Origin of the sequence: Cupriavidus metallidurans CH34 (assembly GCF_000196015.1) — a bacterium.
In the GTDB taxonomy this organism is placed as follows: domain Bacteria; phylum Pseudomonadota; class Gammaproteobacteria; order Burkholderiales; family Burkholderiaceae; genus Cupriavidus; species Cupriavidus metallidurans.
In genome coordinates this window covers 973,535-1,029,169 of record NC_007974.2, presented here as the reverse complement: position 1 = coordinate 1,029,169, position 55,635 = coordinate 973,535, and the positions used below count along the sequence as shown (strand labels likewise).

At 65.6% G+C, this 55,635-nt stretch carries 60 protein-coding genes and 1 tRNA gene (2 of these 61 only partly in view); 30 read left to right on the top strand and 31 right to left on the bottom strand.

All coding sequences use genetic code 11. The features are described 5' to 3' along the window. Window positions 1-203, bottom strand: partial view of a tripartite tricarboxylate transporter substrate binding protein gene (locus RMET_RS22845; protein WP_011518904.1) — the beginning only. 781 nt of this gene lie to the left of the window's left edge; 203 of the gene's 984 nt are visible here — the first part of the coding sequence; it begins with the start codon at window positions 201-203; its stop codon lies beyond the left edge, outside the window. 322 nt (window positions 204-525) lie between these two features. On the opposite strand from RMET_RS22845, the gene RMET_RS22840 reads away from it, so the two are divergent. Next, window positions 526-1,284, top strand: coding sequence for an IclR family transcriptional regulator (locus RMET_RS22840; RefSeq protein WP_049799804.1), 759 nt, complete (start codon window positions 526-528; stop codon window positions 1,282-1,284). A gap of 77 nt (window positions 1,285-1,361) precedes the next feature. Here RMET_RS22840 and RMET_RS22835 read toward each other — a convergent pair whose 3' ends face one another. The 4 genes from RMET_RS22835 to RMET_RS22820 all read right to left on the bottom strand — a co-directional run bounded on the left by RMET_RS22835 (window position 1,362) and on the right by RMET_RS22820 (window position 6,321). Further along, window positions 1,362-2,243: an NAD(P)-dependent oxidoreductase gene (locus tag RMET_RS22835; RefSeq protein WP_011518902.1), complete on the bottom strand. Its 882-nt coding sequence runs from the start codon at window positions 2,241-2,243 to the stop codon at window positions 1,362-1,364. A 36-nt stretch (window positions 2,244-2,279) separates the two neighbouring features. Further along, window positions 2,280-3,770 (bottom strand): aldehyde dehydrogenase, encoded by a 1,491-nt coding sequence (locus tag RMET_RS22830; protein WP_011518901.1) that lies wholly within the window; start codon window positions 3,768-3,770, stop codon window positions 2,280-2,282. A 374-nt stretch (window positions 3,771-4,144) separates the two neighbouring features. Further along, window positions 4,145-5,140, bottom strand: coding sequence for an HpcH/HpaI aldolase/citrate lyase family protein (locus tag RMET_RS22825; protein ID WP_029310037.1), 996 nt, complete (start codon window positions 5,138-5,140; stop codon window positions 4,145-4,147). Window positions 5,141-5,265: 125 nt separating this feature from the next. Next, complete coding sequence (locus tag RMET_RS22820) at window positions 5,266-6,321, bottom strand: MaoC family dehydratase (protein ID WP_029310038.1); 1,056 nt, start codon at window positions 6,319-6,321, stop codon at window positions 5,266-5,268. A 216-nt stretch (window positions 6,322-6,537) separates the two neighbouring features. Between RMET_RS22820 and RMET_RS22815 the strand changes: the two genes are divergently transcribed. The 11 genes from RMET_RS22815 (at window position 6,538) to RMET_RS22765 (ending at window position 15,991) form a co-directional block, all read left to right on the top strand. Then, window positions 6,538-7,704, top strand: coding sequence for an acyl-CoA dehydrogenase family protein (locus RMET_RS22815; RefSeq protein ID WP_011518898.1), 1,167 nt, complete (start codon window positions 6,538-6,540; stop codon window positions 7,702-7,704). A 15-nt stretch (window positions 7,705-7,719) separates the two neighbouring features. Continuing rightward, entirely contained in the window at window positions 7,720-8,049 is a 330-nt protein-coding gene (locus RMET_RS22810; protein WP_029310039.1) for an MmgE/PrpD family protein, read from the top strand. Window positions 8,050-8,174: 125 nt separating this feature from the next. Further along, on the top strand, window positions 8,175-8,720 hold the full coding sequence (locus RMET_RS32740) for a transposase (protein WP_124682078.1): 546 nt from the start codon (window positions 8,175-8,177) through the stop codon (window positions 8,718-8,720). A 111-nt stretch (window positions 8,721-8,831) separates the two neighbouring features. Beyond that, window positions 8,832-10,271 carry an IS481 family transposase gene (locus RMET_RS22800; RefSeq protein ID WP_008651549.1) on the top strand — a complete coding sequence of 480 codons (1,440 nt, stop codon included), beginning with the start codon at window positions 8,832-8,834 and terminating at the stop codon, window positions 10,269-10,271. Next, window positions 10,268-11,101, top strand: coding sequence for an ExeA family protein (locus tag RMET_RS22795; protein ID WP_008651548.1), 834 nt, complete (start codon window positions 10,268-10,270; stop codon window positions 11,099-11,101). Before RMET_RS22800 ends, RMET_RS22795 begins: the two co-directional genes overlap by 4 nt. A 53-nt stretch (window positions 11,102-11,154) precedes the next feature. Next, complete coding sequence (locus RMET_RS22790; RefSeq protein ID WP_011229369.1) at window positions 11,155-11,370, top strand: hypothetical protein; 216 nt, start codon at window positions 11,155-11,157, stop codon at window positions 11,368-11,370. Between the two features lie 150 nt (window positions 11,371-11,520). Beyond that, window positions 11,521-12,603: an MmgE/PrpD family protein gene (locus RMET_RS22785; RefSeq protein WP_231138568.1), complete on the top strand. Its 1,083-nt coding sequence runs from the start codon at window positions 11,521-11,523 to the stop codon at window positions 12,601-12,603. A gap of 25 nt (window positions 12,604-12,628) precedes the next feature. Next, the gene (locus RMET_RS22780) at window positions 12,629-13,870 is read left to right on the top strand and encodes a CaiB/BaiF CoA transferase family protein (RefSeq protein WP_011518897.1); all 1,242 of its coding nucleotides are present in this window, start codon (window positions 12,629-12,631) and stop codon (window positions 13,868-13,870) included. 43 nt (window positions 13,871-13,913) lie between these two features. After that, on the top strand, window positions 13,914-14,729 hold the full coding sequence (locus RMET_RS22775) for a Bug family tripartite tricarboxylate transporter substrate binding protein (protein WP_231138567.1): 816 nt from the start codon (window positions 13,914-13,916) through the stop codon (window positions 14,727-14,729). Between the two features lie 7 nt (window positions 14,730-14,736). Beyond that, complete coding sequence (locus tag RMET_RS22770; RefSeq protein WP_011516271.1) at window positions 14,737-15,765, top strand: IS30-like element IS1088 family transposase; 1,029 nt, start codon at window positions 14,737-14,739, stop codon at window positions 15,763-15,765. Between the two features lie 31 nt (window positions 15,766-15,796). Continuing rightward, window positions 15,797-15,991 (top strand): tripartite tricarboxylate transporter substrate-binding protein, encoded by a 195-nt coding sequence (locus RMET_RS22765; protein ID WP_029310361.1) that lies wholly within the window; start codon window positions 15,797-15,799, stop codon window positions 15,989-15,991. Between the two features lie 40 nt (window positions 15,992-16,031). On the opposite strand, the gene RMET_RS22760 is transcribed toward RMET_RS22765, so the two are convergent. Continuing rightward, entirely contained in the window at window positions 16,032-16,808 is a 777-nt protein-coding gene (locus RMET_RS22760) for a GntR family transcriptional regulator (RefSeq protein WP_011518896.1), read from the bottom strand. 391 nt (window positions 16,809-17,199) lie between these two features. Between RMET_RS22760 and RMET_RS22755 the strand changes: the two genes are divergently transcribed. From RMET_RS22755 to RMET_RS22720, 8 genes are all read left to right on the top strand, one after another. Beyond that, entirely contained in the window at window positions 17,200-18,162 is a 963-nt protein-coding gene (locus RMET_RS22755; RefSeq protein WP_011518894.1) for a Bug family tripartite tricarboxylate transporter substrate binding protein, read from the top strand. A gap of 47 nt (window positions 18,163-18,209) precedes the next feature. Further along, complete coding sequence (locus RMET_RS22750) at window positions 18,210-19,124, top strand: SDR family NAD(P)-dependent oxidoreductase (RefSeq protein ID WP_011518893.1); 915 nt, start codon at window positions 18,210-18,212, stop codon at window positions 19,122-19,124. A gap of 10 nt (window positions 19,125-19,134) precedes the next feature. After that, on the top strand, window positions 19,135-20,304 hold the full coding sequence (locus RMET_RS22745) for a thiolase domain-containing protein (protein WP_011518892.1): 1,170 nt from the start codon (window positions 19,135-19,137) through the stop codon (window positions 20,302-20,304). Window position 20,305: 1 nt separating this feature from the next. Beyond that, complete coding sequence (locus tag RMET_RS22740; protein WP_011518891.1) at window positions 20,306-20,704, top strand: Zn-ribbon domain-containing OB-fold protein; 399 nt, start codon at window positions 20,306-20,308, stop codon at window positions 20,702-20,704. Between the two features lie 26 nt (window positions 20,705-20,730). Next, window positions 20,731-22,869: an acetate--CoA ligase family protein gene (locus RMET_RS22735; protein ID WP_011518890.1), complete on the top strand. Its 2,139-nt coding sequence runs from the start codon at window positions 20,731-20,733 to the stop codon at window positions 22,867-22,869. Beyond that, entirely contained in the window at window positions 22,866-24,098 is a 1,233-nt protein-coding gene (locus RMET_RS22730) for an acyl-CoA dehydrogenase family protein (RefSeq protein WP_011518889.1), read from the top strand. The genes RMET_RS22735 and RMET_RS22730 overlap by 4 nt, the downstream gene beginning before the upstream one ends. Before the next feature lie 55 nt (window positions 24,099-24,153). Continuing rightward, window positions 24,154-25,059, top strand: a complete 906-nt coding sequence (locus tag RMET_RS22725; RefSeq protein ID WP_011518888.1) for a TauD/TfdA dioxygenase family protein — start codon at window positions 24,154-24,156, stop codon at window positions 25,057-25,059. Window positions 25,060-25,209: 150 nt separating this feature from the next. Beyond that, on the top strand, window positions 25,210-26,178 hold the full coding sequence (locus RMET_RS22720) for a Bug family tripartite tricarboxylate transporter substrate binding protein (RefSeq protein ID WP_008651543.1): 969 nt from the start codon (window positions 25,210-25,212) through the stop codon (window positions 26,176-26,178). A gap of 108 nt (window positions 26,179-26,286) precedes the next feature. Here RMET_RS22720 and RMET_RS22715 read toward each other — a convergent pair. Next, window positions 26,287-26,363: transfer RNA gene (locus RMET_RS22715), tRNA-Val, on the bottom strand. Between the two features lie 158 nt (window positions 26,364-26,521). After that, window positions 26,522-26,911, bottom strand: coding sequence for a hypothetical protein (locus tag RMET_RS22710; RefSeq protein ID WP_017513452.1), 390 nt, complete (start codon window positions 26,909-26,911; stop codon window positions 26,522-26,524). 194 nt (window positions 26,912-27,105) lie between these two features. Here RMET_RS22710 and RMET_RS22705 point away from each other — a divergent pair, with 194 nt between their 5' ends. Next, complete coding sequence (locus RMET_RS22705) at window positions 27,106-27,330, top strand: CDGSH iron-sulfur domain-containing protein (RefSeq protein WP_011518887.1); 225 nt, start codon at window positions 27,106-27,108, stop codon at window positions 27,328-27,330. A 68-nt stretch (window positions 27,331-27,398) separates the two neighbouring features. Here RMET_RS22705 and RMET_RS22700 read toward each other — a convergent pair whose 3' ends face one another. Continuing rightward, entirely contained in the window at window positions 27,399-27,722 is a 324-nt protein-coding gene (locus tag RMET_RS22700) for a hypothetical protein (protein WP_024570806.1), read from the bottom strand. A 166-nt stretch (window positions 27,723-27,888) separates the two neighbouring features. Between RMET_RS22700 and RMET_RS22695 the strand changes: the two genes are divergently transcribed. From RMET_RS22695 to RMET_RS22685, 3 genes are all read left to right on the top strand, one after another. Continuing rightward, complete coding sequence (locus tag RMET_RS22695; RefSeq protein ID WP_024570807.1) at window positions 27,889-28,470, top strand: TetR/AcrR family transcriptional regulator; 582 nt, start codon at window positions 27,889-27,891, stop codon at window positions 28,468-28,470. After that, window positions 28,467-30,452, top strand: a complete 1,986-nt coding sequence (gene shc / locus RMET_RS22690) for a squalene--hopene cyclase (protein ID WP_011518885.1) — start codon at window positions 28,467-28,469, stop codon at window positions 30,450-30,452. Before RMET_RS22695 ends, shc begins: the two co-directional genes overlap by 4 nt. 74 nt (window positions 30,453-30,526) lie before the next feature. Further along, entirely contained in the window at window positions 30,527-31,447 is a 921-nt protein-coding gene (locus tag RMET_RS22685) for a DMT family transporter (protein ID WP_011518884.1), read from the top strand. Between the two features lie 18 nt (window positions 31,448-31,465). Here the strand turns inward: RMET_RS22685 and RMET_RS22680 are convergent, their stop codons facing one another. Continuing rightward, window positions 31,466-31,669, bottom strand: a complete 204-nt coding sequence (locus RMET_RS22680) for a DUF3562 domain-containing protein (protein WP_008651536.1) — start codon at window positions 31,667-31,669, stop codon at window positions 31,466-31,468. 324 nt (window positions 31,670-31,993) lie between these two features. On the opposite strand from RMET_RS22680, the gene RMET_RS22675 reads away from it, so the two are divergent. The 5 genes from RMET_RS22675 to RMET_RS22655 all read left to right on the top strand — a co-directional run bounded on the left by RMET_RS22675 (window position 31,994) and on the right by RMET_RS22655 (window position 36,493). After that, a complete protein-coding gene (locus RMET_RS22675) occupies window positions 31,994-32,254 on the top strand; it encodes a hypothetical protein (RefSeq protein WP_011518882.1) in 261 nt (86 codons plus the stop codon). Between the two features lie 248 nt (window positions 32,255-32,502). Beyond that, a complete protein-coding gene (locus RMET_RS22670) occupies window positions 32,503-33,597 on the top strand; it encodes an ABC transporter ATP-binding protein (RefSeq protein ID WP_011518881.1) in 1,095 nt (364 codons plus the stop codon). 15 nt (window positions 33,598-33,612) lie between these two features. Further along, complete coding sequence (locus RMET_RS22665) at window positions 33,613-34,629, top strand: ABC transporter permease (protein WP_011518880.1); 1,017 nt, start codon at window positions 33,613-33,615, stop codon at window positions 34,627-34,629. Continuing rightward, the gene (locus tag RMET_RS22660) at window positions 34,626-35,408 is read left to right on the top strand and encodes an ABC transporter permease (protein WP_011518879.1); all 783 of its coding nucleotides are present in this window, start codon (window positions 34,626-34,628) and stop codon (window positions 35,406-35,408) included. Before RMET_RS22665 ends, RMET_RS22660 begins: the two co-directional genes overlap by 4 nt. Then, on the top strand, window positions 35,405-36,493 hold the full coding sequence (locus RMET_RS22655) for an ABC transporter substrate-binding protein (protein WP_011518878.1): 1,089 nt from the start codon (window positions 35,405-35,407) through the stop codon (window positions 36,491-36,493). Before RMET_RS22660 ends, RMET_RS22655 begins: the two co-directional genes overlap by 4 nt. Before the next feature lie 32 nt (window positions 36,494-36,525). Here RMET_RS22655 and RMET_RS22650 read toward each other — a convergent pair whose 3' ends face one another. Continuing rightward, the gene (locus RMET_RS22650; protein WP_011518877.1) at window positions 36,526-37,020 is read right to left on the bottom strand and encodes a universal stress protein; all 495 of its coding nucleotides are present in this window, start codon (window positions 37,018-37,020) and stop codon (window positions 36,526-36,528) included. 293 nt (window positions 37,021-37,313) lie between these two features. Here RMET_RS22650 and RMET_RS22645 point away from each other — a divergent pair, with 293 nt between their 5' ends. Continuing rightward, window positions 37,314-38,048, top strand: a complete 735-nt coding sequence (locus RMET_RS22645; protein WP_029310094.1) for an IclR family transcriptional regulator — start codon at window positions 37,314-37,316, stop codon at window positions 38,046-38,048. A 6-nt stretch (window positions 38,049-38,054) separates the two neighbouring features. On the opposite strand, the gene RMET_RS22640 is transcribed toward RMET_RS22645, so the two are convergent. The 20 genes from RMET_RS22640 to hmgA form a co-directional block, all read right to left on the bottom strand. Then, window positions 38,055-38,720 carry a 4'-phosphopantetheinyl transferase family protein gene (locus tag RMET_RS22640; RefSeq protein ID WP_227874128.1) on the bottom strand — a complete coding sequence of 222 codons (666 nt, stop codon included), beginning with the start codon at window positions 38,718-38,720 and terminating at the stop codon, window positions 38,055-38,057. A gap of 103 nt (window positions 38,721-38,823) precedes the next feature. Then, entirely contained in the window at window positions 38,824-40,053 is a 1,230-nt protein-coding gene (locus tag RMET_RS22635; protein ID WP_011518874.1) for a beta-ketoacyl-ACP synthase, read from the bottom strand. Continuing rightward, entirely contained in the window at window positions 40,050-40,781 is a 732-nt protein-coding gene (fabG, locus tag RMET_RS22630) for a 3-oxoacyl-ACP reductase FabG (protein ID WP_011518873.1), read from the bottom strand. Before fabG ends, RMET_RS22635 begins: the two co-directional genes overlap by 4 nt. Then, the gene (locus RMET_RS22625) at window positions 40,778-41,251 is read right to left on the bottom strand and encodes a hotdog family protein (protein ID WP_011518872.1); all 474 of its coding nucleotides are present in this window, start codon (window positions 41,249-41,251) and stop codon (window positions 40,778-40,780) included. The genes fabG and RMET_RS22625 overlap by 4 nt, the downstream gene beginning before the upstream one ends. Window positions 41,252-41,253: 2 nt before the next feature. Next, entirely contained in the window at window positions 41,254-42,444 is a 1,191-nt protein-coding gene (locus RMET_RS22620) for a beta-ketoacyl-ACP synthase (protein WP_011518871.1), read from the bottom strand. Beyond that, entirely contained in the window at window positions 42,441-43,022 is a 582-nt protein-coding gene (locus tag RMET_RS22615; RefSeq protein ID WP_029309554.1) for a DUF3261 domain-containing protein, read from the bottom strand. Before RMET_RS22615 ends, RMET_RS22620 begins: the two co-directional genes overlap by 4 nt. Then, window positions 43,010-44,239 (bottom strand): NAD(P)/FAD-dependent oxidoreductase, encoded by a 1,230-nt coding sequence (locus tag RMET_RS22610; protein ID WP_011518869.1) that lies wholly within the window; start codon window positions 44,237-44,239, stop codon window positions 43,010-43,012. Before RMET_RS22610 ends, RMET_RS22615 begins: the two co-directional genes overlap by 13 nt. Continuing rightward, window positions 44,236-46,596, bottom strand: a complete 2,361-nt coding sequence (locus tag RMET_RS22605; protein WP_011518868.1) for an MMPL family transporter — start codon at window positions 46,594-46,596, stop codon at window positions 44,236-44,238. Before RMET_RS22605 ends, RMET_RS22610 begins: the two co-directional genes overlap by 4 nt. A gap of 19 nt (window positions 46,597-46,615) precedes the next feature. Then, window positions 46,616-47,245, bottom strand: a complete 630-nt coding sequence (locus RMET_RS22600; protein WP_011518867.1) for a LolA family protein — start codon at window positions 47,243-47,245, stop codon at window positions 46,616-46,618. Then, window positions 47,242-47,658: an acyl-CoA thioesterase gene (locus RMET_RS22595; protein ID WP_011518866.1), complete on the bottom strand. Its 417-nt coding sequence runs from the start codon at window positions 47,656-47,658 to the stop codon at window positions 47,242-47,244. Before RMET_RS22595 ends, RMET_RS22600 begins: the two co-directional genes overlap by 4 nt. Next, the gene (locus tag RMET_RS22590) at window positions 47,636-48,667 is read right to left on the bottom strand and encodes an LpxL/LpxP family acyltransferase (RefSeq protein WP_011518865.1); all 1,032 of its coding nucleotides are present in this window, start codon (window positions 48,665-48,667) and stop codon (window positions 47,636-47,638) included. Before RMET_RS22590 ends, RMET_RS22595 begins: the two co-directional genes overlap by 23 nt. After that, window positions 48,664-49,416, bottom strand: coding sequence for a glycosyltransferase family 2 protein (locus RMET_RS22585; RefSeq protein ID WP_011518864.1), 753 nt, complete (start codon window positions 49,414-49,416; stop codon window positions 48,664-48,666). The genes RMET_RS22590 and RMET_RS22585 overlap by 4 nt, the downstream gene beginning before the upstream one ends. After that, window positions 49,413-51,086, bottom strand: a complete 1,674-nt coding sequence (locus tag RMET_RS22580) for an AMP-binding protein (RefSeq protein WP_011518863.1) — start codon at window positions 51,084-51,086, stop codon at window positions 49,413-49,415. Before RMET_RS22580 ends, RMET_RS22585 begins: the two co-directional genes overlap by 4 nt. After that, the gene (locus RMET_RS22575; RefSeq protein WP_011518862.1) at window positions 51,079-51,636 is read right to left on the bottom strand and encodes a COG4648 family protein; all 558 of its coding nucleotides are present in this window, start codon (window positions 51,634-51,636) and stop codon (window positions 51,079-51,081) included. Before RMET_RS22575 ends, RMET_RS22580 begins: the two co-directional genes overlap by 8 nt. A 7-nt stretch (window positions 51,637-51,643) precedes the next feature. Next, window positions 51,644-51,901 carry an acyl carrier protein gene (locus RMET_RS22570; protein WP_008652282.1) on the bottom strand — a complete coding sequence of 86 codons (258 nt, stop codon included), beginning with the start codon at window positions 51,899-51,901 and terminating at the stop codon, window positions 51,644-51,646. Between the two features lie 52 nt (window positions 51,902-51,953). Beyond that, window positions 51,954-52,223 (bottom strand): phosphopantetheine-binding protein, encoded by a 270-nt coding sequence (locus RMET_RS22565; RefSeq protein ID WP_011518861.1) that lies wholly within the window; start codon window positions 52,221-52,223, stop codon window positions 51,954-51,956. After that, complete coding sequence (locus RMET_RS22560; RefSeq protein WP_011518860.1) at window positions 52,210-52,989, bottom strand: lysophospholipid acyltransferase family protein; 780 nt, start codon at window positions 52,987-52,989, stop codon at window positions 52,210-52,212. The genes RMET_RS22565 and RMET_RS22560 overlap by 14 nt, the downstream gene beginning before the upstream one ends. Further along, window positions 52,982-53,767: a beta-ketoacyl synthase chain length factor gene (locus RMET_RS22555; protein ID WP_035822155.1), complete on the bottom strand. Its 786-nt coding sequence runs from the start codon at window positions 53,765-53,767 to the stop codon at window positions 52,982-52,984. Before RMET_RS22555 ends, RMET_RS22560 begins: the two co-directional genes overlap by 8 nt. A 211-nt stretch (window positions 53,768-53,978) precedes the next feature. Continuing rightward, a complete protein-coding gene (gene fahA / locus RMET_RS22550) occupies window positions 53,979-55,241 on the bottom strand; it encodes a fumarylacetoacetase (protein ID WP_011518858.1) in 1,263 nt (420 codons plus the stop codon). Window positions 55,242-55,279: 38 nt separating this feature from the next. Beyond that, a protein-coding gene (hmgA, locus tag RMET_RS22545) for a homogentisate 1,2-dioxygenase (RefSeq protein WP_011518857.1) crosses the window boundary here: on the bottom strand, window positions 55,280-55,635 show its final stretch. 973 nt of this gene lie beyond the right edge of the window; the window shows 356 of its 1,329 coding nt (coding positions 974-1,329); its start codon lies off the right edge, out of view; the stop codon is at window positions 55,280-55,282.

The following is a 55,635-nucleotide window of genomic DNA, read 5'->3' as shown; positions in this document are numbered from 1 at the left end:
GGCTGCTTCCACACTTCGCCCAGGCGCTTGCCGATCAGCCTGGCAATGATGTCGGTGGCGCCACCGGCGGCGTACGGCACCACGATCGACACCGGCTTGGTCGGAAATGCCGGGGCGTCCGCCGCATTCGCGGCCCCAGTGCCCGAAACGGAAAGCACGCCAAGACAGGCGAGCAAGCCTGCGACCCGATTGCGAATATTCATCCTAAGTCTCCTAACTGCTTCTTGCGGTGGGCGATGGGTATCGCCTGTTCAAAAACAACTGGAACGCCACTCAGCCATGGAGCCCGCGATCCAGCCGTCTTGTTCCGTCGAACGGAATATTTATTCTTCTGAACAGAATTCTAGCCGAATAATGGATCAGAAGTCGTCCACTACGGGAGCGCGCCAAGCTAAAATTTGCGGCCGCCACGAGGCAACGTGCCTTTGCGGCAGAACCGGTATTCTGTTGAGCCCATGGCAGCCAGTCGGCAGCCAGCGCTATGTAGCCCGCCGACCCTGTCTTTTCACTTCTTCCACTTCAGACATGTTGCAAACTCCTCCCGACGCGGCTGCAGGTCAAACCGACGGTGTTGCGGCAGTCGACCGCGCATTTGCCATCGCTGTTGCGCTGGCCCAGGCTGGCGCGCCGCAGACCCTTGCCGACCTGGCACGGGCGACCGGCATGTACAAGAGCACGCTGCTACGTCTGCTGGCCTCGCTCGAACGGAGCAGCCTGGTCGTGCAACGGCCCGACAAGCGCTACACGCTTGGCTCGCTGGCCTTCCTGTTCGGGCGCGCCTTCGAGGCAAGTCACGGATTGCAGGAGGCCATCTATCCGGTCATGGAATGGCTGGTGTCTAAAGGGACCGAAAGCCCGTCGTTCCATGTGCCGCACGGTCCGGACAACCGCATTTGCCTGCTGCGCATCGACTCCTCCCACTCCACGCTCGACCGCGTGCGCGTCGGAGACGTCCTCCCCCTGCGCAAGGGCGCGCCCGGCAAGGTACTGATTGCCTATGGCGCCGGAGCGCCCGCCACCGCGGACACCCCGGTGGTGTTCACCTCGTTCGGCGAGCGCGATCCGCTGTGCGGCGCCATCTCCAGTCCCGTATTCGGGCCTGGCAATACGCTGCTCGGCGCCCTCTCCCTGTCCGGTCCGCTCGAGCGCTTCTCCGAACTCGCCGTGAACCGCATGACGGACCTGCTGCTCGAGGCGGCCAGCAGGGCAACCCAGGCACTCGGTGGCCGCTGGCCGGACGATGCCGCTCCGGATGCGCCAAAAGCCGCGAAGCGCCGCGCCTGATCGGCACGCTCTGGCCACGTTTTTGCGTCGTGGCCAGAGCCCCCTCGCCAGCGACTTCCGCCGCTTTCGTCCCCGAGTTACTTGCCTTCGAATACCAGGCTGATGGCCGGTGCGTACTTGTCGCCGTGGCCAGCCTCGATGGCCTGATCGAGACAGTTCATCAGGTTCTTCGCGCCAGTGGCTTCCACACCCAATTGGTCAGCCAGGGCTACGGCATAGCTGATGTCCTTGCGCGCGTAGGTCACCGGGAATGCGCGCTCCGGAAAGACCTGGGGCGCAATCGCCTTCATGCCGTGATTGCGCAGCGCGAAGCTGTCGGCCGAACCAATGGAAAGCGCCTCGAAAAGCCCCTGCGGCGAAAGACCGGCTCGCACGCCGATCGCACGCGCTTCAGACAGTGCGAGCACGGTCTCGTAGAGCACCATGTTGTTGAGGATCTTCACGACCTGCCCCGCGCCCACGCCACCGGCATGGACGACATCCGAGGCGAACATGCGGATGAACGGGGCAACCAGCGCGAACAGCGCGTCGTCAGCGCCCACCGGCACCGCCAGCGTGCCGGCTTCGGCCGCTGCACGCGTGCGCATGACCGGCGCATCGGCAAACTTCATGCCCCTGGCCGCCATGGCCTCCGCAGCCTTGCGTGCCGTGTTCATCGTGGACGTGCTCAGGTCGACGATGATCTGACCGGCGCGGCCACCGGCCAGCAGGCCGTTTTCGCCCAGCACCACCGATTCGACCACCTCGCCAGAGGGCAGCGACAGGAAGACGATGTCCGCCTGCGCAGAGACCTCTGCCATCGTCGCAGCGCGCACGCCGCATTCGGCCAGACGCGCCAGCGGCGCGGCATCGCGGTCGCACGCGAGGACGGTCGCTCCGCTCTTCTGCGCCAGGTGGCGGCACATAGGCTCGCCCATGACGCCAACACCGATAAATCCAATAGTCTTGATTGCCTGCATGATTTGATGCGCTCCTGATCTGGAAACTGGTAGACGTCAGGCCAGGGCCCCGTCGGACGGGAAGTTCTTCTCGTCCATGCTCCAGTAGATGCCTTTGCTTTGCTGGTAGAGGCGCACACCGTTGACGCCTTTCTCCCGCCCGATGCCGCTGTCCTTGAAGCCGCCGAACGGCGTGGCGATCGACAACTGTTTGTACGTATTGATCCAGACCAGTCCGGTCTCCAGCGCCCGCGCCACGCGCCATGCACGCTGGTAGTTTGCCGTCCAGATGCCGGAGGCAAGACCGAAGGCTGAGTCGTTGGCCTGCGCGATCAGGTCATCCTCGTCGCCGAAAGGCAGGACGCAAAGCACTGGCCCGAAGATTTCCTGCTGCACCGCAGTCGCGCTATTGGACAACCCACCGATCACGGTCGGCTCGAAGAACGCGCCAGCCTGCAGCGCCGCCTCGGGCGGCCGACGGCCGCCTGCGAGAATCTGGCCGCCTTCCTCGCGCGCGATGCTGACGAAGCGCTCGACGCGATCCCGATGCGCGAAGCCCGCGAGCGGGCCCAGTTGCGAGCCCGCGACGTCTGGCAGGCCAACACGCAACGCGCGGGCGCGTTCGACCAGCAAACCCACGGCCTTGTCGTAGATCGAACGCTGCACGAAGAGCCGCGACCCTGCGACGCACGACTGGCCGCTGCCTTCGAAAATGCCATCGACCACGCCATTGATCGCGGCGTCGATGTTCGCGTCCTCGAAAATGATGTGCGGAGACTTGCCACCAAGTTCGAGCGCTACGGGGATGAGCCGCTGCGCGGCGATGCCGGCGATGCTGCGCCCGGTGGCCGTGCCGCCCGTGAACGACACCATGCGGACATCAGGATGCTCGACGAGCGCCGTACCGGTCTCCCTGCCGTCGCCGGTGACGACGTTGAGCAGGCCCTTGGGCAAGCCCGCCTCGAACGCCACCTGCGCCAGCAGCAACGCGCCCGACGGCGTGACTTCAGAGGGTTTCAGAATCACCGCGTTGCCGGCGGCCAGGGCCGGGGCCACCTTTTGCGCTTCCATCGTCAACGGGGAATTCCACGGCGTGATCGCGGCGACGACGCCATAGGGTTCATAGGCCGTCATCGACAGATAGTTGCCGCGCGACGGCGTCACTTCCGACCCGAGGGTTTCGCAGGCACTGGCATAGAAGCGGAAGGTCGAGGCCGCGGAAAGGGCCTGGGCCCGGCACTCCGACCAGACCTTGCCGTTCTCAAGCATCTGCAGCCGCGCGAACTCGTCGGCGCGCGCTGTCATGGCATCGGCAATCCGCATCAGGATGCCGGCCCGCACGTGGGGCAGCATCTTGCGCCACGCCGGATCATTGACCGCCCGCTTGGCGGACGCGACGGCAGCCGCCACATGCTCGGCCGTGGCAAAGGCGACCTGCCAGTTGACCTCGCCCGTGGCCGGATTGACGGAATCGAAAGTGCGTGCGGGGGTGAAAACACTGACGCCGTCGACCCAAAGAGCGCGGGTCTGGTCTGATTGATCCTGCATTTACGTGACTCCAATGATTGTGAAATCCAGGAGTACGGCACGCCGGATGACGGTGCTGACGAGAATGTCTCGAAGCCGCTGCTCACAACCGGCGTGACGTTGCGCCGCAATGGACATGTGCGGTCGCGTCTCCTTTTTGCAGATTTTCATTCGTTCTATCTACAAGAACGATAGTTCCGCTAAAGAGAATTATGGGGCAGCAAGGCTGAGGGCGTCAACCACGCCAGGAAATGCCAAGGGGCAAGGCGCGACAGCCGAAAGGACAACCGGCGCCCGGGCGCGGCCAAGCTGGTCGCGCGGGGCGCCGGTACCGCTGCGTCAGGCAGTGAAGGCCAGGCAGCGAAAGTCGGATACCGAAAGTCGAGTAGCGAAAGTCAGGCAGCGAAAAACCGGCGCTCCGCTTCCGCGGGCATCGCCATGCCGGTGACCCGGGCTTTCTCCAGCACCTCCCAGAAGTAACGGTAGGTGGCGCGGTCATGTAGCTCGCCCTTGTACTGGATCGGTCCCCAGTCGGCATCCTGCGCGGCGAGCAGGATGCCGGCGGCGTCCTCCACCTCGGCAAAGTCCGGGCGCATGGCGTTGACGATCGACAGGATCTGCGCGGGATAGATGCTCCACATGCGCAGGAAGCCGAACTGATTGCGCGCGCGGCTGGCGTCGGCGCCAATCACGTCGGCGTCCTTGAGGTTCAGGCAGACATTGTGCGCAGGCACGATGCCATTGGCCAGCGCCGCAGCCACCATGTCGGCCTTGGCGCGCGCCAGCAGCGCGTGCTCGAACTGGCCGGGGCTGCGCATCGCCGCAGCGGGAATCGCGCCGTGATGGCCACTGACAAAGTCCATCAGGCCGAAGTCCAGCACCTCGATGTCCGGCAGTTCGGCGATCGGGAACACGTCGCGCAGCGCGCCGTGCGTTTCGATCAGCACGTGCACTGGCACCGGCCGTTCCAGCCCGGCACGTTGCGCGGTCTCGCGGATAAACGCGATGACCTCCGCCACCTGCTCATGACGCGTGGCCTTGGGCACGGTGATATACGCCAGCCGGCCGCCAGCCTGCCCGACGATGATCTCCACGTCCTGACGCCAGGCCGGGTGCGACGGATCGTGAATCCGCGCGCCGGCGCGCCCGAAGCGATTGCGGTCGGAGGCGATCATCCTCGCCACCATTTCCGCGTGCTCGCGTTCCTGCCCCGTGGCGGCGCCGTCCTCGCAGTCGCAGGTCACGTCGAATACCGGACCGTACTCCGCTTGCAGGTCCATGGCCTTGCCGATCAGCTTTTCGCTACCGGCAAAGTGCTCGCAGGCGGCCAGCGCGGGAAAGGCTTTCTCGCCGGCAAACAGGGCATCTCTCGGGTGTGTCGCGGTTGTCATGCTTTGTCTCTCGTGTGTGTCGTGTGTCGTGTGTCGTGTTCTTGATGGGTCGGACGGACCGGGGACTACCCCGCTCCTTGTCGTTACCGCCTTGTCGTTGCCACCTCGGCATTGGCGCCCGGGCATTACCGCCTTGGGATGGCGATGGTGTAGTCCAGGTCCAGCACCACGCTGGATGGATGCGCGGTCCGGCTCTCGCCGGGCGCGGGGAACGCGATGGATGCCGCGCTGACGTTCTTCACGCCGATCATGCGCAGCCGCAGCCCGCCGAGATGGCCCTGCCCCAGGTCGAGCTTCTCGATCACCTGCGTCGCGCAGGCAATGGTGTCGCCAGCATAGGTCGGATTCACGTGGCTGCCGCCGTTGATGGCGAGAATCGACAGCGCGTTCTCCAGTCCGTCGTACGACAGCGCGCGGCATACCGAAATGATGTGGCCACCATAGACCAACCGCCGTCCACCGCCGGCCGCCATGGCATGACCGTCGAAGTGCGCGCGGGCCGTGTTCTGGTACAGGCGCGTGGCGATGCTGTGGTCGCTGTCGTTGATCGTCATCGCGCCCGGGTGCTCGATGCGCTCGCCCACTGCGTAGTCGTCCCACAGGTCCGCAAAGCCGGTCATCGCCGTGATCTCGCGAACGCGCGCGGTGTAGTCGTCGCGACGCATCCATGCACTCGGCACCACAGCCTGCGTGGCTGGCACCACCGCTTCTGCGCACGCCGCACCGTGGTCCCGCTTGTGCACCATCACCCAGCGCACCCAGCTCAGCACCTCGCGGCCGTGCTGGTTACGCGCCATGGATCGCACGTAGACCACGCCGCTCTTCCCGCTGGTGTTCTCCTTCAGGCCGATAACCTCGGATTCCACCGCCAGCGTGTCACCCGGATACACGTGGGCGAGAAAGCGCACTTCCGCATAGCCCAGGTTGGCCACCGCATTGAGCGAGATATCCGGCACGGTCTTGCCGAACGCCGTGTTGAACACCAGCAGGTCTTCCAGCGGCCGTCGCTCCATCCCCAGATCGCGTGCGTTGGTCTCGGCCGTGCACAGCGCCGCCCGACTGCCGGTCAGGCCGATGTACAGACTCCGGTCGCCTTCGGTCAGCGTGCGCGGCGTGGCATGCCTGATCTTCATGCCGACCCGGAAGTCCTCGAAATAGTTACCGCTGCGGCACTTCTCCATGTCCACTCCGTTTTATTTGTACGCACATACTCGCAACGAAAACCGCGAGTGTCAACCGGGATCTTTGCCGCCAAGGCCGCGTACAGGCCGTCAGACCGCACATATATCGCACTTACCTCCGTAGCAACCTCAACAGTTTCGCTTGCAAAAGTCCGGATACCCTGATTACTATGTCCGTACATATAAGCGAACCAATGAGAAAGTGAGGAGTCGTCGATGCAAAAACTGACCGAAGAGCGGCGCATGATTCAGGAGGCAGCGCGCCAGTTCACGATGGAGCGCGTGCTGCCGATCGCCAACAGGCTGGACCCTGAAAAAGGCCAGATCCCGCGCGACCTGATCGACGAAATGGCCGAGCTTGGCTACTTCGGCATCCTGATCCCCGAGGAGTACGGTGGCCTTGGGCTGGGCGCCTACGAGTACTGCCTCGTGGCCGAGCAGCTTTCGCGTGGCTGGATGAGCGTGGGCAGCCTGATTGCCCGCGGCAATGGCCTGATCGGCGCGCTGAAGGGCCTGGCGCCCGAGAAGAAGGCCGAGTACCTGCCGCGCATGGCGCGTGGCGAATTCCTGGGTGCGTTCTCGCTGTCCGAGCCGAATGCCGGATCGGACGTGGCCAACATCTCCTGCCGCGCCGTGCGCGATGGCGACGACTGGCTCATCACCGGCAACAAGTACTGGTGCACGTTCGCCGACCAGTCCGACTTCATCCTGGTGATCTGCCGCACCGATCCTGTGATCGACCCGAAGGCGCGCCACAAGGGCTTATCCGCATTCCTGGTGGAAAAGCCGCGCGGCGAGCTGCCCGAAGGCGTGAAAGGCAGCGTCATCCCGAAAATCGGCTACCACGGCTGGACCACCTGGGAACTGGCGTTCGACAACTGCCGCGTGCCGCACTCGAGCATGGTGGGCGAGGAAGGCAAAGCGTTCTACTTGACCACCGCCGGACTGGAAACGGCGCGCGCCCACACGGCGGCCCGCTCGATCGGGCTAGCCCAGGGCAGCCTCGAGGATTCGATCCAGTACGCGAAGGACCGCGCCCAGTTCGGCGCCCCGATCGGCAACTTCCAGGCCATCCGCTTCAAGCTGGCCGACATGGCGACGCAGATCGAAGCATCCCGCGCCCTGCTCTACACCGTGTGCGAAAAGATCGACGAAGGCGTGCGCGCCGACACCGAGGCGTCGATGGTCAAGCTGTTCGCCAGCGAGATGTGCGAGCGCGTGACCAGCGAAGGGCTGCAGATCCATGGCGGCGCCGGCTACACCACGCACTTCGCGGCCGAGCGCTACTGGCGCGATGCGCGTCTGACCAAGATTTTCGAAGGCACCTCCGAGATCCAGATGCGCATCATCTCCGATGCCATGCTGGGCAAGGTTGCAGCCTGATCTCCGGGGCAAGCGATGACTTCGAACATGCCTGCCACCGGCATTACCGCCCGCGCCGCCAGCATCGCGGTTGACCGAGCCCTGCGCTTTCCGGCCGCCGCGCTCGACGTGGCGCGGTTGTCCGTCTACGACTGCCTGGCTGTAGCGATCGCGGGGGCCGGCGAACCGGTCAGCGTGGCTGTGCGCGAGCTGGTCAGCCGCGAAGGCGGCACCGCGCAAGCGAGCGCAATCGGCCTGGCGGCGCGCATTCCCGCCCGCGCGGCCGCGATGCTGAACGGCACGGCCGCGCACGCGCTCGACTACGACGATACGCACTTCGACTTCGTCGGCCATCCCTGTGCATAAGCAGCTTTCGTGATGCCGAAAGCGTGGGGATTTGAGCAAGAACGGTGATGGACGCTGGAGGGGTTCCCTCAGGGAGCGTGCATGCACGCGCCTGAGGGAAGATGTCGCCTTTATTGTGTCGAGCAATGAAGGAGACCTCAGCAGTGTGCCATGCCTTGCTACAAACGCCAGCGTTTTTTGCCCTGTTGCGCCGGATCGACGAAGACTTGATGAAGGTGGCGCGAGACAGGGGCTGCTGCCATTGCGGCTCTGTGCTGCACAGTGCCAACTATCCGCGTAAGCCGCGCGGATGCCCACCGGCAGCACACCCGGACTGCAATACGCGCCTGAGCCTGTGCTGTGCCGGATGCCGCAAACGCATGACGCCCGATTCGGTGCGCTTTCTCGGCCGGCGTGTCTGGCTGGCCATTGTCCTGGTACTGCGATCGAGCCGTGCCACTGGCGCCTGCCTGGACGGCCTGCCGGCGATCAGTTGGGCCACGCTCAAGCGCTGGCGTCAGTGGTGGACCGAGACCTTCCCCAAGACCCCCGTCGGTCGGTGGCTGCGTGGCCTCATCCCGCCAACGCCCGAGCCGTTCATCTATCCCGACTGCCTGCTGCAATCGGTCGAGCACGACAGCGAAGACGAGCGTCTGGCCGCGGTGTTGCTTCTGCTGCTGGGCCCGGCCTGACCACGCTGGCTGAGGGATGCGCCAGATAGGGGAATCTCCCGCAGAACATGTCGATGGCGGGTCACCCGCACTGCCCGTAGCCTGCTCCCGTTATCCCCCCAACGGAGAGTCATGTCACTATCGATTGATCATCGCAACCGATGGGCGCGCTTGCGCTTCTCGGTCATTGGCCCTTTGCTGGCTTCGCCGCCTGCCAAAGGAGAATTGCAGCAAGCGTTCCAGGCACTGGCCGCCAAGGTCTGGCGGCACCCCATCACCGGCGCCGACGTTCAGTTCGGCGCGTCTTCCATCGAACGCTGGTATTACCGGGCCCGTCACGTCCAGGATCCGGTCGATCAACTCAAGAACCGACTGCGCGACGATTGCGGCCACTTCGTCAGTCTGAGCCCAGCCATCATCGAAGCGCTGGTCGAGCAGTACCGTCAGCACCCCGGCTGGACCATGCAGTTGCATTACGACAACCTGCGCGTCGCGACCAAGGATGGCCCGGACACGCTGCCGTCCTACACCACGGTGTGCCGGTATCTGAAGGCGCAGGGTCTGGTGCGCAAGCCAACCCCGCGCTCGAGCACGGATGGGGCCATCGCTGCTGCGGCTCGCCGCGAGGCACGCGAGGTGCGTAGCTACGAGGTCGACCACGTGGCCGCGCTCTGGCACCTGGACTTCCACCATGGTTCGCGCAAGGTGCTCACCCCCGATGGGCAGTGGCACAAGCCGCTGCTGCTCTGCATTATGGACGACCATTCGCGGCTGGTCTGCCACCTGCAGTGGTTCCTCGACGAGACCACTGCCTCGCTGGTGCACGGCGTCTCGCAGGCGATCATGAAGCGAGGGCTGCCGCGGGCCATCATGACCGATAACGGCGCAGCCATGATGGCCGACGAGTTCGTCGAGGGGCTGGCCAGTCTGGGCATCCTGCACCAGACTACCTTGCCCTACAGCCCATACCAGAATGCCAAGCAGGAACGCTTCTGGGGACAGCTCGAGTCCCGGCTGATGGCCATGCTCGAAGGTGAGTCGCACCTCACCCTGGAGCAATTGAACCTCGCCACGCAGGCCTGGGTCGAGCAGGAATACCACCACAAGGAACACGCCGAACTCGAGGCGACGCCTCTGCAGCGCTACCTGTCCTGTGCCGACGTCTCGCGCCCCAGTCCCGAGGCGCTGGCCTTGCGCCGGGCCTTCCGTATCCGCCAGCATCGCCGCCAGCGCAGAACCGACGGCACCTTCACGTTGGACGGCGTGCGCTTCGAGATCCCCGGCGCTTACCGCCACCTCGAGCAAGTCTGCCTGAGCTACGCGCGCTGGGATCTCTCCCAAGTCGACCTGATCGATGCGCGCATCGGCGCGATCCTGGCCGCCGTGTTCCCGCTGGACAAGTCTGCCAATGCCGACGCACGGCGCGCGCATCTCACGGCCAAGGGTGCCTCGCCTGCTAACGAGGAACCCGCGCAGGCTGGCACTGCGCCGCTGCTGCGTCAGTTGCTCGCCGAACACGCCGCCACCGGCCTGCCGCCGGCCTATCTCCCACCCGCACCCACCAAGCTATGAATCAACCCAACCTGCTGGCCTTGTACGGTCTGAAGTTCAACCCCTTCGCCCAGGACATCCCCGTCGAGGCCGTGTTCGTGCCACCCAAGCTCGATCACTTCTGCTGGCGCATTGAGAACGGTATGGCCCGCGAAGGCGGCTTCGCCATGGTGCATGGCGACCCCGGTTGCGGCAAGAGCGTCACGCTGCGCCTGCTCCATCAGCGCCTCATGCGCGTCCCCGATCTGATGGTCGGCTCGATCGCTCACCCACAGAGCAATCTGGCGGACTTCTATCGCGAGCTCAGCGACATCTTTACCGTACCGCTCAAGCCCCACAATCGCTGGGGCGGCTTCAAGGCGCTGCGCGAGCGCTGGCTCACCCACATGGAGGCCAGCCGCCGCCGCTGCGTGCTGCTCATCGATGAAGCCCAGGAGATGGCGGTGCCAGCCCTCTCGGAACTGCGCCTGCTCGCACAGGCACGCTTCGACTCGCAATTGCTGCTGTGCGTGGTGCTTGCCGGCGACGCTCGCCTGCCGGAGAAGTTCAGCCGCGAGGACCTGATCCCGCTGGGCAGCCGCATCCGCTGCCGTCTGGCGCTGGAGAGTGCGAGCATCGACGAGCTGCAGGCCTGCCTGGACCACTTGCTGGCCGCCGCCGGCAACGCCACCCTGATGACCATGCCATTGCGCCAGACCCTGTGTGAGCACGCCGCCGGCAATTACCGCATCCTGATGAACCTGGCGGGCGAGCTTCTGGCCCAGGCCGCGCAGCGGGAGCTACCGCAGATCGACGAGAAGCTCTATCTGGAAACCTACAGCGCAACCCTGAACCGCCGCGCCAGGCGGTGAGTGGCGCCGTTGGCCATCGCCGCCACGTCCATCAACACAACGACGACATCACCATGACCTTCCACCAGCCATCCGGCATCGCCCAGGGGCTGCCCCTGCTCATTGATGCCAACTGGACGCCCGCGCAGGCCTGGGCTGTGATCGAATTGCTCGACGATCTGCGCGACCGTCTGCATGCTCACTATCAATTGGCCTTGGCCCAGTGGCTGGCCGAAGATCGGCAGGAGCATCCTGATGGCCTTGGCGATCTCGCAGATAACGACTTCTGATCCAGTAACAAGGGGCCCGCCGGGCCCCTTGTTACATCAGTGCCGCTGCTCCGCATCCGGTCCACCGCGATAGATCGCCACGTCCATCAGCGTTGCCCGACGGCACGCAACATTGGTGATGGACGGTGCCGCAGCCGACCATCAATTACCGTGCTCGCGCATCCATCGAATCTCGTGCTCACGCACAATCCCACCGTTGCCGTGCTGCCCGCCGCATTGGCCGTGGCCGAACAGCAGCAGGCCAGCGGCAAGGATCTGCTGGAAGCGTTCCTGACCGGGGTGGAAGTCACCTGCCGCGTCGGCGGCTGGCTGGGACGCCCGCACTACAACGCCGGGTTCCACCAGACCGCCACGTCGGGCGCTTTCGGCGCCGCCGCAGCCGCCGCGCGGCTGCTGGATCTCGATGCGGAACGCGCGGCCCACGCGCTAGGTCTCGCGGCCACGCGCGCGTCGGGACTGAAGTGCCAGTTTGGCACGATGGCCAAGCCGTTCCATGCAGGCATGGCGGCGTCCACGGGCGTGGAGTCAGCCACCCTCGCAGCCCTGGGATTCGTCGCCCGCCCTGACGCCATTGAATGCGCCGGCGGTTTCGCCACCACACATGGCGCCGGACAGGGCTGCCTCGACAATTCGTTTGACGGGCTACCCGAAGCCTTCCGCTTCGTCGACGTCCAGTACAAGTTCCATGCGTGCTGCCACGGCACGCATCCTGCGCTGGAGGCATTGCACGGCCTGCGCGAACAGCATCGTCTGACGGGCGGCGACATCGAGCACGTCACGCTGGCCATCGCGCCTCAATGGCTGCCGGTCTGCTGCATCGCGCAACCCACAACCGGCCTGGAGGCCAAGTTCAGCCTCGCGCTGACCGGGGCAATGGTACTGGCCGGTGTGGACACGGCATCGCTGGCGTCGTTTTCCGATGCCTGCTGCCAGGACCCCGCATTGACCAACCTCGCGCGACGCATCGAGATCCACCCCGACCCGGCGATTACCGACACCGCCTGTCATGCGACGGTGCTGACCCGGAGCGGCGCGACACTGTCCCGCCACGTCGATCTCAGCACCCCGGTGTCCTACGACACCAAGGCCACCAAGCTCAAGGCCAAGGCCGGCGCCCTGCTGGGCCAGACCCGTGCCGAAGCACTCTGGACCTTCGTCGCCGCGCTGGACACGCAGCCAGCCGCCGTTCTCTACCCGCGCCTGCATGACTGGTTCGCCGATGCCGCCGCCTGATACCCCACACATCGGAGCCCCACGCATGCAAACCCACGCAGACACCCAGACCCATCCCCCCGGCGCCCTTGCCGGCCTGCGCGTGGTCGACCTCACGCAGATGCTCGCCGGACCGTTCTGCACCCAGGTGCTGGCCGATCACGGCGCGGACGTGATCAAGGTGGAAGCGATGACCGGTGATGGCACCCGCATCACCGGCCCCTTCTGTGACGACGACACGCTGCGCGAATTCGGCGGCTACTTCCAGAGCGTCAATCGCAACAAGCGGTCGATCGCGGTGGACCTCAAGAGCAGCACTGGGCGCGAGATCCTGCGCAAGCTGATAGACAGCGCCGACGTCGTGGTCGAGAACTTTCGCGCCGGCGTCATGGAGCGCCTTGGCCTGTCCTACGAAACCCTGCGCGAAACCAATCCGCGTCTGGTCTATGGCACGGTACGCGGCTTCGGCGACCCACGCAGCGGCGAAAGCCCCTACGCGCAGTGGCCTGCCTACGACGTCGTGTCGCAGGCGATGGGCGGCATGATGGGCATCACCGGCCCCGACCGGGACACTGCTACGAAGATCGGCCCGGGCGTCGGCGATACGATACCTGCGCTGATGCTCTGCATTGGCATTCTCTCCGCCGTGCACCGCGCGCGCGGCACCGGGCACGGTCAGTTCGTCGATGTGGCCATGACCGATGCGGTACTGGCCATGTGCGAGCGCATCGTCTACCAGACGTCCTACACCGGCGTGGTACCAGCGCCCGAAGGCAACCGCCACCCGTTGCTCTGCCCCTTCGGCCTGTTCCGCTCGCGCGACGGCCAGGTCTCGATTGCCTGCGCCACCGATGCATTCTGGGAAAAGCTGGCCATCGCCATCGGCCGCCCGGACATGGCCACCGACGAGGCGTTCGCCACCAATGCAGCCCGCGTGCAGCACCAGCAGCAGGTCATCGACGCGATCGAAGCATTCACCACCGTGCGCACAAAGGAAGAGATCGCTGCCGTTCTCGGCGGCAAGGTGCCGTTCGGCCCGGTCTACACCGCCGCGGAGATCTTTGCTGACCCGCACTACGCGGTGCGCGAGATGCTGGTCGAAGTCGAACAGCCCGGCTCGGCCAGACCGGTGAAGATCGCCGGCGTGCCCATCAAGCTGAGCGACACCCCTGGCGCGGTACGTCGGCGCGCGCCGCTGCTGGGCGAGCACACCGAGGAAATCCTGCTGGCCACCGGCTACACCGAACGGGACATCAAGGGCCTGCGGGAGACAAAAGCCGTTCGCTAGAAAACACAGGACAACCAAAAACAAGCAACAAAGGAGACAGGACATGAACTTCGCGAGAACCGCACTGACGACCTTGCTATTGACGCTTGCCGTCATGCATCCCGCCGCTGCCGCCGACTATCCGGAGAAACCGGTCAAGGTGCTGGTGGGTTTTCCGGCGGGGCAGACCACTGACGTGATTGCCCGCAAGCTGGCGCAGCAACTCTCGACGTCGCTCAAGCAATCGTTCTACGTCGAGAACAAGCCGGGCGTGGGTGCCGGACTCGCTGCGGAAGAAGTCGCTCGCGCGAAGCCGGACGGCTACACGCTGCTGGCAACCTCGAGCGGGCCGATGGCCGTCAACGGCTGGATCTACAAGAACCAGCGCTACGACAGCGTGCGCGACTTCGAGCCGCTGGCACTGATCGGGGTCTTTCCGCTGGTGCTGGTCGTCAATCCGAACTCGCAGTTCAAGACCGTGGCGGATCTGGTCGCCTATGCCAGGCTCCATCCCGGCAAGGTGAACTACGCATCCGGCGGGAACGGCGTCACCAATCATCTGGTGATGGAAATGTTCAAGCAAACAGCAGGCATCAATCTCGCCCACGTCCCTTACAAGGGCGGCGTCGCCGCGATGACCGACGTGGTCGGCGGGCAAGTAGAGGTGATGTTCGAAGTGGTGTCGATTGCGGAGCCGCTGATTCGCGGCGGAAAGCTGAGACCACTTGCCGTGGCCAGCGAACAGCGGGTGTCGACGCTGCCGAACGTGCCCACGATCGCCGAATCAGGCTTTCCGGGCTTCCGTGGCAACCCATGGATCGGCGTCGTGGCGCCGAAGAACTTGGCGGCCTCAATTCCGAAGTGCAACACCGAGAATTGAGGCCAAGATGACCAAGAAAAATTACCAGCAGTTGAGTGAGACCGAACGCCATGCGATAGCCCTGGGGCTGCAGCAAAAGCAAAGCCTCAGCGCCATAGCCAGGGCCCTGGGGCGTGACAAGAGCACTATCAGCCGCGAGTGCAATCGCAATGCAGGCGGCAAGGGCTACGCCTCCAAGTTCGCCCAGCAGCGCAGTGACAATCGCAAACGCCAAGCCCGTCCCAGCCCCAAGCTGCACCGCCAAGGGCCCTTGTTCCCGCTGGTTTGCGACTACCTGCGCCACAAGTGGTCGCCCCAGCAAATCGCCAACGAACTCCAGCGTCTTCACCCACAGGATCGCCGCTTGCAAGCCTCACACGAAAGCATCTACACCTGCATCTACGCCCAGCCCCGGGGAGAGCTCAAGAAGGAGCTGGTGTCCTGCCTGCGCATGGCCCACGCCAAACGTTGGCCCCGCTCCAGGGGAAAGGATCGCCGCAAGGAGACGCAAGACTTGCTGAGCATCCATGTGCGAGCACCCGAGATCGAGGATCGCCAGTTGCCCGGCCACTGGGAGGGTGATCTGATCAAAGGCAAGGCTAACGCCAGTGCGATTGGCACGCTGGTCGAGCGCACCACCCGTCTGGTGGTGCTGGTCAAGCTGCCACACCCCAACCCCGCCACAGCGGCGCATGTACTGCAAGCCTTCAGCGACAAGCTCAAGACAATAGCCCAGCCGATGCGCCAGACCCTGACCTACGACCGGGGCAGCGAGATGGCCGAGCACCGCCAGCTCAGCGAGAACACAGGCATGAAGGTGTACTTCTGCGACCCCTACAGTCCCTGGCAAAGGGGGAGCAACGAGAACACCAATGGGCTCTTGCGCCAGTACTTCCCCAAGGGGACTGATCTGAGTGGCTACAGCCAGGAGCAGTTGGACGCTGTGGCCGATGAGCTCAATGGACGGCCCAGGATGACTCTGGGGTGGCGCAAGCCCATCGAGGTCTATGCCGAGCATTTGGCGCGGCTGGCCCAGCAGCCGGATTTAGTGCATTGAGTTTTTGTTGCACTTGGACTTGAAACCGCCCTTGCCCAAACCGGTAGCGGACAAGCTGTCCGCGGAGATCATCCGCATCTCGAAGACCCCGGAGTGGACCAGGGCGATGGGTGAACTGGGCGCGATTCCTGAAACGATGGGGCCTGCCGACTTCAACCGCTTCGTGCGCGCCGAAGTCACGCGCTGGGGCGACGCGGTCAAGGCTGCCAACGTCAAGGTGGATTGACGGGGCTGCATCCGCCGTCACGCAGGACAGCGGTGGCAAGTCACGCGCCAGCGTGCCTGCCGCGCCTGAGCTGAAACGACACCGACACCCGATCGGCCGGATACACCGTATCGGTGATCTCCAAAATCCGGCCGGCCGAATCCTTGTACTGACGCACCAGCCGCATACCCGCCGTGCCAGCCTCCACACCGAGTTGATCGGCCAGGGGGCCCTCGATCAGCGTGGCGGTGATCGTTTGCCGGATCTCGGCAATCGCGATCGCATACTCGCGCTCGATCAGCGCGCTGACCAGCACCTGGGGGCTATTCCGAATCGTGTCGACCAGCCCCGCCAGCGTGGCCTCGATATAGATATCCGCGACCGCAACCGGCGTCTGGCCTTTGCGCGCATCCACGCGCGTGCCGGACAGCAGCACCCATGCGCTGCCGATCGGCGCTTCGAGCCGCCGCGCCAGCGCGCGGTCCAGCGTGACATCGCGCACCGCCTCGATCGCCCGCACTTCGGTGGCGGCCACACGCACCAGATCCTCGGCCGTCCCGAACGACTGCGTATACGACGCTCCCGGGTTGGCGGACTCGACAATGGTCCCCACCGCTTTCTTGCGCGAGATATAGCCGAGATCCTGCAGCATCCGCAGCGACGCCCGCACCGTATGGCGGCTGACGCCATGCAACTCGGCCAGTTCATGCTCGGTCGGCAACAGACTGCCCACCACATGGCGGCCTTCGGATATCTCGCGAATCAGCGTGCTCGCCAGTTCGGCGTAGCGCGTGGGGGCGGGTGACTCGGTCTTGCTGTCCTTCTGGGCGGTTGCCATTGCGATGGATGTCTGGATCTGGATGCCGCCGCATTGTACGGCCTGGCACGGGTGTTGGCTGCGAATGCCGGCCGCGTCCGGCCAACGTCTTGCCGCGCGGCGGGCTTGCCGCGCCTGCCTGCGCGGTGATTCTCATACGCCGTGCAGCTGCGAATCTGCCCCCAACTTATCTCCGATCTTGTACGCACATAGTACACGACGATCACCAACGATCTCCCGGCTTTCCGCCTCCCCTCTCCTCTGCGCAGCATCGCTGATTTTTGCGCCACCCATCTCGGGTGGGCAGGTGCGTCAGATCTTGCGCACCCCCCATCAGTAGCCGCTACTATGTACGTACATATAAATTTATAAAAACACTGCCACGGATGCAGCGGATAGCAAGGAGACAAGGATGAAGAGAGGGTTCATAGCCGCCATGCTGTGCGTGGCCGCGGGCGTGGCGGGCGCGTCCGGGATCTACCCGGCACGCCCGGTCAAACTGATCGTCGGCTACTCGGCAGGTGGCCCGGTCGACAGCGCCGCGCGAATCTACGCGCAGCATCTGGGCACCGTGCTTGGGCAGGTTGTGGTGGTGGAAAACCGTGGCGGCGCGGGCGGTGCCATCGCCGCGACCATGATCACCAAGGCCAGTCCCGACGGCTACACGCTGTTCTTCGTCGGCAGCCCAACCCTGACGATGGCGCCGATGGTGCAGAAGTCCGCCACATACAGGCCGCTCAAGGACTTCACGCTGGTCGGTCTGCTCAACACCTATACCAACGCTCTACTGGTGGCGGAAGACTCGCCGCTCAAGAACGTGCAGGACCTGGTCGCCTACGCGAAGACGCACCCTGACGGACTCGCATTTGGGTCCGCGGGCGTGGGCGCCTCCAACCATCTGGCCGCCGAACTACTCGCGCAGCGTGGCGGCGTCAGGTTTCTCCACGTCCCCTACAAAGGCAACTCTCCGGCCATCGCAGACCTGATCGGCGGAAAGATCGGCTTCATGTTCGATGTCACCGGCAGCGCGGTTGGCTATGTGCAAGGCGGCAAGGTGCGGGCGCTGGCGGTCTCCTCCGCGACACGCAACCCCGCCCTGCCCGGCGTGCCGACAGTCGCCGAATCGGGCCTGAAAGGCTTTGACGTGAGCGGCTGGTTCGGCCTGATCGGCCCGCCGGGGATGCCACAGCCGGTCATCGACCGCCTGGTCGGGGCCAACCGCGAAGTCGGCCGCAATGCGGCGTACCTGGAGAGCCTGGCACGCGGCGGCTATGCCCCCAGCATCAGCGGCCCCACGGAGTTCACCGATCGCCTCAGGCAGGACCTGACGCTTTGGAGCGACGTGATCAGGAAAGCCAACATCGAGCCGCAATAAGCCTGCCGACTCGGCACCCAATCTCACCAACATTCAGGAGCAACACGATGCAAGGAATCATGGAAGGCAAGGTAGCGCTGGTCACGGGCGCGGGTGGTGGTATCGGACGCGGTATCGCGCTGGCCCTCGGGGCCGCTGGCGCCCGGGTAGTCGTCAACGACCTCGGGGTGTCGATGAGCGGCGAAGGCGGCGATGCCGGCCCCGCGCAGCGCGTGGCCGAGGAAATCCGCGCGGCCGGCGGCCAGGCGGTGGCGAATACTGACAGCGTGTCTACGTGGAACGGCGCTCACAACATCATCCAGTGCGCGCTAGACAACTTCGGCCGCATCGACGCCGTGGTCAACAACGCTGGCAACCTGCGTGACCGCATGTTCTTCAAAATGAACGAGGAAGAATGGCGCTCGGTGATCGACGTGCATCTGCACGGCACGTTCTTCGTCAGCCGCGCTGCCGCCAACCATTTCAAGGACCAGGAAGGCGGCGCGTATGTGCACATGACGTCGACCTCCGGCCTGATCGGCAACTTTGGCCAGGCCAACTACGCCGCGGCCAAGCTCGGCATCGTCGCACTGTCCAAGTCGATCGCGCTGGACATGCAACGCTTCAACGTGCGCTCGAACTGCATCGCGCCGTTTGCCTGGAGCCGCATGACCAGCTCGATCCCGGCCGAGACGCCCGAGGAGAAAGCCCGCGTGGCCAAGCTGCAAAGGATGGAGGCCGGCAAGATCGCGCCGATGGCCGTATTCCTGGCGAGCGACGCGGCGCGCGATGTCAGCGGCCAGATCTTCGCCGTGCGCGCCAACGAGATCATGCTGATGAGCCATTCGCGCCCGATCCGCTCGGTGCACATGGGCGAAGGCTGGACACCCGAGGCCATCGGCGAAGTCGCCGTGCCGGCCATGCGCAACAGCTTCTACAAGCTCGAACGCTCCGCCGACGTGATCGGCTGGGACCCGATCTGAGGGGCTGCGCATGAGCATCAAGGGCAAGGCCTATATCGTCGGGGCCTACGAGCACCCGACGCGCAAGGCGCCGGACAAATCCGTCGCGCAGCTTCACGCCGAATGCGCCAGAGGGGCACTGGAAGACGCCGGACTCTCCCTGTCCGACGTGGACGGCTACTTCTGCGCGGGCGACGCACCGGGTCTCGGCGCGACCAACATGATCGACTACCTCGGGCTGCGCGTGCGGCATGTGGATTCGACCGACACGGGCGGGTCCGCCTATCTGGTCCACGTATCGCACGCCGCGCAGGCGATTGCCGCCGGCAAATGCAACGTCGCGCTGATCACGCTGGCGGGCCGCCCACGCTCCGAAGGCTCCAGCGGCACGCAGGCACGCAACTGGGGCGCCAACCTGCCCGACGCGCCATTCGAGGCGCCGTTCCACCCGGTCACCGTGAACCTGTACGCGATGGTCGCCATGCGCCATATGCACGAGTACGGCACCACGCCGGAACAGCTCGCGTGGATCAAGGTGGCCGCGTCCCATCACGCGCAGCACAACCCCCACGCGATGCTGCGCGACGTGGTCACAGTGGAAGACGTACTGAACTCTCCGCTGATCTCCGACCCCTTGCGCAAGCTTGATTGCTGCGTGGTGTCCGACGGTGGTGGCGCCCTGATCGTGGCATGCCCGGAGATCGCCGCGAAGCTGAAACGCCCCAAGGTACGCATCCTGGGCGCCGGCGAACACGTGAAGGGTCAGCTTGGCGGTCAGGTGGACCTGAGCTGGTCCGCCGCCCGCGTATCGGGTGCGGCAGCGTTCGCCGAAGCAGGCATCACGCCCGCAGACATCAAGTACGCGTCCATCTACGACAGCTTCACCATCACTGTGCTGATGCAACTCGAAGACCTGGGCTTCTGCAAGAAAGGCGAAGGCGGCCGCTTCGTGGCCGACGGCAACCTGATTTCGGGCGTGGGCCGGCTGCCGTTCAACACCGACGGCGGCGGGCTCTGCAACAACCATCCGGCCAATCGCGGCGGCATCACCAAGGTCATCGAGGCCGTGCGCCAGTTGCGTGGCGAGGCCCATCCCGCTGTGCAGGTGAAGCACTGCGACCTGGCGCTGGCCCAGGGCACCGGCGGCTACCTCGGCAGCCGCCATGGCAGCGCCACGCTGATTCTCGAACGGGAGCAATGAGATGACCACCCCGTATATCGCCGCCCCGTTCCCAGCCCCGGAGGAACGCCCCGACAACGCACGCTTCTGGCAGGCCGCCCGCGAGGGACGGCTGTTGGTCAAGGTCTGCGAATCGTGTGGCAAGCCGCACTGGTATCCGCGCGTGCTGTGCCCATTCTGCATGGGCGACACCGCATGGAAGGAGGCCAGCGGCCTTGGCACCGTCTACGCGTTCAGCGTGACCCGCCGCGCAGGCCCGAATCCGTTCTGCATTGCCTACGTGACGCTGGAGGAAGGCGTGACGATGATGACCCATATCGTCGACTGCGACCTCGACACCGTGCGGATCGGCCAGCCGGTGCGCGTCAGGTTCTCGCTCAGTGAGGATGGCGCACCGGTTCCAACCTTCGTGCCCGTGTGAAACGCCCCCCATTTCCGGAGTGAATCGTGAATCCAGTCGCCTCGCCAGTCATATCGCTCAGCACCCTGCTCAACCCGCGCTCCGTCGCGATCATCGGCGCCTCGGATGATCCCGCGCGCATCGGCGGCCGCCCCATCGACGCCATGCGCAAGCTCGGCTATGCCGGACGCATCCTGCCGGTGAACCCGAACCGGCGCGAGGTGCAGGGTCTGCCCGCCTACGCCTCCGTTGCGGATTTGCCAGAGGTGCCTGACGTCGCGGTGGTGGCCGTGCCGGCGGCGCAGGTGCTCGATACCGTCACCGCCCTGGGCGAGCGCGGCACCCGCGCCGCCATTCTGTTCAGCGCTGGCTTTGCCGAGATCGGCGGCGACGGCGTCACGCGTCAGGCGGAACTGCTGGCCGCCGCACGTCGCAGCGGGCTGCGTCTGCTCGGCCCGAACGCGCTCGGGCTAATCAATGTGCGCACCGGCTTCGTCGGCAGCTTTGCCTCAAGCATTTCTCTGGGGCCCATTCAGGCGGGCCATGTCGGCATCGTCAGCCAATCTGGCGCCTATGGCGGGCATCTGGTGATGGCGGCCCAGTCCGCCGGCGTTGGGCTGTCCAGCATCGTGATGACCGGCAACGAGGCCGACATCACGTTGGGCGAGGTTGTCCAATTGATGGTGGATGACCCGCATACACGCGTGATCGCGCTCTATTCGGAAGGCATCAACGACGGCAACGGCCTGGTGGCGGCGCTGCAGGCGGCGCGCCGCGCGCGCAAACCGGTGGTGATGATGAAGGTTGGGCGCAGCGAGGTCGGCGGCGCCGCCGCGCGGTCGCACACGGCGTCCATCGCTGGCGACGACGCCGTAATCGATGCCGTGCTGGCCGAGCTTGGCGTGGTGCGCGCTCGCAGCACAGAGGAAATGCTCGACATCGTGCGGCTGGCCACGCGTGGCATCTATCCGTCTGACAACACGCTGGGAGTCATCACGGTCAGCGGTGGCGCGGGTGTCATCGCGTCGGATGCCGCCGAGGACCTGGGCCTGCCAATGCCGGAGATGCCGGCGTCCACCCAGGCCCGCCTACTGAAGCTGCTGCCGATCTGCTCGCCGCGTAACCCGGTGGACACCACGGCGCAAATCGTCAACGACCTGTCGCTGATCGAGCCGTTCGCGGAGGCCATGGTGGGCGAAGGCGGCTACCGCTCGGTCCTCGGCTTCTTCACCTATGCCGGCGCCACGCCGGCGGTGGCGCCGAGCCTGCGCGAGCAACTGGCGCGCGTGCGAGAGCGGTATCCGGACCGGCTCTACGTACTGGTGCTGCAGGGGCCGCGCGATGTGCTGAATACCTATGAGGAAGCCGGCTTCACGGTGTTCGAGGACCCTACCCGCGCCGTCGTCGCGCTGGCTGCGATGGGCCGCTTCGGGCATGCCTTCGCGCAGCCCGAAACTACGCCCCTGCCGGCAGCGCAGCCGGTCGCGCTGCCCACGCAAACGCCGAGCGAAGCCGAAGCCAAAGCCATGCTCGACGCCGCCGGCATCCCGGCCGTGCCCGAACGCGCGTGCGCCGTGGCCGAGGCGGCCGTGATCGCCGCGCGCGAACTGGGCTTCCCGGTGGTGATGAAGATCCTGTCGCCAGACATCCTGCACAAGTCAGAAATCGGTGGCGTGCTGCTCGACGTGCGCAACGAAGCGGCGGTACGCGGCGGCTTTGCCACGTTGATGCAACGCGCCCGCGACGCGGCACCCGACGCCCGGATCGATGGCGTGCTGGTCGCACGGCAGGTCAGCGGCGGGGTGGAATGCATCATGGGCATCAAGCAGGACCCCGCCTTTGGCCCCATCGCGATGTTCGGCCTCGGTGGCGTGTTCGTTGAAGTGCTCCGCGACGTGGTCTTCCACCGCTGCCCATTCGGCGAGGACGTGGCCGAACGCATGATTCGCTCGATCCAGAGCGCGCCGCTGCTGCTGGGCGCGCGCGGCCGCCCGGTGGCGGATATACCCGCGCTTGCCCAAGCGTTGTCGCGGCTGTCGATCTTCGCGGCCGCCGCTGGCCCGCGCCTGCAGGCCGTGGACGTCAACCCCGTATTCGCCATGCCGGCAGGACAAGGCGCATTCGCCGCCGACGCCGTCATCGACGTAACCCCACCCCAATCCTCATCAGGAGACCTTGCATCATGACCTTCGACATCCCCAGCGAGTGGGTGGAATTTGGCGACGCGCTGATCCGCTTTGTCGATCGTGAAGTCGTCGCGCTCGAAAAGGATCATCGCACCCTGCTGGCTAGCGAACGCACGGTCTATACCGCCGACGGGCGCTATGCCCCGGAGGTGCTGGCGCTACGCCGCCAGGTACGCATGCGATCGGCCGAACTGGGCTTCTACACCGCGCTGTCCGCCGAAGCGCTCGGCGGTGGCGGGCTGGGGCCGCAGGCCGCCGTCTACATCCAGGAGCGCCTGAACGCCCACTGCGGCCCCGAGCGCCATCTGGTGCAGACCGTGGTGCTGCCCTCCCCATTCACGAATGGGCTGTCGCCGGTACTGAAGCATCTTCATCCGTCGGTCTTCGAAAGCGTGCAGCCAGAACTGGCCAGCGGCGACAAGACGATGTGCTTCGGGCTTTCCGAACCGGATGCCGGCTCGGACGTCTTTGGCATGCGCACACGCGCTACGCGCGATGGCGACCACTGGGTGCTCAACGGCACCAAGCAATGGATCACCAACGCGCCCTATGCGGACTACGCGATGGTCTTCGCCGTCACCGACGAAGAGAAAGCCCGCGCCCACAAGGGCGGCATCACCGGCTTCTTCCTGCCCACCCGCACACCGGGGTTCTCGGTACCGAGCGTGATTCCGACGATGGGACACCTGGGCGCCGACATCGGCATCATCTCGCTGGAAAACGTGCGCGTGCCGGACACCCACCGCCTCGGGCCGGTCGACCGTGGCCTGTCCGTGGCGCTCGACGGCGTCAACGCCGGTCGCCTGAGCATGGCCGCCAGTTGCCTCGGCCTGGCCGAGTGGGCGCTGGAACAGGCCGTGGCCTACGCCAAGGTCCGCAAGACCTTTGGGCAGCCTATCGGCGACCACCAGGCCGTGCAGATCATGCTAGCCGAATGCGCGATGGACATCTACGCCACCAAATCGATGGTCCGCCACTGCGCCTGGCTGGTGGACAACGATCTGCCCGCCACAAAGGAGGTCTCCATCATCAAGGCATCGTCCACGGAGATGGCCGGGCGTGTCTTCGACCGGGCAATGCAGATTCACGGCGGCATGGGTCTGACCAACGAACTGCGACTCGAGGCCGGCTACCGCTTCGTGCGCACGATGCGCATTCCCGATGGCACCTCCGAGATCCAGCGGCGCACCATCGCGCGGCGTCTGCTCGACGGCGACACGGCTTTCTGACCGGCGACGCGCGCGACTGCCCCAATACAAGACAAAAGACACCAAGGAGACTGCCATGCGAACCAGCGACACCAAGGACACCAAGGACACCAAGAACGCCGAGGACACCAGAGCCTGGCCCTTCACCCTCCACCGCTGCACGCCGACGATCGGCGCCGAAGTCAGCGGCGTGGACCTGGGCAACCTCGACGACACCACCTACCGCGCGCTGCGACAGGCGTTGCTCGACCACAAAGTGCTGTTCTTCCGCGATCAGCACATCACCCCCGCCCAGCATGTTGCCGCCGCGCGGCGCTTCGGCGAACTGGAGGTCCACCCGATGATCGGCCACCACCCCGATCATCCGGAGTTGGTGGTGTTCGGGCGCGGCGGCGACAAGCGCGGCCGGGAGAACCTGTATCACTCTGACGTGTCGTGGCGCGAGCTCCCGTCGATGGGTTCGATGCTGCGTTGCGTGGAGTGTCCCGAGATCGGGGGCGACACCATCTGGGTCAACATGGCAGCCGCGTACGCGGCCTTGCCGGAGGACGTGAAGACGCGCATCGCCGAACTCCGGGCCGTGCACGACGCCATGCCCACCTTCGGTCAGAGCATGGATGGCGAGCGCTACGACGAAATGCGTGCCAAGTATCCACCTATGGTTCATCCGGTAGTGCGCACCCACCCGGAAACGGGCGAGAAGATCCTTTACGTCAACGAGGGCTTCACCACTCATTTCGCCAATTACGCGCGGATGCAGCCGTACCGCATCGGCTCGGATTTCCGCATGGCTGAGATGGACCTGATGCAGTACCTGTTCCGGCAGGCCGCCGCGCCCGAGTACCAGGTGCGGCTGCGCTGGCGCGCCAACACGGTGGCGCTCTGGGACAACCGGTCCACCCAGCACTACGCCGTGCAGGACTACTTTCCGGCCGTGCGCCACATGAACCGGGCGACGATCATCGGCGACCGTCCGGCGTAGAGCCCGTTACCGACACACACGGCGCCACGGTACTGACCCTGATAGGGCAATCCCGCCCATTCTATTTGGCGGGTTCTCGCATTCCGGATGTCCGCTACCTTGGCGACAAGGGATCCACCGCACATCCGGAACATAGAAAGGAGACACGCAATGTTCATCAAACGACTGCTCGTCGCGGGCATCATGGCCTGGAGCGCGGCCAGCCCTGCGCAGACCTATCCGTCGCGGCCCATCACGTTCGTGGTGCCGGGTCCGCCCGGCGGCGCAACCGACGTCATGGCCCGCGCGCTGGCCGAAGACATGGGCAAGCGTCTTGGACAGACCATCATCGTCGACAACAAGCCCGGTGGCGGTGGCGTGATCGCGGTGCAGGCCGTCACACGCGCCGCACCCGACGGCTACACCCTGCTGCTCACGCATTCGACGCCGCTGATCAACACGCCCTACCTGTACGCGAATGTCCCGTACAACGTGCGCCGCGACCTGGCCTTTATCTCCGAGCTGTGCGTCGGCAAGCTCGTGCTGGCCGTGGGCCGCGACGTGCCAGTCAAGACCGTGCCCGAGTTTCTGGACTGGGCGGCAAAGAACAAGGGCAAGGTCAGCTTCGGCTCGTATGGGGTGGGCAGCTTTCCCCATCTGGTGGGCGCGCACCTGAACCAGACCCGTCACCTGGACATGATCCACGTGGCCTACAAGGGCGAGGCCCCGATGGTGCAGGACATGCTTGCCGGCAATATCGCCTGGGCCATCGGCTCGGTCACCACACTCGGGCCGCAGATCAAGAGCGGTCGCCTGCGCGCGCTGGCCGTCATGGGCGATAACCGCATCAAGGAAATGCCCGACGTGCCGACCATGACCGAGGCCGGCATGAAGGACCAGGAGATGCGTCCGCCGGCATGGATCGGCCTGTTCGCGCGCTCGGGCACGCCGGCCGCCATCCTGTCGCGCGTCGAGGCAGAAGCGCGCGCGTCGATCCAGTCCCCCGCCATGCGCGCGCGGCTCGACTCGCTGGCGCTGGAACCGGTCGGCAACAGCCCCGAGGAATTCCGCCGCTCGTTCGAAACGGCGGAGCCCATCATGGCCCGCCTGATCAAGAGCAGCGGCGCGACGGCGGAGTAATCACGTCGGAGACATCGCGGCCGAGTCATCGCGACCATCTCCGGCGGACCCGGAAAACAAAAACGGACGGCGCCAAATATGGCGACCGTCCGTTTCTGCGTGATGCGTTGGTAGGCTCGATTGGACTCGAACCAACGACCCCCACCATGTCAAGGTGGTGCTCTAACCAGCTGAGCTACGAGCCTGTTGAAGGGAGCGCATTGTATAGACACTGCCACTCTTGCGCAAGCATTTCCTTCGATCGATATTGAAATCGGCGATCGGCCCGCGCGATCGGCTGCGGCAACCGCCCCTGCAACGGCTCCTGCAACGGCTCAATCCGGCGCCGACAGCGGTTCAACGCTCAAGCCAGCTTCTCCTTCAGGAACGCCACCATATACGGTGTGGCGGCGGCCGCGACAGTCGCCGCCGTGCCGGGGTCGAGCCCCATTTTCTCGCCGAGCGATTCGGCCACGCGGCCGGTCAGGATGCCTTCACCGCCCTCGGTCAGCGACTTGAAGAATCCATCGCCATGCACCAGTCCCGCCGCGAACGCCGCGAAGAAACTCTTGCCTGCGTGATCGCCCAGGAGGCCACCACCCTGCTCTTCAACGTGGGCGTGAGCGGTCTCCGCGACCTGCCCGAGCATTTGCTGAGCATCGGCCGGATTGACCCCCTGATCGGCCAGCGCCTGGGCCGCCTGGGTGCCGTGATCGGAAGCCAGGAATTCAGAAACGAGTTGCTGCATATCCATGAAACGCTCTCCTTCGAATAGCCACCACGGCGCCGGGCAGAGGCGCGCGGCGGACCCGCCGGCGCAGCCCGTGGTGGATTCAGCATAGTGCGCAACGCGTGTGTCCGGAGAACGTCGGCGCGGACAAATTCGGAGTACAGTCCCCGACAGGCTCCGGCCACGCGGGCAGATACCGAGCCTGAAGGAGGGATGTCATGGATGACACTGGTAACGACAGGGCCGTCACCGTCACGGTGCAGGACAACGGGCCCTACCGCATCAAGGGGCCGATCACCATCGTGACCCCCGCCGGCGTACCGTTCACGTTCGAGGGGGATCAGGTCTGGCTATGTCGCTGTGGCCATTCCGAGAACAAGCCGTTCTGCGATGGTTCGCACAAGCGCGCGGGATTCGCGAGCGTGCCCCAACCGAAACCCTGAGACACGAAGACCCTGAGACGCGAAGACCCTGAGACACGAAGACCCTGAGCCCTGGTGTACCGGGGACTTCACATCGGCCCGGGGAGCGTCTTCAGCCCGACCCATAGCACGCAGATGACGACGTTGATGGGCACGCTCAGCACGCCCGGCACGTAGAAGAACGCCGACAGCACTGGCGCGCTCAGCATCAGTTCTATCGAACCGCCGAGCAGGCAGAACAGCGCACCACACCAGACCCAGCGGCGCAGATAGGTCAGCAGCCAGTGCGCGTGCGCCTGGTTGAAGCGCCACGCGGCCGAGCGCTCGCGCAGATCGCCTCGACTGGCGTCCTTGAACAGCCAGTCGAAGAAAAAGTACCGGTATAGCAGGGTGCGAAAAGCAAGCTCTTGCATGGTTTGCTCGGGACGTGCCAGCGCCGTGACCATGAGCTTACCCCTGCCAGATCCTCGGCCACCGGTCTTCCCCGGACTTTTTTCCTGGACGTTCATGGCGATGCGCAATCCATGGCAATCGTCCACGAATTGAAAACAATCCGTCCGGATGGTATCTTCCGGGTCCATGAGTGAAGCCCACCGCCGCCCCAAACAACCGCTCCTGATACGCGACCGCCTGCTCTCCGCCACAATCGACCTGCTGGTCGAGGAAGGCATCGGCGCCGTCACCCTTAACTCTGTCGCCACACGCGCCGGTGTGTCGAAGGGTGGCCTTCAGCATCACTTCTCAAGCAAGGAGGAACTGCTGGAAGCCCTGTCTGCCAAGGTGCTCCAGCATTTCACCGGCCAGGTTGCCACGCTGGCCGAATCCGATACCGATGCCCAGGGACGCAATACACGGGCCTATCTGCGCGCCTCCGCCGATGGTTTCGCCGAATCCGGCGAACGCGAGCTGTGGAAGGCCGCGATGATGCTCATCATGGCGCGTCCCGAGTTCCGCACGCCCTACCAGGAATGGGAATCCGGCAGCCTGAATACGGACCTCGCGCAATGCGAGGACCCCATCGGCCTGCTCCTGTGCCGGCTGGCGGCTGACGGGCTCTGGCTGGCCGATCTTCTTGGCCATCGCGCCATTCCCCCGGCTCAACGGGCTGAGCTGGTTCGCCGGCTCGAGCAATTAACGCACTGCCGTCCTCAACAAGCATGACCAGAAAAACAATCCCCGCATCGGAACTCGATGCTGCGATCGTCCGCGCACGCGACGCATTGCTGGACCGCCAGCACCCCGACGGCCACTGGTGTTTCGAACTCGAATGCGATGCCACCATCACGGCCGAGTACATCCTGATGATGCACTTCGTCGACGAGATCGACACCGCGCTGCAGGCCCGCATGGCGAAGTACCTGCGCGCGGTGCAACGGCTCGACGGCCATGGCGCATGGGACCTCTACTTCGGCGGCGATCTCGATATCTCCTGCAGCGTCAAGGCCTACTTCGCGTTGAAGGCGGCGGGCGATCCGCCGGATGCGCCGCATATGGTCAGGGCGCGCGAAGCCATCCTGGCGCGCGGCGGCGCGGCGAAGTCGAACGTGTTCACGCGCATCCTGCTGGCGACCTTCGGCGAGATCCCTTGGCGCGGCACGCCGTTCATGCCGGTGGAATTCGTGCTGTTTCCGCGCTGGGCGCCGATCCACATGGACAAGGTGGCCTACTGGGCGCGTACCACGATGGTGCCGCTGCTGGTGCTGTGCTCGATACGCGCCGCCGCGAAGAATCCGCTTGGCGTGCATGTGCAGGAACTGTTCGTCACGCCGCCCGAACTGGAGCGCGAATACTTCCCGCGCAAGCGTGGGCTGCAGCAAGCGTTTCTGGTCGCGGACCGCGTGGTTCGCCATCTCGAACCGCTGATTCCGCGTGCATTGCGCCGCCGGGCCATCCAGCGCGCGGTGGAATGGTCCGAAGCCCGCATGAACGGTGAAGACGGCTTCGGCGGCATCTTCCCGCCGATGGTGTACAGCTACGAGATGATGGTGCTGCTCGACTACCCGGAGGATCATCCGTTGCGGGTGGAGTGCAAGGCCGCGCTGAAGAAGCTCGTGGTCCATCGCGACGATGGTTCGTCGTATTGTCAGCCCTGCCTGTCGCCGGTGTGGGACACAGCCTGGAGCGTGATGGCGCTCGAACAGGCACCCTCTGACGCACGCACCGAAACCGCCATCGCCCGCGCCTACGACTGGCTCACCGATCGTCAGGTGCTGGACCTGCGCGGCGACTGGGAAAACAATGCTGCGCCCAGCACGCCGCCTGGCGGCTGGGCATTCCAGTACGAGAACCCGTACTACCCGGACATCGACGATTCGGCCGTCGTCCTGGCGATGCTTCACGCGCGTGGCAAGCGCACCGGCCAGCCCGGGCGCTACGAGATGCCCGTCGCGCGTTGTCTGGACTGGATCATCGGGCTGCAGTCGCGCAACGGCGGCTTTGGCGCGTTCGATGCGAACTGCGATCGCGACTTTCTCAATGCGATCCCGTTCGCCGATCACGGCGCTCTGCTCGATCCTCCAACCGAGGACGTCTCCGGCCGCGTGCTGCTGGCACTTGGCATCACCGAGCGTCCGCAGGACGCTACCGCACGCGAGCGCTGCATCCAGTACCTGCGCGACACGCAACAGCCCGATGGCAGTTGGTGGGGACGCTGGGGCACCAACTACATCTACGGCACCTGGAGCGTGCTGGCGGGCCTGGGGCTCGCCGGTGTCGATCGCAAGCTGCCGATGGTGCGCAACGGCCTGCAATGGCTGCGCGGCAAGCAGAACGCCGACGGCGGCTGGGGCGAGACGAACGACAGCTATGCCCGCCCGGAACTGGCCGGCAAGCACGAAGACGGCAGCATGGCCGAGCAAACGGCGTGGGCCATGCTCGGACAGATGGCCGTCGGCGAAGGAGATGCGGATTCGGTGCATCGTGGCGCCGCGTATCTGCTCGATGCGCAGAACGAAGATGGCTTCTGGATGCACCCGTATCACAACGCACCGGGCTTCCCGCGCATCTTCCACCTGAAGTACCACGGGTACACAGCGTACTTCCCGCTGTGGGCGCTTGGCCGATACCGGCGGCTTGCGGCCGCGCGCGCGTCGGCTATGCAAACGGCGAAAGCCGAATCCGCCGAATCCATGACGGCGCACTGATCGGGAAAGCACGCTAGGCGGCGCGGGCTGGAAAGTGCTACTGTCGCCCCATCCCCCGCTCCCGCCAGCCAGGCATGTCAGAACGCCCGACGTATGAGGTACCCGCCGCAACGCCGGGCGCCACACCGAACACGCAGTGGCTGCGCGTAGCGCCCGCGCTATTCCTGCTGCTCTGGTCCGGCGGATTCGTCTTTCTGAAGCTCGGCCTGCGCCACGCCGATCCGCTGACCTTTCTGGCGTTGCGCTATGCATGCGTGGTCGGCCTGCTGATCGTCCCCTGCCTCTGGATCCGCCCTGCGTTCCCGCCGGGCATCAAGCCCTGGCTGCATCTGGGCATGGTGGGCCTGCTGATTCAGGCCGGCTATTTCTCGTTCACCTATCTGAGTCTCAAACACGGCATGTCGGCCGGCGCGGTTGCGCTCGTCACGTCACAGCAACCGATCCTGATCGGGCTGCTCGCGCCAGCCATCGCCGGCGAACGCGTGGACCGGGTGCGATGGCTTGGGCTGGCACTTGGCGTAACGGGCGCGGTGATCGTCATCACATCCCGATCGTCCATCGACGTGGCCACCCCTGCCGGGCTGATATTCGCCTTGCTCGCGCTGTTGGCGATGACAGGTGGCACGTTGTGGGAAAAGCGCTTCGGCACGACCGTGCATCCGGTGGCCTCGAATCTCGTGCAGTACGCCGTCGGGCTGGTCGTCACCGCGCCGCTGGCCTATGCGCTCGAACCGATGCATGTGGCATGGACGCCGGAGCTGTTCGGATCGCTGGCCTACCTGGTGATTGGCAATTCGATCATCGCCATTTCGCTGCTGCTGGCGATGATCCGGCATGGCGAGGCCTCGCGGGTATCGGCGCTGTTCTTCCTCGTGCCACCGATGACGGCGGTGGTCGCCTTCGCGGTGCTTGGCGAGTCGATTCCGCTCGCGGCATGGCCGGGGATGGCCATGGCCGCAATCGGGCTCTATCTGGTAATGGGCAGGCGGAGTTGATAGACCCGAAGACGCCCATCAGTGCGGGCCAGCCGCGTATCGTCCGCGCAGTGCCTTGATGACGCGCCGCTCCGCCAGCACCACGACGTAGTCCAGAATCCGCGCATCGGACGATAGTGAGCACCAGGCGTCCCAGAATTCCCGCTCGACCAGTTTCCTGGGTGCGCCATAAAGCTCCGCAATCCGGTCGATCGCGTGTTCGCCCGATGCCGGGCGACGCATCGAGCCACCTCCCGACGCGGAGGGAATTGCAGGGCTTGAACGATCTGGCTCGGTTCCAGGTGCGAGATACATGGCAGGGCCTTCACGGTGAGGAGTTTGTCGAGTGTAGACGCTATAGCAGGCATTCCAAGTACAGCCAACGTACTGCATATGGCCTAGTACCCGTGATAGTCCCCTACGCCGATTGCCCTTTGATTCGACGCAAGGAGTTGTCGTATTTTGCTTTCCTGCGGTGGGCATCCTGCGCCACCGTTAGTCTTTGGGCCAATAGAGATCGCCCTCGTCACACGCTAAGGTGTAAAACGCTAACCACGGGAGAACCGCATGAGATATCTGGCAAGCCTGATCATGATTTCCGCGACACTTTGCACTGCCCCGGCCTGGGCGCAGTCGGCCTCCGGGGCGGCGGCGCAGGGCAACAATGACGCCATCGTCAAGATGCGCGGAGAGGTTAACGCGGCACGCAAGGAATACAACCGGAAGGTTGCCGAAGCGAAGAAGGTCTACAACGAGGCCAAGGCGGCTGCGGCCAAGGAGCGCGATGCGGCGATCGCGGCTGCTCACGCTGCCGCCGGCCAGAAGTAACGACGTGCGCGCCCAGGCGCGCGAAGTCCCGCCAGACCCGGTTGCCGGGCCACCTTGCCAACCCAAGGTGGTCTGGCAATCGCACTTTCATGCCCAGTGGCCGTTCGCGCCACGACGCTTCTCCCCTTGCCCCTAACATTGCGCTGCTGGCGCCGCCAGATCACGCGCGGGCTTCTATCATGCAGTTGTAGATGTGGCCTTGAACGCCGCATTGCTATCGTCGGCGCCGGCGCGGGAGGAATGCGTGCATGGACCTGCTGCAAGTTCATCACCTGTCCAAGTCTTTCGGCGGCCGGCCGGTCCTCGACGATATCGGCTTCAATGTCGGATCGGGGCAATTCTTCACGCTCGTGGGGCCTTCGGGATGCGGCAAGACCACCCTGCTGCGGCTGCTCGGCGGTTTCTCCGAGCCCGATAGCGGCGAGGTACTGTTCGATGGCAAGAGCCTTCAGGGCGTGCCACCCGAGCATCGCCCCATGCACACGGTCTTCCAGAGCTACGCGCTTTTCCCGCACATGACCGTGGCCGCCAATATCGCTTTTCCGCTGCGGATGCAGAAGTTACCGCGCCACGAAATCGACGGGCGCCTGGGCAGCCTGATCGAAAACGTCCGTCTGCAAGGCTTCGAGCGCTACTACCCGCACGAGCTTTCCGGCGGACAGCGTCAACGCGTGGCCATCGCCAGAGCACTGGCCGCGCGTCCCCGGCTACTCCTGCTCGACGAACCGCTGTCCGCGCTCGATGCGGCGCTGCAAACCCAGATGCTTCATGAGTTGATCGCGTTGCAGCAGCAACTGGGCGTGGCGTTCATCTACGTCACGCACGATCAGACCCACGCACTGGCGCTCTCGCAACGCATCGCGGTGATGCATGAAGGCCACATCGTCCAGCTCGACACACCCGAAGCGATCTACCGCGCACCGGCCACGACATTCGTGGCCGGATTCATCGGGTCCTGCAATCTGCTGGATGCCACCGTCGCGGAATCGAGCGCGGCGCGCCTGCGTGTGCGCATCGCCGGCGTGGGCGAGCGTGACATGCCCGCGGGGCAAGCGCTGGCCATCGGCAGCCGCGGCACCGTCGCCATCCGGCCCGAGGAAATCCAGCTGCGGCCACGTGGCGCATCGCCCGGCGGCAACGCCAGCGCGCCGATGCTCGAAGGCGCCGTCGTCGACCGGCTGTACCAGGGCGATGTCACGCTGTACACGGTCGAGCTTGCCAGCGGACACCGGCTGCAAACGATGGTCGCCAACGCGGGGCCGGTGACCGACGGGCAGTTTACGCGGGGCGATCGCGTCGAGCTCGACTGGCCCGGCAACGCCGGCGTGTTTCTAAGCCGGTGAGGCAAAGAGACGGCCATGATCACGCGCGCGGATCGGCTGGCCCGCTGGCTTGTCTGTGGCATCCCCATCGCCTTCCTGCTCGTATTCTTCGGCATTCCATCGGCCATCATGATCGTGGCGGCATTCCGGACACCGGCGGAGTCCGGCGGATTGCTGCCGCTGATCCCGCCTGACCAGGGTCTGACCACCGCCGCGGCCATCACCATGATCAGGCACTGGCCGGACCTGTTCACGCTCGACAACCTCCGCGAGTTGATCCAGGAACCACTCTATGCCGGGCTGTTTCTCAAATCAGCCGGCTACGCCGCGCTGACCACCGCGATCTGCCTGGTGGCTGCCTACCCGCTGGCATGGTGGATTGCCCGCAGCGACAAGCGACGGCGCGACCTGCTGCTGATCCTTGTGATCCTGCCGTTCTGGTCGAACTTCCTGATCCGGATCTACGCGTGGATGATCATCCTGAGTCCACGCGGATACCTGATGCATGGCGTCAACAGCTTCATCGGCTGGATGGGCTTCGCCCCGGTCGAAGCGCTCTACACCCCCGCTGCCGTCATCCTCGTGCTGGTCTACGTGCACCTGCCGTTCTTCATCCTGCCCCTCTATGCCAGCCTGGAAAAGCAGGACCCCCTGCTGCTCGATGCCGCGCGCGACCTGGGCGCGAATGGCTGGCATTGCTTCTGGCAGGTGATCTGGCCGCTTTCGCTGCCGGGCGTCTACGCGGGCATCGCGCTCGTCTTCACACCGTGTCTGGGGATCTTTGCCGTGCCCGAACTGGTGGGCGGCACGCGATCGATCCTGATCGGCAACCTGATCAAGCAGCAGTTCCTCGATAGCCGAGACTGGCCGCTGGGGTCGGCGCTATCGCTGGCGCTGGTGGGCATCGTGCTGGCGTTGATCGGACTGGCAACGCTGGCGGCACGCGTGAAGGGCACGGCGCGTGCCGCCTCGCAGCGGGGTACGCACAAGTCCGCCCATCGTCCAGCGCAACCCGCGCCGGCCGCCGTGGCCACTGGCAGGAGATCGTCATGAATCGCCCCCGTTGGCCTGTGTGGGTGGCCTGCCTGGGCTGCGCGGTCTATGCGTTCCTGTACCTGCCGTTGCTGATCGTCGTGGCCTACTCGTTCAATGACTCACGCCTGAACGCGGAATGGGACGGCTTCACGCTGCACTGGTATGACGTGCTGGCAAGCGATCCGGACATGCTGGGTGCGGCGTGGAACTCGTTGATGATCGGCGCGATCGCGGCAGGCACGTCATGCGTGCTCGGCACGCTCGCCGCCATCGCGCTGCACCGCTACCGGCCGCCATTGCTGGCTACGCTGGTGCTCGCGCCGATCGCGATGCCCGAGGTACTGATGGGGGTGTCGCTGCTGTTGTTCTTTGTTGCCGTGAATATCGATCTCGGCCTGACAGCCGTGGCGCTGTCGCATATCACGTTCTGCGTGGGCTTCGTTGCCGTGGTGGTGCGTGCCCGGCTCGAAGGGCTCGACGAGAGCCTGATCGACGCCGCCCGCGATCTCGGCGCCTCACCGCTTCAGGCCGGGTGGCATGTCATGCTGCCGCTGATGCTGCCGGGCGTCCTCGCGGGCGCGTTGCTGGCCTTCACCCTGTCGATGGACGACTTCGTCGTGACCTTCTTCACGGCGGGGCCCGGCCAACCGACACTGCCGCTGCAGATTTACTCGATGATCCGGATCGCGGTCACGCCGGAAGTGAATGCGATCTCGTCCATCCTCATGATGCTGACACTGGCCGTGTCGCTCACGGCCTATCGCGTTTCGCGCGACGTCTGGAGGGCGCAACTATGAGTCATCGCATATGGACGAAGGTGCGCCATCTGCTGGTGAGCCTGACGCTGATGGGGTGCTTTGGCCTGGCCATGGCCACGGAAGACCTGAACGTATTCACCTGGAACAACGCGCTGTCGCCCGAGACGATTGCCCGATTCGAGTCCGAATGCGCCTGCCACGTGAACCTGACGTATTTCGGTTCGATGGAGGAAGCGCTGGCCAAGCTTGCGGGCGGCGCGCAAGGGTTCGACGTGATATGTCCGAGCAACTACGGCATTCCGGCGCTGATCCGCCTGGGGCTGCTCCGGCCGCTGGACAAGCACGCCATCCCGAATCTTCGCAATATCGACCCGGCGTTCCTGAACACGCCGCTTGACCCGGGCAACGTCTATTCCCTGCCCTACGATTTCACGATCACGCTGGTCGGCTACAACGCCACGCGCCTGCACGATCTGGGGCTCGATGCGTCGTCATGGTCGCTGGTTTTCGACCCGCACATGCTGGAGAAGCTGCGGGGCCGTGTCACCGTGCTGGACGACCCCCGCGAAGTCATCGCGGCTGCGTTGCGCTACAAGGGCCACTCCGGTAATTCGACGGACCCTGCGCAACTGCGCGAAGCCGAGGCGGCCATCCGCGCCGCGCTGCCCTACTGGGCGGCGTTCAACAGCCAGAGCTATATCCGCGAGCTTACGGTCGGCAATATCTGGGTGGTGCTCGGCTATTCGAGCGATGTCTATCAGGCCGGGTTGGACGCGCGCAACACCCACCGGGCTTTCTCGATCACCTCGTCACTGCAGCGCGAGGGCAATGGCATGACCGCCGACAGTTTCGTGGTCACAAAGACGGCGCCGCATCCCGCGCTGGCGTACAGGTTCATCAACTTCATGCTGCGCCCTGAAAATGCCGCTGAGATCACTAATGCCATCGGCGCGGGCAATCCGAATGCCGCGGCGCGCGCGTTCATCCGGCCAGACCTGCTGGCCGACCCGGTCATCACGCCGGGTGTCACGCAGCGACAGCGGCTCGAACAGTTGAACGACCTCGACAGCCGCACACGGCGGGCGTGGAATCGAGCGTGGACCGACCTCAAGGTCGGCCACTAGCGATTCGATCGGGAAAGGATTGGGATGGGGAATTACGCGGAAGTGGTGCTTTGGCCGGCGGCCACTTCCTCGGCCAGCGGAATGTCCCCACGCACCACCAATACGGGAACGGAAGCGTGGCGCACCAGGGTTTCGGCCACGCTGCCAAGCACGACGCGCTGCAGCCCGCTCTTGCCGTGGGTGCCGATGACCACCAGGTCAGGCTTGCTGTCCTGGATGTCATGGATCAGCCGGTTCGCAACGTCGCCGAGCGTGGACTTATCGTCGAGCAGCCGCTCGGTGAACTTGATCCCGGCGCGCTCGGCGTGGTGCCGGGCCTTGACGAGCAGCGCATTGCCGGCCGCCACGCGATGCTGGTGCTCCTCCTCCAGTTCTCCACCATGCGCGCGCACCCTAAGGAAACCGTAGTCGATGACATGGATGATCTCGAGATTTGAACCGGTGGCGCGGGCCAGCCGGACGGCTTCGTCCAGCGCGCGGGACGAGCAGTGGCTATCGTCGATCGGGACCATGATGTTGCGATACATGTGGGGCTCCTTTTGGAATGGCAGTCCCCGCCAGGATGGCGGAGATTCTCACACGTCACTCTAAGCGTGGAGGTTGTTGTTGCTTTGATGTAGCGCAAACTCGCTCCAGTCTTAAATCTAGCCGACTCCGGGAACCTGCGCTTGCGGCATTGCAGCCACCCAGCCAGCCACATCGACCGGACATTCGGGCCCGTGCTACAGTCCGCCGGGTATCAGACGCCACATTCAGACGCCCCAAGACTCCGCCCGCCATGCCAGAGCGCCCCGCCCCTTCCGCTGCCAAACCGTCGTCGATGAACGTCAAGACGGCGCTGCGCGTCATCGAAATCATCGAAACGTTCGCACGCGAGCGCCGGGCGTTGTCGCTGTCGGAACTGGCCCGCCTGCTGGCCGTGCCGGCGTCGAGCTGTCTGGCGCTGATCCGCACGCTGACCTCGCTCGGCTATCTCTACGAAACCGCGCGCCGCCAAGGCTACTACCCCACCGGCCGCCTGCTGGCGATGGCGCAGCAGATTGCTCGCCACGATCCGGTGCTGGATCGCGTGCACGGCACGATGAGCGAGTTGCGTGACGCCACCGGCGAAACCATCGTCATCGGCAAACTGCATGAAGGGCAGGCGGTGGTGTATCTGGATGTGCTTGAATCACCACATGCGATTCGATACATCGCCACGGCGGGCGAGCGCCGCGAGCTTCATGCCAATTCGATCGGCAAGGCCCTGCTGGCGGCGATGGACGAGGCCGAACGCGCGACGCTGCTCGCGCAACTGCCCTTCCAGGCGTTCACCTCGCGCACGCTGACCACGCCCGCCGCGCTGGAGGCGGATCTGCAGCAGGCGCGCGAACGCGGCGCTTACGTGAACCTGAGCGAGTCGATGCCCGACGTGGGGGCGCTGGCATGGCCGGTGCGGCTGTCCGGCGAGTGCTACGCAATTTCGATTGCGGGTCCGGTCTACCGGATCGAACCGCACCTCGACCGCTATGCGCCAATGCTGCGCGCCGCCTGTGCGGCACTGGAAAAAACCTGAGCGGAATCAGTCGGCGGCGTCGCGCTCGCGCAGCCGCCAACCGGTGGCATCCGGCAAGCCCAATCCGTCCACGGGCGCGGAAGCCGCCAACGCCAGCACGGCGTCATCGCGCCGCCAGGTCACCGCATTGGCCTGGGATATCGGCGCCGGCAGCGCCTCCACCACATGTCCCATCATGGTCTGGAACAGGTTGCCACCGTGGCACTTGATCCACGCTTCCTTCAGGGTCCAGAGTTGAAAAAACGCCACGAGACGCGCATCGGCATCGCTCTCGCGCAACAGTTCGGGTAGCGCGGCACGCTCGGCCTCCGTCGTGGTGGCTTCGATCAGCGTGTCCAGATGCTTGCGCGGCTGCAGGTGCTCGATGTCGATGCCAACCGGCACATCGGCCACCGCGCAGGCCAGGTGATCGCCGGAATGGGCAATCGACACGAATACCGGCACGCCCACCGCTCCGCTCGTATGTATCGCCAGTGGCGGCGAATCCTCCGCGGCCGACAGCGCCCACTCGGACGCATCGCCGCCGAATGTCACCGCCAGTAGCCGGCGCGCCAGCCACCGGCCGGCGGCGAACTGCTCCGCCCGCGCCTCGGCCCGCATCGTCGCCAGCCGCCCCAGTTCTTCCTGCGACATCCAACGGCTCACGGGCGGCGCCATTGCCGCGAAGGCCATCACAGATCCGGTACGCAGTGCGAGCGGCATGTCAGTGGAAGGGTTCGAATGCGTCGAAAAGGATCGAAAAGGATCGAAAAAGGCCGAAAGGGTCAGGAACGACTCAGTCGCTCCAGCGGCGCAAGACCAGCGACGTATTGATGCCGCCGAACGCGAAATTGTTGCTCATCACGTACTCGGTGTCGATAGCACGCCCCTCGCCCACGATGTAGTCAAGTTGCGCGCAGCGGGGATCGGGGTTCTCCAGATTGATCGTCGGCGCAAACCAGCCATCGCGCATCATCTCGATCGTCATCCACGCCTCGAGCGCACCACACGCGCCCAGCGTATGGCCGACGTAGCTCTTGAGCGAACTGATTGGCATTCGGGCGCCAAACACGGCGTGCGTGGCCTGTGATTCGGCGATATCGCCCTGATCGGTAGCCGTGCCATGCGCGTTCACGTAGCCGATTCGATCCGGCGAGACGCCGGCATCGTCGAGCGCCATCCGCATGGCCAGGGCCATCGTGCCGGCGTCGGCCTGGGTCACATGCACGCCATCGCTGTTGGTGCCATAGCCGACGATCTCGGCCAGGATCGGGGCGCCGCGCTGGCGCGCGTGCTCCAGTTCCTCCAGTACCAGCGTGCAAGCGCCCTCGCCCAGCACCAGGCCATCGCGCGCGGCATCGAACGGTCGTGGCGTCGCCGTGGGCGCATCGTTGCGCGTGCTGGTGGCGAACAGCGTATCGAAGACGGCCGCCTCCGTGGCGTCAAGCTCTTCGGCGCCGCCGGCCACCATCGCCACCTGACGGCCCATGCGGATCGTCTCGTATGCGTAGCCAATGCCGTGGCTGCCTGACGTGCAGGCGCTCGACGTGGTCAGGATGCGGCCCTTGATGCCGAAGAACACGCCGATGTTTACGGCGGCCGTATGCGACATCATGCGGATGTACGTGGTGGCATTGACGCCCTCGGTGGTGCGGTCGCTCATCATCCGCGCGAAGTCCTGCGCGGCGGACGGCGTGCCGGTCGAGGACCCGTACGCGATCCCCATCTGTCCGCCGGTCACCAGCGGATGTCCGGCCAGCCCGGCACCGGCCAGCGCCGATTCGGTCGCCAGCACGGCCATCTGCGACACGCGGCCCATGGTCCGCATGAGTTTGCGCGTGTAGTGCGGCGGCAGCGTGAACGGCGGCACCGGCGCCGCGATGTGCGTGTTGAGGCCACGGATCTCGCGCCAGTCTGGCATGACCACTATCGCATTGCGACCGGCGGCCAGGCGCTCGCGCACCGTCGCCCAGTCGTTGCCGATCGCGCTGACCGCGCCCGCTCCCGTGACCACCACCCGCTTCATCCGAACATGCCTCCGTTCACCGAAATCACCTGGCGCGTAATGTACCCGGCATCGGGCGAAAGCAGGAACGCCACCGTGGCCGCCACCTCGTCCGGGGTGCCCATGCGGCGGGCGGGAATCATCTTCATGGCTTCCTCGCGCACGTGTTCCTCGATCATTTCCGTGTCGATCAGCCCCGGCGCCACGCAGTTGACCGTGATCTGGCGTTTGGCCAGTTCGATCGCCAGTGCCTTGGTGGCGCCGATCACCCCAGCCTTGGCAGCGCTGTAGTTGGTCTGCCCGCGATTGCCCACGATCCCGGACGCCGACGACAGCGTGACGATCCGGCCCGGCCGACGCCGCTGCACCATTGGCAGCACCACGGGATTGAGCACGTTGAAGAACGCATCGAGGTTGGTGTGAATCACCTCGTCCCACTCCTCGCCGCTCATGGCCGGAAACGCTGCATCGCGGGCCAGCCCGGCGTTGCAGACCACTCCGTAGTAGCAGCCGTGATGGTCGATATCGGCCAGCAATGCGCTGGCCGCGGCCTCGCGTTGCCCGACATCGAAACACAGCACGCGCGCATTTCGGCCGAACGCGCGCACGGCGTCGGCCACCGATTCGGCTTCGTTGCGACGCGCGCGGCAGTGGATCACCACGTCATAGCCATCGCGCGCAAGACGCAGCGCAATGGCGCGGCCGATGCCGCGCGATGATCCCGTGACGAGCACGGTCTGGGTTGTCATGTCTGCTGCCCCTCGAGGAAGGCCTGCGCGTCCGCAGGCCGATATACCGAAACCGTTGCCCGAGCCACCTCCTGGCCGCCCATGTCCAGCGTGCAGGCGAACAGCGACAGGCCGTCATCACCCGTCATCTCCAGCCGGGCACGAATGGTCAGCACGCTGCCCACCGGAAACGCGGGCACGTCACTGGCATAGCGGCGCGAGCCCAGCAGGAAACCCGGGCCGGGCTTGCATCCCTTGCCGCGAGCCTGCATACCCGCCCATGCCGCGATCGTCTGCGCCATGTACTCGATGCCAATCCATGCGGGCATCCCAGCGTCATCGACGAACAACTGCGTCGACCTGACTGTCGCGCGCGCCACGCACTGGGTGTCATCGGCTGCCAGCAGTTCGTCGATCAGACGCATCGCGCCGTCATGCGGCACCAGCTCGCCAACGGGCGGCAAGGTCGATATCGGTGCGGGTGTGCGCATCTTTAGCCCTCCCCCATCACCAATACGCAATTGCTACCCCCAAACGCAAATGAATTGCTCACCGCATGGCGCACCGGCCGGCCCAGGGATTCGTCAGCGCCCACCACATGCAGCGGCGGCATCGCGGGGTCGGCGATGCCATCCCACCAGTGCGGCGGCAGGCGACCCCGGGGGTTGTCCGTCAGCGTCAGGTACAGCAGTGCGGCTTCCACCGCGCCGGCGGCCCCAAGCGTGTGCCCGGTCTGCGACTTGGTGGAACTGACCGGCACACCGGCGCCGAACAGGTCGGACACCGCACGCGCTTCCATCACGTCGTTCTGCTCGGTGGCGGTTCCGTGCAGGTTCAGATAGTCGATGTCCGCGGGCTTCAGTCCGGCGCGAGCCAGCGCCTGCTGCATGGCCGTCCGCGCGCCGACACCCGATGGGTCGGGTGCGGACATATGGTGGGCATCCGAAGTCTCGCCCCAGCCGGTCAGCCGCACGGGCCCGGCCTCGCGGGACATCAGGAACAACCCCGCGCCCTCTCCCAGATTGATGCCACGCCGGTTCGCCGACAGCGGGTTGCACCGCTCGGCGCTCACCGAATCGAGCGAAAGGAAACCGGAAATCGTAAACGTGCACAGCGTGTCGACACCACCGGCGATTGCCACGTCGACGATGCCGTGCTCGATCAGGCGGGCCGCGGCCGACATGGCCTTGGCGCTGGACGAGCACGCCGTGGAAATCGTGTAGGCAGGCCCGCCGACGCCGAGCCGCCAGGCCAGATACCGGGCCGGCGAGCCAAGCTCCTGCTGGGCGTAGTGGAACTGCTCGGGCCACGTGCCCTCTTTCGCGTGCGTGCGCACGGCAAGCTCGCCCTCGTAGATGCCGGACGTGCTGGTACCGAGCACGATCGCCACCCGCATCGGGCCCACCCGCGCGATGGCCGCATCCACCGCCGGACGCAAGCCGGCAAGCGTGCGCTCCAGCATGGCGTTGTTGCGGCTGGCCAGTTCCAGCGCGGTGCCCGCCGGAAGGTCGGTGGCCGCCATGGGCTCTGCAACGGTGCCCAGATGCAGCGGACTGCCCGGCGTATAGCGTTCGGTGACCTCGCCACCAAACGGACAGTCACTGCGCCACAGCGCGGCACGCACGGCGTCGCTGCCGCTACCGAGCGCGCATATCACGTTCATTGCGTTCAGATAGATCGTCATGGCGTCTTTCCTTCTTCCTGCAACGTGCGAATGGTCAGCCGATAGCCGTCACGCCGCTGCGTGAACAGCGTGGTGGTGGCATCCGGATAGCGCACTTCGGCCACGACCTCATCGCCGTACCGCAGCACACGCATGGCCGGCGTGGCATCGACGTGCCAGCCATCGGGCAGCGCCGCCTGAATCGCTTCGACAGGCCAGAGCGACAGTTGCAGGTCGCTCAGGATGCGCTCGGGCATCAGTTCCCGTGGGGCCCACGGGGCCCGCGTCACACGCAGGTCCCGGCCATCCCAATCGATACGCGCCAGCACCTGGCCACCTGCCACGGCGGCCAGCCGCGTATGGGCGGCATCGGCTTCCAGCATCGCGATCATGTCACGTGTCTGCTCGCCCTGCGGCGATGGGAACTGCACTGTGATCTGCTGCTGCAGGCTCAGCGTCCTGCCCAGCGAGGCCGGCGGCAGGCGCAACAGCGGCACCTCGGCCCGCGTCGGGGCGACGGTGGCGCAACCGGCCAGCACCGCTAGCGCGGCCAACGCAGCCAGCGTCGCCAGCGCGGCGGGCAGCCTCAATCGTCGCAAAATTGCTCCAGCACGCTCAGCCGACGGCGCGACTCCGTCACGAATGGATTGTTCAGATCCCAGGCATAGCCTGCCAGGATCGACGAGATCATGTCGCGAATGTCGGTGGGCGCGTTGGGATGGAAGATAAGCTTCTGGAAGCTGCCTTCGTACCATGCTTCGACAAAGGCACGGAAGCAGTCAACGCCTGCTTTCAGCGGCCTGGCGTACTCGGTTTCCCAGTCCACGGATTCGCCGGCCAACGCGCGCGCCACGCAGGCGGTGGCGAGGCTGGCCGACTTGAATGCGATCGTCACGCCCGACGAAAACACGGGGTCGAGAAATTCGCCGGCATTGCCAAGCAGTGCGTAGCCATTGCCCCAGAGCGACCGGACGTTGGCCGAATAGCCGACGATCTGGCGGGCCGGCGTGTCCCACTCGGCATCCTTCAGCAGCTTCGCGAGGCCCGGCTCCTCGGCCACGAGTTGCCTGAGGCGAGTCATTTCATCGCCTTCGTACCGGTCGAGGAACGACTTCTCGGCCACCACGCCCTGCGAGCAACGCCCGTTGGAGAACGGGATGGTCCAGTACCAGACATCGACGTGTTCCGGATGCACGCTGACGCGGATCTTGTTGCGATCGAAGCTGCCCCCCGGAATCCTGTCGGCCACGTGCGTGAAGATGGCGGCGCGCACCGGAAAATTCGACGGCGACTCCAGGTCGAGCAGGCGCGGCAAAACCCGGCCAAAGCCAGAGGCGTCCAGCAGGAAGCGTGATTCCACCTGATACACGTTGCCATCCGGATCGCGCACGGTGACAACCGGCGCGGCACCGCTGACGTCCACCGCTTCCACAACATGGCGAAAGCGCACCTCGGCGCCCTGCTTCTGCGCCTCGCGAATCAGCACATCGTCGAAATGGGCGCGCTGCACCTGGTAGGTGGTGCCCCATCCCGGCGAGAATTTCTCGCGAAAATCGAAATCGGTATAGCGGTCGCCCCGCGCGAAGGCCGCCCCGTTCTTGTACTGGAAGCCCGCCTCCACCACAGCCTGCAGCATACCGGCCTCCTCGATGTAGGCCATGCTCTGGGGCAGCAGGCTCTCGCCGATCGAGAAACGCGGGAACGTTTCCTTTTCGATCACCAGCACGCCGATGCCGCGCTTGCGCAGCAATCCGGCCGCCACGGAACCCGCCGGGCCCGCGCCGACGATCAGTACGTCCACTGTCTCTTTCTTCATTGAGATCCTTCCTGACTGATTTGATGCGATGACGTTCCGGGCAGCGGCCTGAACCACGGCGACATCACCCAGACCGCACCCACGCCCGACAGCATCGTCGCCCCGAACGCATGAAGCGCGGGAGTCGACGACAACGCAAGCAGCCCGAAGGCCAGCAACGTGCTGGCCGCCCCGAGCACGATGGCGGTCCAGGACACGCCATCGCCCGGGTGTTCGAGCAGGAAAATTCCATAGTCGACGCCCACACCCAGCAGCAGCGCCAGCGCGAGCACCGAGAACAATTGCAGTGGCACGCCGGTCCAGCCCAGCACGGCCACACTGAACGCCGCCGCCAGCAGCGTCGGCACGAGGGCGCGCCAGCCCGAGCGGCCATAACGCCACCAGAGCAGCAGTGCCACGCCCACGGCGCCTGCCAGCAGGAACCAGCTCATCAATACCCGGTAGTGATGGAGCAGGAACGAGATATCGGCCACGCGATCGACCCACTCCGCGCCGGGCACCTGCCGCACCGACGCCGCGATACCGTCAATCGCCGACACGTGGTCCAGGCCGCGCAACAGCATCACGCTGGCGAAACCATTGCCCTCGCGGCCAAGCCACAGGTGCCGCGGCGTTTCCGATACCGGATTCGCCAGCCACGCGGGCAGCGTCAGCACGGCGTCACCAGCACGCGCGGACGGAGCGGGCGGCGCGATCGAGCCGCCCACTGCGCTGGCCACGCGTGCGCGGATCGCCGCCTCCTGCCGATCGGCCAGCGCGGCATCGGCTTGCTGACGGCCGGCGGACGGCACCCAGTCCGAGATCGCAATGAAGCCGGCCAGATCGCCGCGCCGGATCGCATCGGCCAACCCGGCCTTGATCGCCTCCTCGCGCGCGAGCACCTCGTCCGGCGTTGCGCCACGCACGAGGATGAACTGCGCCGGGCTTGGCGTGCCCAGCAACTGCCCTGCCGTGCGTTGCGCCTCGATCAGCGCGGGCGGCGAACTCTGCAGTTGCCGGATGTCGTCGGCAACGCGCACCTGCCAGATGCCGGTCACGATGAACAGCATCAACACGCCAAGCGCCAGCCAGGTACGCCGGTCATTGCGTGCGTACGGCCAGCGCGCCAGGCTATCGGCAAGCCAGGTGGAAAGACGCGTCGGACGCAGGTTGCCCCGATCGAGCAAAGGGAACCAGAACAGCACGGTCAGGAAGGCCGTGATCAGGCCAACCGCGGAAAACAGCGCCATCTGGCGCAGCCCGGGGAACGGTGCGATGCCAAGCGCGAGATAGGCCACTACGCTCGTAGACAACGCCAGCGCCAGTCCGGGCGCCAGGAAGCGCATCACGGCAGGCGGTGTCGCGCGTGGCATGGCCTGGCGCGTCACGAAGTAGTGGATGCCGAAATCCTCGGCCACCCCGACCAGACTGGCGCCGAACACCAGCGTGATCAGGTGGACGCGGTCGAAGACGATCGCCGTGGCGGAGATTGCTGCCGCCGTCCCGATCAGCAGTGACAGCCCCACCAGCACGATGGGCCGCAGCGAACGGAAGGCCAGCCACACCAGCAGCAGCACCGCGGCCAGCGAACCCCATCCGATCACGTTCATTTCCCAATTGGCCTGCGCGGCCGCGGCTTCGGCGTGCAGCGGGATGCCGGCCGTCACCACGCGCACGCCGTCGTCGCCCTGACGCGCCGCCGCTTCCGCCGCGTGGAGCAGGTCGCCGTAGTCGGTGCTGCCATTGGCGGAAAACGCGGGCTTGGTGATCCGATAGGTCAACAGCACCCAATCCTTGCCTTCGCCGGTCACCGTTGCCAGACCATCGCGCTCATGTACGCGGGTCACCGCCGCGCGAGACAGCCACCAGTTCTGCCACAGCCCGAGCGGGTCGGACGCCCAATCGGTCAGGCGCGGTCCGGTGGAAAACTGGTAGAGCCGCGTCAGCGCCTGCTGCGCGAGCGTATCGGCATTGGTCGTGCGCAATGCCTCGCGCTGCGCGTCGGTCAGAAGCCCGTCGCGCCACGGCCGGTAGAACGCCAGCGCCGCATCGAAATCGAACGCGGCAATCTTGTCGACGGGCTTCAGCAACGCGCTGCCGCCGGACGTGGCCTGCGAGAAGCGCTGCGCCGCCGCGCGCGTGCGGGCCCAGTCCGAGCCCCCCACCAACACGACGATCTCGCGCGACACACCGTCGGTCAGCTGCCGCAGCACGCGATCGGCCGTGGCGGTGCGCTCGCTGGTCGGCAGCAGCGCCATCACGTCGGTGTCGAGCCGCGATGCACGCCAGAACTGCACCTGGTGCGCGATCAGCGCAATCACGAGCAGCAGCCAGCCAATCGCCAGCAGGCGCTCGCGGCGGGTCAGCCCGCCCTGCATCGCGGCCCCGTGGGCCAGTTCATTCAAAACGTTGTTCCTCCGAAGGACTGAGTTTTTCCGCTCCGGCGGGGTCGATCATCCTGACGACGGTGCTGTCGCCGCTGGCTTCCTCGAGCCTGACGTCGCGGACGTAGCGGTCTCCGGCCAGATCGATCCGCGTGAACGCGCGGCGCACACCCGCATCGGTCGGTGTCAGGGTCAGCGTCCAGCCCGACTTGCCGACGAGCTTGCCGGTCACGCTAAAGCGCGTGGACAGACTGCGCAGGTCGCCGCGCAGGATCGCGATCATCGACTCCCCGACCAGCCGCATGGCGGGCTGGGCATCGGCCTGCATTTCCTGCTGCACCTTGCCGTCCGCGCCCCGCATCACCAGCTTCTCTGGCGTGACCAGCAGGCTCGACGCGAACGGTTCGCGCGTGGCCCACACTACGCCCCGGCCTCGCGCCATCACGAAGTCGCCCCGCGAGATCAACGGGTTGCTGAAGCCGGCCAGGCGGCGCGTCTGCTCGAACTGACCATGGATGACCGGCGCATCGGACAACCGCGCCGACACGGCCGCGGAAAGATCCTCGGCGTGCGCCGGTACCACGCTCATCGCCGCCATCGTCACCAGCGCAAACGTCGCCTGCAGAGCCCGGCGGCGCATCATGGCTCGACTCCAAGCCGTTGCAGCAGCACGGGCGGACTGACGTACTGCATCTCCTGGGTGGCCATATCCACCGCCACCTGGATGGAGTATCCCTTGGTCAGCCGCGCGCCGGACAGCGCGTCGCGCATCTCGTAGTCGATTCGGAGCCGGTTTTCCCATTCCGCGAACGTGGCACGCACGATCACAGGCTGGCCATATCGCAACGGGCGAACGTACTTGACGCGCACGTCGACGATCGGCCAGGCATAGCCCGATACTGACATCTGCGGATAGTCGTAGTCGATCTGCTGCAGCAACGCGCAGCGTGCCAGCTCGAAGTAACGGAGATAGTTGCCGTGCCAGACCACGTTCATCGGATCGAGATCGTGGAACGCCGGCGTCAGCGTGATTTCATGACTCAGGATTCTTGGCATCGCGCTCCTGTGCGGGCTGCTGCATGTCACGGCGGCCGATGCTGATCGGATCGTCCGCCCAGAAATCATAGAAATTGAACCAGTCGTACGGTGAACGCGCCACGAGGTCCTCCAGCCAGCGGGAGTAGGTTGCGGCCAGCGCCTGCAGACGTGCCTCGCGTGTGGCGCGCGGTAGCGTCACGACGCGTTCCAGCTCGGTGAAGCGGATCAGGTGCCCGCGCCCCTCCCGCACGCAACCCATCGCGTACAGCGGGCATTTCAGCAGGCTCGCCAGCACATAGGGGCCTACCGGGAAGCGTGCGGGCTGACCGAGGAACGGCACCCGCACAGCCCGGCCACCGTGCGCGGGCGCGCGATCGCCGGCAATCGCCACGAATTCACCGGCCTCCACGCGCGCGGACAGTTCGAGCGCCGTGGCCGGAGAGATATCGTCGATCTGGTAGAGCTGCAGCATCGAGTCCGGGTCCAGCCGCGCCAGAATGCGATTGAAGCGCTCGGCATGGGCGCTGTGGACCAGCACGGTCAGCCGCAGCCCGTTCAACCGGTTGGCCATCGCCCGGCAAAGCTCCAGACAGCCGACGTGAGCCGTCATGATGATGCCGCCCCGCCCGCTCGCGATCTGCCGGAGCAGCACGTCGCCGCCTTCCTTGGAAACATGCTCGAAGCGATACCGTCCGCCAATGGCCAGCAGCTTGTCGAGCATCGTGTCGCCAAACGAAAACAGATGCCGTAGCGACTGGCGCCACGTGGGCTGCGTGCCGATGGCGCCTGTTGCCGCCTCGACTCGCGCGAGATACTCCATCGAAGACCGGCGCGCCAGCGGATACGCCAGCCAGAAGTAGACGACCACGGGGTACATCACCACGCGGAACAGCAGCCGGCCGAACGCGCGGTACAGGCCGTAGAGTAACCAGATGCCCCAGACGCAGGTGGCTTCGCCAATGGCGCTCCAGTGCGGCGTGCGGCGGCGCGGCGCGGCGCCCTGTGTTTCGGGGTGCAAGGTGCTCATGCGGGGCGCACCTTGCGCCACAACAGACGCGGCATTCGCCACAACATGCCGAAGAACAGGCGGGTCAGCATCCCCGTCATCAGCAGGTTGTCCTGGATAAGACGGAAATGCGAGACGCCATCGCTGGGATACGTGACCCGCGTCGGAACGTTGACGACCGGCACGCCGCGCCAGTACAGGCGCACGATCACCTCGGTGTCGAACTCCATGTGGTGGCCGAGCCGCACGTCCTGCATCAGCGCTGTCACCGCGTCGAGCGGATAGACGCGCAAGCCGCACATCGAGTCGCGGATCTCGAACGAGAGCGTGTTGATCCACACCAGGATGTGCGTGAGATACCGGAAATAGAAGCGGTGGCGCGGCACCGTCTGGTCATACACCGGGCAGCCCGCGATGACCGCCGTCGGGTTCTCGCGTGCCAGCGTGAAGAAACGCGCGATGTCGTCGGCATTGTGCTGCCCGTCGGCATCGATCTGCAGCGCGTGCGTATAGCCGAGCTTCGCGGCCTCCTGGAACCCGGCCATCATCGCCGCGCCCTTGCCCCGGTTTTGCGGCAGGCGGATCAGGATCACGCGCTCCCCATGGGCATCGGCAAGGTCGCGCAGCACCTGGCTGCACGCCGGGCCGCTGCCGTCATCGACCAGCAGGCAAGGCCACGGATGCCTCAGGATGGCCTCGACCATGGCTCCGATGGCATGTTCGTGGTCAAAGACCGGAACCAGCACGATGGGACGAAAAACGGCGGTCATGAAACTGCGGGGTGAAAAACGATCTTGCCGCTCGCGTGCGAGCCGGCATCGGAGGTTAGTCGAAAGGCCAGCGTGCATGACGCCGGCTGCCAGTCGAGCGCCATGCGCACCGCTGCGCCGGGACGCATCACAGCCTGGAATTTGAGCACATCCAGCCTGGCAAAACGTTGACGTGGCGGGACCGCCAGGCGTTGCGGCGCCAGCGCCATGACCCAGTCGACCTGAGCGACGCCCGGCACGACCGGTGCGCCCGGAAAGTGGCCATCGAAGATTGCGAGGTCTTCGGCGATGTCCAGCTCGGCCGTGGCCGACGTATCGTCGGCCTCCACCCAGCGCGCCACCGGAATACTGTGACGCAGCAGTTCGCGCAGCATCGCCTCGGTGGTCTTGCCCTGGGCGTTGCACGGCAACGCCTGCGGGAACGCCCAGCGCCGCGGCAACGCCAGCCGGTCAACGCCGTCGGCCAGCGCACGGCGCAGCGCGGCAATCAGCGCATGACGGCCCTTGCCGTCATGCATCGATTGGCCGGCTTCCTGCAGCACGATGGCCGCGCCCACGCGCGTGCCGATAGCGGTCTCGATCAGCAATACGCGGGCTTCGCGCACCAGCGGCGACGCCTGCAACCGCTGCTCGATCGCGCTCAGCGACACCCGTTTTTCCTCGATCTTGACGATGCGGTCCGCCCGACCGGCCAGCACGAATGCGCCATCTCCAGTCGGCAGCACCCGGTCGGCGCACACCTGCCAGTCATCGTCGGCGAGGTGGGCCGAGCGAACCGCGAGGAACCCTTCTTGCAGCCGCCACGCCACACCGGGCAGCGGCGTCCAGCGGTCGTCCCCTGCCGCGCGCTGACGCCACGCGACGCCACCGGTCTCGGAACTTCCAAATACTTCGATCGGCGAGACACCGGTATGGCGCAGCACATCCGACGCACCCTCTGGCGGCAACGGACCACCAGACGAAAACACCGCCCGCACCACGCCGCGCGTGGCGGCCCAGTCCAGCGCTTCCGGCATCCGCTTCAGATGCGCCGGGCTGCTGACCAGGACCACCGGTGTCCGGTCTTCGGCACAGGCCGCGACCAACTCCTCGTGGAACGCCATGCGTGCCACCGGCATCGACCGGCCCACCGCCAGCGGCCACAGGACCGTGAACAGCAGGCCGTAGATATGTTGATGCGAAACCGTAGTCAACAAACGGTTTTCTCGCGGCATCGTCGGACCAAACGCCTGTTCGAGCGCATGGACCTCGGCCTCCAACTGCGCCAGCCGCTTGGGCGCCGCCTCCGGCGCACCGGTGGAGCCGGACGTGAACAACGTGATCCAGGTTTCTCGCGCGTCCAGGCGGGGCCATTGCAGCGGAGACTCCGTGGCAGACGGTTGCAGGCCCTGCGGAAGATCGCCGGCCATGCCATCGACCTGCTCGCGCAGCGCGGCAAGCGTATCGCGCCTCGCATCGCCGGGCAGCACCACATGCTTGCCCGCGTGCCAGGCGCCGAACAGCGCAGCGGCAAACTCGGCCGGGCTGTCGACGAACAATGCCCAGCGCGCGCCGGGCGCCGCCAGGAACGCGTGTCGCCATGCCGTTGCCCGCGCGACCAAGGCGCGAGCACCGTCTCGGGCAACCAGCGCCGCCATCGTTGCACTGACGCCGTTCGGACGGTCATCCATGATGGCCCTCCGCATGACGGCGCTTCACGCGCTGGCGCACCAGCCACTCCACCGCGAACATCGCGCCGATCAATCCGTAGGCAATGCCGCCGTTGTAGATCGCCCAGGCACGGTCGCTACCGGCCAGGGCCGTGATCGCGGCAATCGTGCCATTGACGACGAAGAACACGCACCAAGCCTGTGTGACCCGGCGCGTATAGGCCACGCCGCTCGGCGGCAAGTCCGGTTCGCGCAGGCGCGCAAGGCGTTCGATCAGCGTGGGAGGATGGCGCAGGCTCCAGCCAAAGACGGCGAGCATGGCCACGTTGACGAGGACGGGGTAGAGCTTCAGCGGCAATTCATGATCGGAGGCCAGCACCGCAATTGCCAGCGCGGCCGCCAGCAGCGCCGTGACGCGCCAGCCGGTCTGGCGGCTGGTGGCGGCGCGCAGCAGCGCGAGCACGACCAGCGCCAGCGCCATCACGCGCGGCGAGTAGTGCTGCAAGCCGAAGTAGATCACGAGCGGGTAAGCCATCGTCAGCAGCCCCAGCCCCCATTTGCGCCATGCCATGTGCTTGTCAGGCGGTGGCCGGCGAGTCGATCAGCGATGCCAGGGTCCGCACCACGTCGCCCACCGTCTTCACCGATTTGAACTGCTCCGCCCGGATCGGCCGGCTCATCAGCGGTTTCATTTTCACCAGCAGGTCCACGGCGTCGATGCTGTCGATATCGAGATCGTCATACAGGCGCGCATCGAGCGTGATGCGGGCGGGGTCGATCTCGAACATCTGTTCGAGCACCCCGGCCACGCGTGTGAAGATTTCGTCGTGCGTCATGCTTGTGGCTCCGTGTTCCCCGATTCAAACCATCCAGACCATCATCCGCGCGTCACGCGGTGGCCTGGCCGCGCTGCGACGCAATATAGGCGGCCAGCGTCGCGACGCTGGCGAACCGGGCGCGGACTTCGTCCTTCTCGCCCTTCATAGTGATTCCATAGCGCTTCTGCAGCGCCAGGCCGAGTTCCAGCGCGTCGATGGAATCGAGCCCCAGCCCTTCCACGAAGAGCGGCGCGTCGGTCTCGATATCTTCCGCCTTGATATCTTCCAGAGACAGCGAGGTAATAATGAGTTCCTTGATTTCCTGCTCAAGCGACTTCACGGCGGATCTCCCGAGAAAAATAGTCAGATAGTGAATGATTCAACCGGCGTACGGCCTTTACGGGCTCCAGGCCTTGCGGCACCCACTGGGCGACGCTGACATCGGCATGAACGTCGATGACAAAGCGCGGCCGCCGCCGTGGGACGTGGTACCACTTCTCGCCTTTAGTCAGCGTAGGCGGTACGCAGCGGATCACCACCGGTGTCAGCGCAATATCGCCGCGTACGGCCACGTTGGCCGCGCCGCGCTGCAATTGCAGCGGCGCGCCGGGCCGCGTGCGGGTGCCTTCCGGAAAGATGATCAGGCTGCTGCCGGCGCGGAGTGATGCGATGCAGTCGTCGACCATCGCCACGCCACCGCTGTCGTTGCGTACCCAGCCGGTGGCCTGCACGGCCCCCCGCGTGAACGGATTCCGCGCCAGCGCCCCCTTCACGACGCAGTTCGCGTCGGGTGTCAGCGCCAGCAGGAAGACCGCATCGATCAGCGACGGATGATTGGCCACGATCAGCAGGCCGGGCCGGCGCAGCCGATCCGCATTGCGGATTTCGTAGTCCAGCACACCCAGAGTGCGCATCAGCCACAGGAATCCCCAAAGCGTGGAATGAATCACGCGGCGACAGGCCCGCTGCGCCCTGGCACGCGCCCAGAGCATCAGCGAGAGCAGCGGGAATACCAGAACGCCCAGCACCAGGCCCCCGATGCCGAAGATCGCGAAGCAGAATGCCGTGGCGACAACGCGCCACGCGCGGCCGAGGCGGTCAAACATGGCGCCCCCACTTCCAGATCGCATGATCCGTGCGATGCAACAGTTGCGACTTGCCGGCCCCTGCGTCATTGGACAGGACGAAATGCAATACCTCCAGGCCGTGTGGCAGCAGCGGCTTGCCCTGACCGTCCACGGGGCCGTCCCCCGACTTGTCGGTCACCTCGATCGCGGGATCGGCCAACTCGAGCGTCCACACTGGCGCGCCTGCACGCGGCAAGCCCACGCGCCACGCCCACCCATACAGGCACTGCGGTTCGTCGGCATACGTCAGGTACGGCTCGGGAAGCGGCGTGTCATAGCAGACCAGCAGAACCTCGTCGGCACCATCGGCCAGCAAGCTGCAGGCCTCGACGATGGCGGCCTCGACGGTGTCCTTCCCACCGGACAACGCCTGGATATTGGATGCCGCGCTCCGGTCGATGGAAAACATCGCCCCGATCGCGTTGTGCACGGACAGACCGAACGCCGTGGGCGACAGCGGTTCGCCGGCGGCAAGCTCGCTCAGCATCGAAAAAGCGCGGCGCGAATCCCCGTGACGCGACGCGAAGACGGCCGGCATTACGCCTGCGTCATTGGCGGCGATCTCGTAGGCGGGATGTAGCGCGGCACGTCCTGTGGCATTGACACGGCGACGCAACATCGGCGCCATCGCGGCAAGCGCGGGCAGATCAGCACCTTCCGGCAGCCATGGGGCTCGGCTCCATGCCAGCCAGTCGGCGTGTGTCTGCAACGCCGGCGCACATGCCGCCCATGCGCGGATCTCGAATTCAAGTGTCATGCCTTGCGCGTGGGAGGATTGTGACCCGGTCCGCCGCCAGATTCTGATAGGTTGGATATCTGGTCGGCGGCGCATTCTCTCATGCTCCTGCGCGCACTGGCTGTGCCAGAAAAGTAACGGAATTTCGGAAATGTAACAGGGCGGATGCAGCACTTTCTTGCCGCTCCGCCCTGTTGACTTGCCGTGGCCGCCGTAGCAGCCGTCGCGGTACTTAGCGCGCCGGCAGGATTTTACCTGTTACCTCGCCGAAGCCGACGCGATACCCTTCGCCCTGACACCAGCCCGTCATGGTCACGGTATCGCCATCCTCGAGGAAACCGCGCTTCGCGCCATCAGCCAAGGTGACGGGTTCCGCACCATTACGCGTGGTTTCCAGCAGGCTGCCGCACGAATCCGACGTAGTGCCGCTGATCGTGCCGGAGCCCATCAGGTCGCCAATGCGCACATTGCAGCCCGATACCGTGTGGTGGGCCAGTTGCTGCGCCATGGTCCAGTACATCGCCTTGAAGTTGGTGCGGCACACCGTGCTGGCCGCCGTGGCGCCGGCTGGTTGCAGCGCCACTTCCAGGTCGATGTCGTAGGCGTTTTGCCCTTGCTGCTGCAGATACGGCAACGGCTCCGGCGATTGCGCCGGGTTTTCGCGGCGGAACGGCTCCAGCGCGTCCATCGTCACCACCCACGGCGAAATTGAGGTGCCGAAGGACTTGCTGTTGAACGGACCGAGCGGCACGTACTCCCACTGCTGGATATCGCGGGCGCTCCAATCGTTGAGGATCACCAGACCGAACATATGGGCCGGGGCATCGCCTGTGCTCACCGGCTCGCCGAGGTTCGACGGCTTGCCGACGATAAAGGCCATCTCGAGCTCGTAATCAAGCTTGCGGCAGGGGCTGAAGATCGGGCGTGCCTCGTTCGGCAGCTTGATCTGGCCATTGGGACGATGCAGCGCGGTGCCGCTGACGACCACCGAACTCGCACGGCCGTTATAGCCGATCGGGATTTCGAGCCAGTTTGGCAGCAGCGCGTTTTCGGGATCGCGGAACATGCGGCCAACGTTGGTGGCGTGTTCGCGCGACGAATAGAAGTCCGTATAGCCGGGAATATCCACCGGCAAATGCAGCGTGGCGGCCGACATCGGCACGAGTGCCTTGTCGCGCAGCGCCACGTTGCCGGAGAGCCGCTGGTCATCGGCGGACAGCAGCGCGGTCAGGCGCGCGCGCACGTCGGTCCAGACCGGCTTGCCCAGCGCGATAAAGCGGTTGAGGCTCGACGCTGCAAACGCGCCCTTGGCCGCCGTCGGCATCAGGCCGGCATCGTCCAGCGCAGCCAGATCGACGATCTGGTTGCCGATCGCCACGCCCACGCGTGCCGCGCCGCCCGTGGTCGAAAAGATGCCATACGGCAGGTTCTGCAGCGGGAAATGGGTCTGGCCGTCGTTCGCGGAATTGACCCAGCTAGTCTTGGGGGCAGTCATTATCTTGTTACTCCTATTGGTGCGAGAGTCGCGTCAGATCAACGCACGTTCGGGTTGAAATGCTTCTTCAGGCCTTGCCAGCAGGTGTAGTAATCGTGCTGGAGCAGCGCCGACTCGGCAGCGTGCCGCGTCGGACGGATCACGCCCGGGGTTTCGAACATGAATGCCATCGTGTCCGTGATGTGGTGCGGCTTGCTGGTGTCAGAGGCGGACGCACGCTCGAAGGTCTCCGCATCGGGGCCGTGACCGCTCATGCAGTTGTGCAGGCTCGCCCCGCCCGGCACAAAGCCTTCGGCCTTGGCGTCATACTCGCCCGCGATCAAACCCATGAATTCGCTGGCGATATTGCGGTGGAACCAGGGCGGACGGAACGTGTCTTCCGCAGCCAGCCAGC

Bases quoted from the DNA above. Each gene is read 5' to 3' on its own strand.
- RMET_RS22840 (WP_049799804.1), top strand. From the start codon at position 526: ATGTTGCAAACTCCTCCCGACGCGGCTGCAGGTCAAACCGACGGTGTT.
- RMET_RS22835 (WP_011518902.1), bottom strand. From the start codon at position 2,243: ATGCAGGCAATCAAGACTATTGGATTTATCGGTGTTGGCGTCATGGGC.
- RMET_RS22830 (WP_011518901.1), bottom strand. From the start codon at position 3,770: ATGCAGGATCAATCAGACCAGACCCGCGCTCTTTGGGTCGACGGCGTC.
- RMET_RS22825 (WP_029310037.1), bottom strand. From the start codon at position 5,140: ATGACAACCGCGACACACCCGAGAGATGCCCTGTTTGCCGGCGAGAAA.
- RMET_RS22820 (WP_029310038.1), bottom strand. From the start codon at position 6,321: ATGGAGAAGTGCCGCAGCGGTAACTATTTCGAGGACTTCCGGGTCGGC.
- RMET_RS22815 (WP_011518898.1), top strand. From the start codon at position 6,538: ATGCAAAAACTGACCGAAGAGCGGCGCATGATTCAGGAGGCAGCGCGC.
- RMET_RS22810 (WP_029310039.1), top strand. From the start codon at position 7,720: ATGACTTCGAACATGCCTGCCACCGGCATTACCGCCCGCGCCGCCAGC.
- RMET_RS32740 (WP_124682078.1), top strand. From the start codon at position 8,175: ATGAAGGAGACCTCAGCAGTGTGCCATGCCTTGCTACAAACGCCAGCG.
- RMET_RS22800 (WP_008651549.1), top strand. From the start codon at position 8,832: ATGTCACTATCGATTGATCATCGCAACCGATGGGCGCGCTTGCGCTTC.
- RMET_RS22795 (WP_008651548.1), top strand. From the start codon at position 10,268: ATGAATCAACCCAACCTGCTGGCCTTGTACGGTCTGAAGTTCAACCCC.
- RMET_RS22790 (WP_011229369.1), top strand. From the start codon at position 11,155: ATGACCTTCCACCAGCCATCCGGCATCGCCCAGGGGCTGCCCCTGCTC.
- RMET_RS22780 (WP_011518897.1), top strand. From the start codon at position 12,629: ATGCAAACCCACGCAGACACCCAGACCCATCCCCCCGGCGCCCTTGCC.
- RMET_RS22775 (WP_231138567.1), top strand. From the start codon at position 13,914: ATGAACTTCGCGAGAACCGCACTGACGACCTTGCTATTGACGCTTGCC.
- RMET_RS22770 (WP_011516271.1), top strand. From the start codon at position 14,737: ATGACCAAGAAAAATTACCAGCAGTTGAGTGAGACCGAACGCCATGCG.
- RMET_RS22760 (WP_011518896.1), bottom strand. From the start codon at position 16,808: ATGGCAACCGCCCAGAAGGACAGCAAGACCGAGTCACCCGCCCCCACG.
- RMET_RS22755 (WP_011518894.1), top strand. From the start codon at position 17,200: ATGAAGAGAGGGTTCATAGCCGCCATGCTGTGCGTGGCCGCGGGCGTG.
- RMET_RS22750 (WP_011518893.1), top strand. From the start codon at position 18,210: ATGCAAGGAATCATGGAAGGCAAGGTAGCGCTGGTCACGGGCGCGGGT.
- RMET_RS22745 (WP_011518892.1), top strand. From the start codon at position 19,135: ATGAGCATCAAGGGCAAGGCCTATATCGTCGGGGCCTACGAGCACCCG.
- RMET_RS22740 (WP_011518891.1), top strand. From the start codon at position 20,306: ATGACCACCCCGTATATCGCCGCCCCGTTCCCAGCCCCGGAGGAACGC.
- RMET_RS22730 (WP_011518889.1), top strand. From the start codon at position 22,866: ATGACCTTCGACATCCCCAGCGAGTGGGTGGAATTTGGCGACGCGCTG.
- RMET_RS22725 (WP_011518888.1), top strand. From the start codon at position 24,154: ATGCGAACCAGCGACACCAAGGACACCAAGGACACCAAGAACGCCGAG.
- RMET_RS22720 (WP_008651543.1), top strand. From the start codon at position 25,210: ATGTTCATCAAACGACTGCTCGTCGCGGGCATCATGGCCTGGAGCGCG.
- RMET_RS22710 (WP_017513452.1), bottom strand. From the start codon at position 26,911: ATGGATATGCAGCAACTCGTTTCTGAATTCCTGGCTTCCGATCACGGC.
- RMET_RS22705 (WP_011518887.1), top strand. From the start codon at position 27,106: ATGGATGACACTGGTAACGACAGGGCCGTCACCGTCACGGTGCAGGAC.
- RMET_RS22700 (WP_024570806.1), bottom strand. From the start codon at position 27,722: ATGCAAGAGCTTGCTTTTCGCACCCTGCTATACCGGTACTTTTTCTTC.
- RMET_RS22695 (WP_024570807.1), top strand. From the start codon at position 27,889: ATGAGTGAAGCCCACCGCCGCCCCAAACAACCGCTCCTGATACGCGAC.
- shc (WP_011518885.1), top strand. From the start codon at position 28,467: ATGACCAGAAAAACAATCCCCGCATCGGAACTCGATGCTGCGATCGTC.
- RMET_RS22685 (WP_011518884.1), top strand. From the start codon at position 30,527: ATGTCAGAACGCCCGACGTATGAGGTACCCGCCGCAACGCCGGGCGCC.
- RMET_RS22680 (WP_008651536.1), bottom strand. From the start codon at position 31,669: ATGCGTCGCCCGGCATCGGGCGAACACGCGATCGACCGGATTGCGGAG.
- RMET_RS22675 (WP_011518882.1), top strand. From the start codon at position 31,994: ATGAGATATCTGGCAAGCCTGATCATGATTTCCGCGACACTTTGCACT.
- RMET_RS22670 (WP_011518881.1), top strand. From the start codon at position 32,503: ATGGACCTGCTGCAAGTTCATCACCTGTCCAAGTCTTTCGGCGGCCGG.
- RMET_RS22665 (WP_011518880.1), top strand. From the start codon at position 33,613: ATGATCACGCGCGCGGATCGGCTGGCCCGCTGGCTTGTCTGTGGCATC.
- RMET_RS22660 (WP_011518879.1), top strand. From the start codon at position 34,626: ATGAATCGCCCCCGTTGGCCTGTGTGGGTGGCCTGCCTGGGCTGCGCG.
- RMET_RS22655 (WP_011518878.1), top strand. From the start codon at position 35,405: ATGAGTCATCGCATATGGACGAAGGTGCGCCATCTGCTGGTGAGCCTG.
- RMET_RS22650 (WP_011518877.1), bottom strand. From the start codon at position 37,020: ATGTATCGCAACATCATGGTCCCGATCGACGATAGCCACTGCTCGTCC.
- RMET_RS22645 (WP_029310094.1), top strand. From the start codon at position 37,314: ATGAACGTCAAGACGGCGCTGCGCGTCATCGAAATCATCGAAACGTTC.
- RMET_RS22640 (WP_227874128.1), bottom strand. From the start codon at position 38,720: ATGGCCTTCGCGGCAATGGCGCCGCCCGTGAGCCGTTGGATGTCGCAG.
- RMET_RS22635 (WP_011518874.1), bottom strand. From the start codon at position 40,053: ATGAAGCGGGTGGTGGTCACGGGAGCGGGCGCGGTCAGCGCGATCGGC.
- fabG (WP_011518873.1), bottom strand. From the start codon at position 40,781: ATGACAACCCAGACCGTGCTCGTCACGGGATCATCGCGCGGCATCGGC.
- RMET_RS22625 (WP_011518872.1), bottom strand. From the start codon at position 41,251: ATGCGCACACCCGCACCGATATCGACCTTGCCGCCCGTTGGCGAGCTG.
- RMET_RS22620 (WP_011518871.1), bottom strand. From the start codon at position 42,444: ATGACGATCTATCTGAACGCAATGAACGTGATATGCGCGCTCGGTAGC.
- RMET_RS22610 (WP_011518869.1), bottom strand. From the start codon at position 44,239: ATGAAGAAAGAGACAGTGGACGTACTGATCGTCGGCGCGGGCCCGGCG.
- RMET_RS22605 (WP_011518868.1), bottom strand. From the start codon at position 46,596: ATGCAGGGCGGGCTGACCCGCCGCGAGCGCCTGCTGGCGATTGGCTGG.
- RMET_RS22600 (WP_011518867.1), bottom strand. From the start codon at position 47,245: ATGATGCGCCGCCGGGCTCTGCAGGCGACGTTTGCGCTGGTGACGATG.
- RMET_RS22595 (WP_011518866.1), bottom strand. From the start codon at position 47,658: ATGCCAAGAATCCTGAGTCATGAAATCACGCTGACGCCGGCGTTCCAC.
- RMET_RS22590 (WP_011518865.1), bottom strand. From the start codon at position 48,667: ATGAGCACCTTGCACCCCGAAACACAGGGCGCCGCGCCGCGCCGCCGC.
- RMET_RS22585 (WP_011518864.1), bottom strand. From the start codon at position 49,416: ATGACCGCCGTTTTTCGTCCCATCGTGCTGGTTCCGGTCTTTGACCAC.
- RMET_RS22580 (WP_011518863.1), bottom strand. From the start codon at position 51,086: ATGGATGACCGTCCGAACGGCGTCAGTGCAACGATGGCGGCGCTGGTT.
- RMET_RS22575 (WP_011518862.1), bottom strand. From the start codon at position 51,636: ATGGCATGGCGCAAATGGGGGCTGGGGCTGCTGACGATGGCTTACCCG.
- RMET_RS22570 (WP_008652282.1), bottom strand. From the start codon at position 51,901: ATGACGCACGACGAAATCTTCACACGCGTGGCCGGGGTGCTCGAACAG.
- RMET_RS22560 (WP_011518860.1), bottom strand. From the start codon at position 52,989: ATGTTTGACCGCCTCGGCCGCGCGTGGCGCGTTGTCGCCACGGCATTC.
- RMET_RS22555 (WP_035822155.1), bottom strand. From the start codon at position 53,767: ATGACACTTGAATTCGAGATCCGCGCATGGGCGGCATGTGCGCCGGCG.
- fahA (WP_011518858.1), bottom strand. From the start codon at position 55,241: ATGACTGCCCCCAAGACTAGCTGGGTCAATTCCGCGAACGACGGCCAG.